Below are 57,671 nucleotides of genomic sequence, written 5' to 3'. Positions count from 1 at the left end.
TGGACCCCGAATTGCCGCAGATCGGGCTGTGGGCCAGCATTACCGGCAAGCTGCTGCGCTTCCCGCGCCATCTGTCGCAGCACACCGGCGGTTTCGTGATCGCGCGCGGGCAGTTGTCACGGCTGGTGCCGATCCAGAAGGCAGCCATGCAAGACCGTTCCGTCATCGAATGGGACAAGGATGACCTGGAGTCGCTCAGACTGCTCAAGGTCGACGTGCTGGCACTGGGCATGCTGACCGCCCTGCGCCGTTCGCTGGAACTGGTGAGCCTGCGGCGCGGCTTGCCGCAGGTGATGCAGATGCACGACATCCCCCGCGAAGACCCGGCCACCTTCGAGATGATCTGCAAGGCCGATACCATCGGCGTATTCCAGATCGAGAGCCGGGCCCAGATGAGCATGCTGCCGCGCATGCAGCCGCGCACCCAGTACGACCTGGTGGTGCAGGTGGCCATCGTGCGGCCCGGTCCGATCCAGGGCGGCATGGTTCACCCCTATCTGCGGCGGCGTGAACTGGTGCGCGAGGGCGGCAGCTTCGACTACCCGGACAACACCCGCAAGAGCGGCAAGATCAAGAAGGTGCTGGAGCGCACCCTGGGCATCCCGATCTTCCAGGAACAGGTGATGGATGTGGCCATCGAGGCGGCCGGCTATTCGCCCAGCGAAGCCGATGACCTGCGCCGCTCCATGGCCGCCTGGAAGCGCAAGGGCGGCATGGGTCCGCACCATGAACGGCTGGTGCTGGGCATGACAGACAATGGGTATTCCCGCGAATTCGCCGAAAGCATCTTCAACCAGATCGAGGGTTTCGGCGAATACGGTTTCCCCGAGAGCCATGCCGCCAGCTTTGCCCTGCTGACCTATTTCAGCAGCTGGCTCAAATGCCATGAGCCGGAAGCCTTCCTGTGCGGCCTGCTCAACAGCCAGCCCATGGGCTTCTACTCGCCCTCGCAGTTGATCCAGGATGCGCGTCGGCATGGGGTGAAAGTGCTGCCCGTCAATGTCTTGCGCAGTCGCTGGGAATCCATCCTGGAGTTGGATCCGACAGCGCATGCGCGGCCTGCGGTGCGGCTGGGCATGAGCCTGTTGCGCGGCATGCCGGAACGGGCGGCGCAGCGCATCGAAGAAGCCCGCAGAGAACGGCCCTTTGCCGATGTCGATGACCTGGCCCGGCGCGCTGCGCTGGACCGCCACGCCCTGCAGGCCCTGGCGGCAGGCGACGCCTTGCGTGAACTGGCCGGCCACCGGCGCGCCGCGCTGTGGCATGCCGTGGGCGCAGTACCTGATCGTGACCTGCTGCGCACGGCGCCACGCGGAGATGATGCAGTTCAATTGGAAGCGCCCGGTGAAGGCGACCAGATCATCGACGACTACCGCGCCATGAACCTGACCCTGCGCCGCCATCCGCTGGCGCTGCTGCGCGAGACCCTGCGGCGGCGCCGCTTCATGAGCGTGGCCGATCTCAACGGCTTGCAGAATCGCCAGTTCGCCTGCTGCTGCGGCATCGTCACGGTGCGCCAGCGCCCGGGCACGGCCAAGGGTGTGATCTTCATGACGCTGGAGGATGAAACCGGCTCGGCCAATGTGATCATCTGGCCTGCCGTGCTGGAGCGGCAGCGCAGCGAGGTCTTGAATGCGCGCTTGCTGGGGGTGTATGGCAGCTGGCAGTGCCAGGGCGAGGTGCGCCATCTGGTGGCCGGACGTCTGGAAGACTGGACCCATCTGCTGGGCGAGCTGCAACCGCGCAGCCGGGATTTCTTCTGAATGCGCTCTGAAGCGAACTTGGGAGGCGATATAACACCTCCCAAGGCAGAGACCTACTAGTGTGGATATGCGTTATTCGCTGAGTCGATCCGTTTCTCCGCGACGTTGGCAAGCATCCGACTTGCAGTAATCGCCAAGCGCATTAACGCACCTTTATCTGGCTCGCAAAGCAGCGGCCTGCCATCTTCTTTCTCACTTTCGCTGAATTCGATCAGTGAAAGCAGGATGGCCACGCCATTGCTGACGTCGTATGCGTACTCAAAAAACTTCTTGTTATTGGAGGGAGGGACTTCAGTGTTGTGCCACGAAAAAGCTTGGAATAAGGGTATCGGGGACACTTCGGGATGACGAGTATCAGGCATGTTGCCTCCTTGGGTCGCTTTGGAAAACCTGTCACTTCATCGCCAAATGAAGGTGGCAGGCACAAGACAGGGTTGGCGAACCGGCACCCAAAGCCACCGGCATACCCGAAGGTATCCCTGCCCAGGCCCGCCATGGTATCGACGTGCGAAGGCAACGGACGTAAAAAAACCGCCATTGGGCGGATGTCCGCTTTGGGTGAATTCGAGTCGCCAAACCCGATCCCATGTAGATGGGAGGTTGAAGACTAGCAATTCGTGTGGCGCCAAGTCAAGCAAGTTGTGCTGATTCGCTGTGTTCGTGACTCAGCATTTTTGTCGATAAAATCAGGCCGCCAGCGCCATGCGGAAGGCATTGCGCCCTTCACTCTTGGCGCGATACAGGGCCTGGTCGGCTTCGTGCACCAGGGCATCCCAGCTCTTGGCACAACCCGGCCGCAAGACGGCCAGCCCGACGCTGATGGTGACCGTCTGTCCATGGCCGAAGTCGTGACTGCACACGGTTTCCAGCAGGTGCTGGGCGATCCGGCGCCCTTCTTCCTCGGCCCCGTCCGGGAAGACCGCGCAGAATTCCTCGCCGCCGTAGCGCCCGACCATGCCCCTCTGGCCACAGTGCTCACGCAGCAAGGCACCGATGTCGGCCAGTACGCGATCGCCGACCAGGTGGCCGTGGGTGTCGTTGATGCGCTTGAAATGGTCCACGTCGATGAAGGCCAGCGTCAGCACCCGCCCGCCCTGCACCGCCTGGGCCAGGGCCTGTTCGCCGCAGCGCACCAGCTCGCGGCGGTTGAGGGTGCCGGTCAGTTCATCTTCGGTGGCCAGGCGCTGCTTGTCGGCCAGCAGGCGTTCGAAGTAGATCATCATCAGCGACACCGACAGCAGCAACGTGCCACTGATGGGAATCAGGTAGATCAGGGCCACGCCCAGCATGCGCATCTGGGGCGGCATGAACAGTTCCGGATGCGACAGCGAAAGCAGCAGCCGGCTCACATGAGTGGCGCTGAGAATGAGCAAGGCAGCCATACCGATCCAGCGGCCAAAGGTCCAGCGCGGATAGCGCCGTGCCAGCGGGCCGGACAGACCCTTGAAGAATTCATGCAGCACCAGGCAGAACACCAGCTGCAGCCCGCCCACGGCGAGGTAGGAACGATGGGTGAAGTCGGCGCCGCCGATGAGCAGTGCGACGAAGAGCAGAACATAGACGATGATGAGCCAATGCGGCCAGCTACCCGACTGGCGCTGGTAGAAACTGCGCAGGCCGCACCAGGCCACGATGCCCGACGAAAAGACCAGCGTGTTGCCCACCAGCAGACCGAGCAAATGCAGGTTGCCCACCAGCCCCGCGTACACCCCGACGGTGATGCAGATACCCAGCGCCGAAAATACCCCCGACAACGCCCACAGCCGCGTGAAGCGTTCTGACGGCGTGCTGATGAACAGGCCGGTCATGATCACGCCACTGCAAAACTGAACGATGGCCAGCGCGATGCTGGCGGTGAAAGGATTCATGCGGATTCGCTCGCCCCTGCGGGCTGGTGTTGATGACATCGCGGCAAGCGATGCAGAGGATGCGCCCCCAAGCGCATCGGCGGCGTCCTCTGTAGGCGGGGGGCTCAAGGACAACCGGGGTCGCCACCAGTGTAACCGATGCCGCCAGCTCGGCAGTTATTTTCAGCAATTCATCAAAAAATCTGAATTTTCATACCGAAAAACCGGGGACCTCATTCAGTTTTATTCACGTTCCAGCACCCGCGTATGCCCCCACTGGCCTGAGCGGCACAGTGCGTCCGTCACATCCAGCACCAGCTTTTCTACCGCAGCGGCGGCGGTGGTGAGGGGGATATTGCGGGAAGCGCACAACACCAGGGTGCGCGAGATCTGTTCTCCGGCGATGCGATGCGCCACCATCTCGCCGCGCTCGATGTCGGCCAAGAGCGGGGCCACCGGCAGGATGGTGGCCCCGATATCGGCCAGGATGGCGGACTTGAGGATGGCCACCGAGTTGATCTCGATGACGTTATCCAGGCTCATGCCCTGGCTACGCACCAGGTTTTCGATGCGCGGTCGCACGCCATGGGCCAGTCCCGGCAGGATCAGCGGGGCCTGGATGGCCTGGGCCAGCGGCACCCCCTTGCGGCCCTTGACACCGTACTGCGATCGGGCGCGGGTGATGTACATCATCTCTTCCTCGATCATGGGTGTGGCCGCGAAGGAAGAGAGCTGGCCATCATCGAACAGCACGGCCAGGTTCAGGCGTCCTGATTTCAGCTGGGTGATGAGGTTGCCAGTCAATTCCTCGGTCAGTTGCAGGGTGATCTCGGGATAGATCGAGCGTACCGCGTTCAACAGCGGCAAGGCCAGCGCATTGGACACGCTCTGCGGAATGCCCAGCGCCACCGTGCCCGAGGGTTTGTCGGTGGATTGCGCCACGGCCTGCTTGGCGTCCTGCACCTGCTTGAGGATCGCCAGTGCATGCTCATAGAAGACCTTGCCGGCATCGGTGGCAATCACGCCCTGGGCCGAGCGGTGCAGCAGCTGCGCCGCCATCTCGTCTTCCAGCTGGCGGATCTGCTGGGTCAGCGCCGGCTGGGCGATGTGCAGCACCCGCGCCGCGCGCGAGAGCGAACCGTGATCGACGATGGCCACGAAGTAGCGCAGTTGACGTAATTCCATGCGATGAGTTTTTCCAGCCAGAGTGTTGAGTAGTCAATTAACTTAACAGCTTTGATGACAACCAGGCCTACAAGCCAGGCCGGCTGTTGAACATGCGCGTACGGGCGTTCTCGATGTGGCCGCGCATGGCCCGCCGGGCGCCCTCGGCATCCTGCTGGCGGATCAGCTCGAAGATCTGGCGGTGCTCGTCCATGGCATCCTGCGAGCGCTTCCAGGGCGGGATGTGCATCAGGTGGCGCAACATGTTGACGGCGTGGCTGACGTCGTATTCCAGGGTCTTCATCACCTGCACGAAGCGCAGGTTGCCGGTGGCCTGGGCGATGGCTTCATGGAAACCGAAATCGTAATGGTGGGCAATGCCGCCCACGCGGTTGGCTTCCTCGAAGCCGAGCAGCAAGGTATCCAGTTTTTCCAGATCCTGCTTGTTGCGCCGCAGGGCGGCCATGTAGGCGCATTCCGGTTCCAGCACCAGGCGCAGTTCCAGGCCATTCATGATGTGGCCGATGCGGGTCTCGGGTTCGCCGTCCGGTCGCGCCGGGGCCAGTCCCGCCTTTTCCTTCACATAGGTCCCCGAGCCGCGCAGGGACTCCACCAGTTGATCCTCACGCAGCCGGTCCAGCGCCTGCCGCACCACCGGGCGCGAGACCTCGAACAGCGTGGCCAGGTCATTTTCCGAGGGCAGCTTGCTGCCGACGGCGATGCGGCCTTCGACGATGGCATGGAACAAGGTTTCATAGACCCGTTCAGCGAAGCGTTCCGGACGCACCGGTCCCAGGCCGGCCGCAGCCAGGCTCAGGATTTCATTGGAAGCGCCGGGGCGCGCAGACTTGCTCGATAAAGGCATCGACCCTCCAGGACAGTCGCAAGGCGACAGAAACGACATGGCGCATGGTAGCGGATTTGTCATCCTCACCGCCAGCGGCAAGCTACAGGCAGTCAGCAAAGCAGTAAATTCATTTGACATCTTCCGCGTACCGGCTTAGATTCGGTCACCACCAAAACAGCAGTTCAACACAAGACATCAGGAGACACGCCCCTGCCAGGCCATGCCCGGACCACTGGTCCGGCGCTCTCTGCGCTCGCCTTGCATGCCGCCCTGCCGCCTGCGTTGCCCTGCCCTTTCAGTGAACCGTACCCCAAGGACCCCACCGCCATGCAGCAGCACTTCATCGACAATCGCTGGGTCGCTCCGGCCTCCGGCGAGAGCATCCCTGTCATCGATCCCTCCGACGGCCAGACCTTCGAGGCCATCGCCCGCGGCAATGCGGCCGATATCGACCAGGCCGTGCAAGCCGCCCGCCTTGCCTATGAAGGCCCCTGGGGACGACTCTCGGCCGCCGAACGCAGCCGCCTGCTGATGAAGCTGGCCTACAAGCTGCAAGATCACCAGGAAGAACTGGCCCGACTTGAAGGCCGCGACTGCGGCAAGCCCATGAAGCAGGCGCGCGCCGATGCCGCAGCCATCGTGCGCTACTTCGAGTTCTACGCCGGTGCCGCCGACAAGCTGCATGGCCACACCATTCCCTACCAGGCCGGATATACGGTCCTGACCTTGCGCGAGCCGCATGGCGTGACCGCTCACATCGTGCCCTGGAATTACCCGATGCAGATCTTCGGGCGCTGCGTGGGCGGGGCACTGGCTGCCGGCAACACCTGCCTGGTCAAGCCGGCCGAGGATGCCTGCCTGTCCATTCTGCGGGTGGCCGAACTGGCCGCCGAAGTCGGCTTCCCGGCGGGCACGTTGAACATCGTCACCGGTTATGGCCACGAGGCCGGCGACTTGCTGGTCAAGCATCCGGATGTGGATCACGTGTCCTTCACCGGCTCGCCCAACGTCGGCAAGCTGGTCGTGCGCGGGGCCGCCGAGCATCACACGCCCGTGACGCTGGAACTGGGCGGCAAGTCGCCGCAGGTGGTATTCGAGGATGCCGATATGGAGGCCTTGCTGCCGGTGGTGGTCAATGCCATCGTGCAGAACGCCGGTCAGACCTGCTCGGCGGGCAGCCGCCTGCTGGTGCAGCGCGGGGCTTATGAGCAGGTGCTGGAGCGTCTGTCGGGACTGTTCTCTGCGCTCAAGGTCGGCTCTTCGCAGATGGACCTGGACTGTGGCCCGCTGATCCGCAAGACCCAGCAGGAGCGCGTGGCCGGTTTCCTCTCGGATGCGCGGCGCGACGGCATTGCGCTGGTGGCGCAAGGCGAGATCGCCGCCGCTGCCCCGGCCGGCGGCTTCTACCAGGCCCCGGCCCTGCTGCGTGATGTCCCGCCGCGCCATCGCCTGGCGCAGGAAGAAGTCTTCGGTCCGGTGCTGGCGGCCATGCCCTTCGAGGATGAAGCCGAGGCCATTGCCCTGGCCAACGGCACCGACTACGGCCTGGTGGCCAGCGTCTGGACGCGTGACGGTGGCCGCCAACTGCGGCTGGCGCGCGCCATTCGCAGCGGCCAGGTCTTCATCAACAACTATGGCGCCGGCGGCGGCGTGGAACTGCCCTTCGGCGGCGTGAAGGCCAGCGGGCACGGACGCGAGAAGGGCTTCGAGGCACTCTATGGCTTCACGGTCCTCAAGACCATTGCCATCCGCCACGGCTGATCCCCCTTCCCTTCATCCAACACGCAATTTTCAAGGAGACACATCATGCGTTTGCAAGACAAGGTAGCCATCGTCACCGGTGGCGGTTCGGGTTTCGGAGAAGGCATCGCCAAGGTCTACGCCCGTGAAGGCGCCGCCGTGGTGGTGGCCGACATCGGTGAGGCCGGTGGCCTGCGGGTAGTGGAAGAAATCAAGGCCGCCGGTGGCCGCGCCGTCTTTGCCAGGGCCGACGTCTCCAAACGCGCCGACATGGATCAGTTGCTGGCCAGTGCCCTGGAACACTTCGGCAAGCTCGACATCGTGGTCAACAATGCCGGCACCACCCACCGCAACCGCCCCATGCTGGAAGTGGAAGAAGACGAATTCGACCGCGTCTATGCCGTCAACGTGAAAAGCATCTTCCTCTCGGCCAAGACCTTCGTGCCGTATTTCCGCCAGGTCGGCGGCGGCGCCTTCGTCAATATCGCCTCCACCGCCGGCATTCGTCCGCGTCCGGGACTGACCTGGTACAACGGCAGCAAGGGTGCGGTCATTACCACCAGCAAGTCGATGGCCGCCGAACTGGGTCCCGACAAGATCCGCGTGAACTGCGTCAACCCGGTCATCTCGGCCACCGGCCTGCTCGCCGAATTCATGGGCGTGCCCGATACCCCGGAAAACCGCAAGAAGTTCGTCGCCACCATTCCCATGGGCCGCTTCTCCACCCCCGAGGACATCGCCAATGCCTGCCTCTACCTGGGCTCGGATGAAGCGCAATTCGTCACTGGCGTCTGCATCGAAGTCGACGGAGGACGCTGCGTGTAAGTCGGCAGTGTAAAAAACTTCATGCCAGCGGTGAGGATAATGATTTGACAATGCCCTCACCGCCACTACAATGCGGGGCACCGTGTACCGGCCACCAAGAGTCGGCAACGTACAACAACGATACGTCAAACAACCTCTGGAGAGAGACATGAGCTACCAAGCAGGTGCCGCCGCCGATGGCGTGGGCACATCCTTTGAAGACGCGACCTACAGCAAGGTCACCTGGCGGCTGCTGCCGCTGCTGTTCCTGTGCTATGTGGCGTCCTACCTGGACCGGGTCAACGTTGGCTTTGCCAAACTGCAGATGCTGCAGGACCTCAAGTTCAGCGATACCGTCTACGGCCTGGGCGCGGGCATTTTCTTCCTGGGCTACTTCATCTTCGAAGTGCCCAGCAACATGATCCTGCACAAGGTGGGAGCACGCCTGTGGATCGCCCGCATCATGATCACCTGGGGCATCATCTCCGGCGCCATGGCCTATGTCACCACGCCGGAGATGTTCTACATCATGCGTTTCCTGCTGGGGGTGGCCGAGGCCGGCTTCTTCCCTGGCGTGATTCTCTATCTGACCTACTGGTATCCGGCTGCCCGGCGCGGCAAGATCACCGCACTGTTCATGACCGGCATCGCACTCTCGGGCGTGATCGGTGGCCCGCTCTCGGGCTGGATCATGCACGCCATGCCGGGTGTGTGGGGTCATACCGGCTGGCAGTGGATGTTTATCCTGGAAGCCATTCCTTCGCTGATTCTGGGCGTGCTGATCATCCTTTACATGAAGGATCGCATCCGTGATGCCGAATGGCTCACCGAAGAGGAAAAACGCCTGCTGGAAACCAACATCAGCCACGAAGAAAGCCAGAAGGAGCACCTGTCTCTGGGTGCCATGTTCGCCAATGGCCGGGTCTGGCTGGGCGCGCTGATCTACTTCTGCTTCGTCATGGGCCTGTATGGCGTGAGCTTCTGGCTGCCCACCATCATCAAGGCTACCGGCGTGAGCGATCCTCTCAACGTGGGCTTGCTCACGGCCATCCCTTACGCCTTCTCGGCCGCCGCCATGGTGCTCATCGCCCGCAGCGCCGACGCCCGCCGCGAACGTCGCTGGCACGTGGCCATTCCGGCCTTCGCGGGCTGCATCGGCCTGCTGCTGTCGACCCTGTACGGCCACAACACCGCGCTGGCCATGGCCTCGCTGACCCTGGCCAGCGTCGGCATCCTGACCACCCTGCCGCTGTTCTGGAGCCTGCCGACGGCCTTCCTGTCGGGTACGGCCGCCGCGGCCGGGATCGCGCTGATCAACTCGCTGGGCAACCTGGCCGGCTTCGTCAGCCCCTTCCTGGTGGGCTGGCTCAAGGACACCACCCAGAGCACCAATGCCGGCATGTATGTGCTGGCGGCCTCGCTGGTCGTCGGCGGCCTGCTGACGCTCACGCTGCCGGCCAAACTGGTCAACAAGTAAGCATCAAGGCATCAGCGACAACGGCGGCCCGCTGCAAGCGCGCCGCCGTTTTTTTTCTTCCATCGGGATCAGGATTGCCGCGCCGCTTGCGGCTCCAGCAGTTGCCGCATGGCCAGCCGCACCAGCTCGGCATGCGCGGCCTGCGCAAAGCGCTGCCGCTGGCGCGCGATCAACTGGTCGACCCGGGTACGGTCGCCGTGGCAGAGTTCGGTCATGCGGGCGGTCATTTCCAGATAGCCCTGCGGATCGTACAGGGGCAGGTCCTGGCGCTGCACATGACGCAACCAGGCGCGGTCAGCCGCGTAGACGGCCAGGATGGCGAGGCAAATCAACAGGGGCCAGAGCAGCATGACGGTCTCCCGAAGAGGTCAAGCGCAGATTGTGTCCGCCCCGCGCCGGCCCGACCATCGCGACTGCACGAGAATTGCCTGGTTTTGCCGACGCTGGCCTCAGAGCGCCAGCCATTCCTGCTGCAGCGCCTGGTCCGCCGCCAGTTGCGCCGGGGTGCCATGGAAGACCATCTCGCCGCGCCCCATCACATAGAGCCGCTGCGACATCTCCAGCGCCAGCGCCTGCTTCTGCTCGATCAGCAGCACCGCCACCTGGCGCTGGCGCAGCCGTTCCAGGCAATGCGCCACCTGCTCGACCATCTGCGGCGCCAGCCCTTCGGTGGGTTCGTCGATCAGCAGCAGCAAGGGATTGCCCATGAGCGCCCGGCCCAGCGCCAGCATCTGCTGCTCGCCACCCGAGAGCGCGCCGGCGGCCACCTTGTGGCGCCGCGCCAGGGCCGGGAACAGCGCCAGCACCTCTTGCTCGCGCCAGCCATCGGCCGGTGGCCGACCGCCCTTGCGCCCCAGTAGCAGGTTCTGCTGCACGGTAAGGGTGGGAAAGACATCACGACTTTCCGGTACATAAGCGATGCCGCGTCGTGCGATGGCATGGGTGGGCAGTCCGGCCAGCGGACGTCCTTCGAAAAGGATCTCGCCGCTGCTGCGCACCTGGCCCATCAAGGCCTTGAGCAAGGTGGAGCGGCCCGCGCCGTTGCGGCCCAGGATGCTGACGATCTCGCCCGCCTGCACCTCCAGCGAAATGGCCTGCAATACATGGCTCTGGCCATACCAGGCCTGCAAACCTGTCACTGCGAGCAGGGGATGGCGCTTATCCATGGCGCCTCCGGTCCAGGTACAGCGCCTGGACGTCGGCATTGGCGCGGATGCGCTCGGCACTGTCACAGGCGATCACGCGACCGTTGTCCATGACGGCGATGCGGTCGGCCAGGCCGAAGACGACCTGCATGTCGTGTTCCACCATCAGCAGGGTCTTGCCGACGGTGACTTCGCGGATCAGCGCCACCATGGCCGCGCTCTCGGCGCGGCTCATGCCGGCGGTGGGTTCGTCGAGCAGGATGACGGAGGCATCCGCAGCCATGGTCACGGCCAGTTCCAGCGCGCGCTGTTCGGCGTAGCTCAATTCGCCCGCCGCCACCTCGGCGCGCGCTGCCAGACCAACCTGTTCCAGCACCGCCAGCGCGCGCGCGCTGGCATCGCGCAACTGGCCGATGCGGCGCCAGAAGGCATAGCGGTAACCCAGCGTCCACAGCAGCGCACAGCGCACGTTCTCAAAGGCGCTCAGGCGCGGGAACAGACTGGTGATCTGGAAGCTGCGTGCCAGCCCCAGGCGGTGGATGCGCTGGGGCGGCTCGCGCGTGACGTCGCGCCCGTGCAGCAGTACACGGCCGCTATCGGCCCGATAGCGGCCCGAGATGACATGAAAGAGACTGGACTTGCCCGCGCCATTGGGACCGATCAGGGCGCAGCGCTCGCCGGGCTGCAATTGCAGGTCGACACCGCGCAGAATCTCGCTGCGGCCAAAGGCTTTATGGATGCCCTGCAGCACCAGCGGGGAAGATGTCGTCATCATGTCCTCCCCTTGCGATGCCAGGCCAGCAAGCCCGCGCTGCCCACGCCGATCAGTGCCATGGCGATGATCCAGGGTCGGGCCGCATGCACGTCGATGGCGCAGCCCCAGAGCAGCAGCGGTGCAGCGCCCTCGCCTGTGTCGGCCAGGCTGCCCAGGCTGGCCTGGTAAGCCATCTCGGTAGCCAGGATCACGCCGGCCAGCGTGCACAGTGCTGCAGCCAGCCACAAGCCCAGGCGCCACGCCTGCCGGGCATCCAGGCTACCGCCGCGCAGCAGGCGCCAGCTGCGGTCGATCAGGCTGGCCAGTCCGCCCGGCGCCGTCATCACGATCAGGATGAAGAAAGCGCCGAGGTAGAACTGCCAGGCCTGCGTGAAGGTCGACAGCCAGGAAGAAAACAGCACCCCCACCACGCCCCCCAGGATGGGGCCGTAGAAATAGGCGGTGCCGCCAATGAAGGTGAACAGCAGGATGGTGCCCGAACGCAGCGCGCCCACGTATTCGGCACTGACGATTTCAAAGTTGATGGCCGAGAGCCCGCCCGAGACACCCGCAAAGAAGGCCGACAGGATCAACGCCAGGTAGCGCACCCGCTGCGGATCGTAGCCGAGGAAGGCGGCGCGCTCGGGATTGTCGCGCACGGCGTTGAGGATGCGGCCCAGGGGCGTATGACGCAGTGCGTAGATGGCAATGGTGCAGACCAGCAGCCAGCCGGCGATCAGGTAATACACCTGGATTTGGGGTCCGTAGCTGATGCCCAGCACGGGCTGGCCGATGACACGGTTTCCCGAAATCCCGCCCTCGCCGCCAAAGACCTCCGGCAACATCAGTACGCTGGCCGAGACCAGCTCCACCAGCCCCAGTGTGATCATGGCGAAGGTGGTACCGGCGCGACGCGTGGTGAGATAACCCAGAACCACCGCACAGAGCGCCCCGGTCAGGCCGCCTGCGAGCGGCACCAGCGTCACCGGGAAGGCCAGCGCGCCAGCGTCCATGCGATTCATGAGGTCAATGGCGCCGAAGGCGCCGAGCCCGGAATACACCGCATGACCAAAGGAGAGCATGCCGCCCTCACCGAGGAGCATGTTGCAGGACAGACAGAGCAGCACCATCGTGCCCATCTGCGACAGCAGCGACAAGGCCGCGCTCTGCGGGAACACCAAGGGGGCGGCCAGCAGCACCAGGGCAAACAAAAGCCAGGCAAGCAGGCTTGATCGCATCGTTCAGCCCTCCCGCCGGCCCATGAGACCCTTGGGCCGCACGATCAGCATGGCCACCAGCAGCAGATAGGGCAGCACCGGCGCCATCTGTGCCAGCGTCAGCCGCACCAGCGGTGCCAGGGCACTGCCCGCCGGCACCTGCACGCCCAGGCTGGCCAGGGAAATATCCAGCGCCACCGCAAAGGTCTGCATCATGCCGATCAGCAGCGAAGTGATGAATGCTCCGGCCAGCGAGCCCAGGCCGCCGACCACCACCACCACGAAGATGATGCTGCCCACCGAGGCAGCCATGCCCGGTTCGGTGACGAAAGCATTGCCGCCGATGACGCCGGCCAGCGCGGCCAGTGCGCAGCCACCGCCAAAGACCAGCATGAACACGCGCGGCACGTTGTGGCCCAGCGCCTCGACCATCTGCGGATGGGTCAGCGCGGCCTGGATCACCAGTCCGATGCGGGTATGGCGCAGCAACAGCCACAAGGCCAGCAGCATGAGCGCCGCCACCAGCAGCATGAAGCCGCGATAGACCGGGAAGGCAGTCGAATAGAGCGTAAAGAGCGTGCCGTCCAGCTCGGGAGGAATGCGATAAGGCACGGGTGAGCGTCCCCACACCAGTTGTACCAGTTCCACCACCAGATAGGACAGGCCGAAGGTGAACAACAATTCCGGCACATGCCCGTAGCGATGCACGATGCGCAGGCCGTAATGCTCCACCAGCGCCCCGGCCAGGCCCACGAGCAGCGGCGCCAGCAGCAGCGCCCACCAGAATCCCAGGACCCCGGCCAGCGCATAGGCCACGTAGGCGCCCAGCATGTAGAAACTGGCGTGGGCGAAGTTGGGCACGCCCATCATGCTGTAGATGAGGGTCAGGCCCGAGGACAGCAGGAACAGCAAAAAGCCGTAGCCCAGGCCGTTGAGGAAGGTGATCAGCGCGAATTCCAAAGTACCAGCCTTGCCGGGATGCCGTGTCAAAGAGGAAGAAAAGCTTGCCGCGCCCGGCCAAGCCCGGCCGCACGCAAAAGTGGAGCGATCCTATGGGATTCGCGCTTCTCTGTCAAAATAGCGGATTGCGGCCCGGTTCGGGCCGCGCGCCACAGGCTGACCATGACGCAACCCTATCCGCTTCCCGTCTTCGAGAACCGTTTCGCCGCACTGCCGCCGGCTTTCCATACCCGGCTGCAGCCCACCCCCTTGCCCGCGCCCTACCTGGTCGGCTTCAGCGAGGCCGCAGCGGCCACTGTGGGACTGTCGCGACCGGCCCACGAGGATGACAGCTTCCTCGACGTCTTTGCCGGCAACCGGATCGCACCGGGTTCCTTGCCGCTGTCGGCGGTCTATTCCGGGCATCAGTTCGGTGTCTGGGCGGGCCAGCTGGGAGATGGCCGTGCCATCACCCTGGGCGACCTGCCGGCGGCCGACGGCCAGGGCCGCATCGAGCTGCAACTCAAGGGGGCCGGCCAGACGCCCTATTCGCGCATGGGCGATGGCCGCGCCGTGCTGCGCTCCTCGATCCGTGAGTTCCTCTGCTCGGAGGCCATGGCCGCGCTCGGCATCCCGACCACCCGCGCCCTGACCGTGATCGGCTCGGACCAGCGCGTGCTGCGCGAAACGCCGGAAACCGCCGCCGTCGTCACCCGCATGGCGCCCAGCTTCATCCGCTTCGGCTCCTTCGAACACTGGTACTACAACCAGCGCTTCGATGACTTGAAGATCCTGGCCGATACCGTGCTGGAACAGTTCTATCCGCAGCTGCTGACCGAAGCGAACCCGTATCAGGCCCTGCTCAGGGAAGTCACCCGCCGCACCGCCACCCTGATGGCGCAATGGCAGGCGGTGGGCTTCATGCACGGCGTAATGAATACGGACAACATGTCCATCCTCGGCCTGACGCTGGATTACGGCCCCTTCGGCTTCATGGAAGCCTTCGACGCACGCCACATCTGCAACCATACCGACAGCCAGGGCCGCTACAGCTACCAGATGCAGCCGCGCATCGGCCAGTGGAACTGCTTCGCGCTGGGCCAGGCCATGCTGCCGCTGATCGGCTCGGTGGAGCAGACCGAGGCGGCGCTGGCCGATTACGAGGCGATCTTCCAGGCCCGCCACGACGCGCTGCTGCATGCCAAGCTGGGCCTGAACACACGCCAGCCCGAGGACGATCAACTGATCCAGGCCCTGTTTGCCATCCTGCAAGCCAACCACGTCGATTTCACCCTGTTCTTCCGTCGCCTGGGCGACTTGCGCATTGGCAATTCCGAGCAGGACGAGCCGCTGCGCGATCTCATCCTCGACCGCCCCGCCTTTGATGCCTGGGCCGCGCAATACCGCCAGCGCCTGCGCGCCGAGGATAGCGACGACGAGGCCCGCCGGCTTGCAATGCAGGCGGTCAACCCCAAATACGTGCTACGCAATTATCTCGCCCAGGTCGCCATCGACAAGGCGCAACAGAAAGACTTCAGCGAAGTGGCGCGCCTGCAGCAGATCCTGCGCCATCCCTTCGACGAGCAACCCGAATTCGACCGCTATGCCGACCTGCCGCCGGACTGGGCCAGCCATCTGGAGGTGAGTTGCTCTTCCTGAGACCGGCCTGACTTTTGGCACTTCTGAAACTTTCTTCCTGAGCGGGCCGCCGTTGCTCGCCGTCCGTCATCCACAAGGAGTCAAGCATGAACAAACGTGTAGAAAAGACCGAAGCGCAATGGCGCGACCAACTGGACCCGATGGAATATCAGGTCACCCGCGAAGCCGCCACCGAGCGCGCCTTCACCGGCCGCTACTGGGATCACCATGAAGCCGGCATCTATACCTGCGTCTGTTGCGACACCCCGCTCTTCACCTCGGATGCCAAGTTCGACTCCGGCTGCGGCTGGCCCAGCTACTTCGAACCCATCGATCCGGCCAACGTACGCGAGAAAGTGGACCGCAGTTATGGCATGATTCGCACCGAGATCATCTGCAACGTCTGCGACGCCCATCTGGGCCATGTCTTCCCCGACGGCCCGCCGCCGACCGGACTGCGCTACTGTATCAATTCGGCTTCGCTGCGCTTCGACCCGGCGTAAGCCGGCCCTCCAACGATTTTTTGACATACTGAAGAAGCCCAAGCGATGAAGTTCCTGTTCGACCTGTTCCCCGTCATCCTGTTTTTCGGCGTCTTCAAATGGGCCGAAGGCCATCCCTCGGCTGCCCAGGATCTGGTGATGCAATACCTCGGCGGGGCCATGTCGGCCGGCGCCGTCACCGCCACCCAGGCGCCCATCCTGCTGTCGACGGCGGTGGCCATCGTCGCCTCGCTGGGCCAGATCGGCTGGCTGCTGTTGCGCCGGCGCAAGGTCGATGGCATGTTGTGGGTGTCCCTGGCCATCATCGTGGTCTTTGGCGGGGCCACCATCTATTTCCGTGACGACACCTTCATCAAGTGGAAGCCGACCATCCTCTACTGGGCCTTCGGCCTGGCCTTGCTGGTGTCGCAGCTGTTCATGAAGAAGAACCTGATCCGCGTCATGATGGAAAAGCAGGTCACCCTGCCCGAACCCATCTGGCCGCGCCTTAACCTGGCCTGGATGGTCTTCTTTGCGGTCATGGGCGTGCTGAACCTGTATATCGCCTTCAATTACTCGCTCGATACCTGGGTCAACTTCAAGATGTTCGGCAGCATGGGCCTGATGTTTGCCTTCATCATCGGCCAGAGCCTGTTTCTCTCCAAGTACATGAAGGATGAGCAATGAGCGCCGCCGATACCCGTGTGGCGCGCATGACCGAGCGCCTGACTGCAACTTTCTCGCCCTCGGTCTGTCTGGTGGAGGATGAGTCGGCGCTGCATGCAGGGCATGCCGGTGCCGCCTCTGGCGGAGGACATTACAGGATCCGCCTGGTTTCCAATCTGTTCGAAGGCAAAAATCGTTTGAACCGTCATCGGCTGGTGTATGATTGCCTGTCCGACCTGATGCAGCAGGAGATTCATGCGCTGGCCATAGTGGCGCTCTCCCCGTCAGAGGCAACGAACTGAGACCAAGAACAAAGACCGACACCTGCTTATCCAGCCCCTCCTGTTTTTCTTCTCCGTTTTGATTCTTTCCTTTATTTTCTAGGATTCAACAATGACATTCAAACCCGCTCGTCTGCTGGTGCTGCTGTTCGCTATCGCTTCCATCCCGGCCTTCGCACAAAACCTCGCCGTCGTGAACGGCAAGGCGATCCCCTCTTCCCGCGCCGATCTGATGGTCAAGCAGATGACTGCGCAAGGCCAGCCCGACAGCCCGCAGCTGCGCGGTGCCATCAAGGAAGAGCTGATCAACCGTGAAATCCTGATGCAGGAAGCCGACAAGCAGGGCCTGTCCAACAGCACCGACGTCAAGAACCAGCTGGAACTGGCCCGCCAGTCCATCGTGATCCGCGCCCTGATCGCCGACTACCTGAAGAAGAACCCGGTCTCGGACGCCGACATCAAGGCTGAATACGACAAGTTCAAGGCCCAGGCCGGTGACAAGGAATACCACGCCCGCCACATCCTGGTGGACAAGAAGGAAGACGCCGAAGCCATCATCGCCAAGCTCAAGGCCGGTACCAAGTTCGAAGACCTGGCCAAGCAATCCAAGGACACCGGTTCGGCAGCCAACGGCGGCGATCTGGACTGGGCTACCCCGGCGTCCTTCGTCAAGCCTTTCTCCGACGCCATGGTCGCCCTGAAGAAGGGTGAAATCACCCAGACGCCGGTGCAGACCCAGTTCGGCTGGCACGTGATCCAGCTGGAAGACGTGCGTCCGGCCAAGGTCCCGACCCTGGAAGAAGTCAAGCCGCAGATCGCTGAAGCCCTGCAACAGAAGAAGCTGCAGGCCTACCAGGAACAACTGCGCGCCAAGGCGAAGGTGCAGTAAGCCTCGCGCCCGGATCGTCGAAGAGGAAGGCCCGCACGGCACTCCTCTTGGCCCGCTCTCCCGCATGCCCGGCCAGGTTTCCTGACCGGGCATGTTGTTTTTTGGCTGGCGCTGAGCGAGTCCGGAACGAGTCCGGAACGACTGCAGAAACAAAAAACGCAGTTCCGAAAGGAACTGCGTTTTTTTTCACCTGGCTTTTTCAGCCCCTGCCCGAGTACCCGCCGTAGCGGGCAATCGAAACAGGAAACTTCATCTCAAGCCATTTCAGGCTCAACCCACCCACTTGCGGGCATTGCGGAACATGCGCATCCACGGCGAATCCTCGCCCCACGATTCCGGGTGCCAGGACTGGGTCACGGTGCGGAAGACGCGTTCGGCGTGCGGCATCAGGACCGTGAAGCGGCCGTCCGGGGTGGTCACCGAGGTGATGCCCTGGGGCGAACCGTTGGGGTTGAACGGATAGGCTTCGGTGGCCGCGCCGCGATGGTCGACGTAGCGCATGGCGATGATGGCACGGTCGATGTCACCGGTCTGGGAGAAGTCGGCAAAACCTTCACCGTGGGCGGTGGCAATCGGTGCCTGGGTACCGGCCATGCCCTGCATGAAGATGGACGGCGAATCGGCCACTTCCACCATCACGAAACGCGCCTCGAACTGCTCGGACTTGTTGCGGGTGAACTTGGGCCAGGCTTCGGCGCCCGGGATCATGGACTTCAGATTGCTCATCATCTGGCAACCGTTGCAGATACCCAGCGAGAAGGTGTCCTGGCGCTGGAAGAAGCGCGAGAACTGTTCGGCCAGCTGCGCGTTGAACAGGATGGTCTTGGCCCAGCCTTCGCCAGCGCCCAGCACGTCACCGTAGGAGAACCCGCCCACGGCGATGAAGCCCTTGAAGTCATCCAGCTTGGCGCGATTGGCGATGAGGTCGCTCATGTGCACGTCCACGGCGGTGAAACCAGCCTTGTGCATGGCATAGGCGGTCTCGATATGCGAGTTCACGCCCTGCTCGCGCAGGATGGCGACCTTGGGACGCGCCGCTGCGCCCAGCGACAGGTAGGGTGCGGCGATGTCTTCCTGCGGATCGAAGCTCAGCTTGGGTGTCATGCCGGGATCGGCCGCGTCCAGCAAGCGATCGTATTCGGCATCGGCGCAGGCCGGGTTGTCGCGCAGACGGGCGATGCGCCAGCTGGTCTCGCTCCAGACGCGGTGCAGCTCGGCGCGCGGCTGGCCGTAGATGTTCTTGGCATCGCGCATGAATTCGATCACGTCGCGGTCGTTGGGCTTGCCGATGATGTGGCTGCACGCGCCCAGGTTGTAGCTGCGCAGCACGTTCATGACCTCCGACTTCTGCTCGGCCGGGACCTGGATGACCGCACCCAGCTCTTCGCTGAACAGCGCGCGCAGAGTCAGTTCATTGCGGCGCTCGGCCACTTGCGTGGTCCAGTTCTTGGAATCGCCCCAGTCGGCGGCGTGCTCGGCTTCCATGGTCAGGATGTCGAGGTTGACCGAGATGCCGGTATGACCTGCAAAGGCCATTTCGGCCAGGGTCGCATACAGGCCACCATCGGAGCGGTCATGGTAGGCCAGCAGGCGGTCTTCGGTGTTGAGTTGCTGAATGGCGTTGAAGAAGGCCTTCAGGTCTTCGGCGCTATCCACATCGGGGGTCTCGTTGCCGATCTGCTGCATCACTTGCGTGAGCGCCGAGGCACCCATGCGGTTCTTGCCACGGCCCAGGTCAATCAGGATGAGGACGGTGTCGCCCTTGTCCTTGCGCAGTTGCGGCGTCAGCACGCGGCGCACGTCGGTCACCGGTGCGAAACCGGAAACGATCAGCGAGACCGGCGAAGTCACCGACTTGGCACCCTCGTCATCGCTCCAGGTGCTGCGCATGGACAGGGAATCCTTGCCGACGGGGATCGACATGCCCAGCGCCGGGCACAGTTCCATGCCCACGGCCTTGACGGTATCGAACAGCGCGGCGTCCTGGCCGGGCTGGCCGCAGGCCGCCATCCAGTTGGCCGAGAGCTTGATGTCGCCGATCTCGGCAATCGGTGCGGCAGCAATGTTGGTGATGGCTTCACCGACGGCCATGCGGCCCGAGGCCGGCGCGTCGATCACGGCCAGCGGGGTGCGCTCGCCCATGGCCATGGCTTCGCCCAGATAGCCTTCCAGGCCCATGGCGGTCACGGCCACGTCAGCCACCGGCACCTGCCAGGGACCGACCATCTGGTCGCGCACGGTCATGGCGCCGACGCTACGGTCACCGATGGTAATCAGGAAGGACTTGTCGGCCACGGCCGGCAGGCGCAGCACGCGCTGGGCCACGTCCACCAGGTCCATGCCGGTCAGGTCCACCGGCGGCAACTGCTTTTGCACGTGCTGCACGTCACGGTGCATCTTGGGCGGCTTGCCCAGCAGCACGTCCATGGGCATGTCGACCGGGTTGTTGTTGTGCTCGGGGTCGATCACCTTCAGCTGGCGTTCTTCAGTGGCGGTACCGACCACGGCGAAGGGTGCGCGCTCGCGTTCGCACAGGTACTGGAACAGTTCCAGGTGTTCCGGCAGGATGGCCAGCACGTAGCGCTCCTGGGATTCATTGCTCCAGATCTCGCGCGGGGCCAGGCCGCTTTCTTCCAGCGGCACACGGCGCAAATCGAAGATGGCGCCGCGCTTGGCGTCGTTGGTGATTTCCGGGAAGGCATTGGAGAGCCCGCCCGCACCCACGTCGTGGATGGACTGGATGGGGTTGTCGTCACCCAGCGCCCAGCAGGCGTTGATGACTTCCTGGGCGCGGCGTTCCATTTCCGGGTTGCCGCGCTGGACCGAATCGAAGTCCAGGTCAGCCGTGTTCACGCCGGTGGCCATCGACGAGGCAGCGCCGCCGCCCATGCCGATGCGCATGCCGGGGCCGCCCAGCTGGATCAGCAGGCTGCCCACCGGCAGGTCGTTCTTCTTGGTGTGCTTGGCCGAGATGTTGCCCATGCCGCCGGCAATCATGATGGGCTTGTGATAGCCCATGACCTGGCCGCCCACATTCTGCTCGTAGGTCCGGAAGTAACCGCCCAGGTTTGGACGACCGAATTCATTGTTGAAGGCCGCGCCACCGAGCGGGCCGTCGATCATGATCTGCAAGGGCGAGGCAATGCGCTCGGGCTTGCCGTAGATGCCGCCCTGGGCGTGCTCATCGCGCTGCGCCACCGGCTGGGCCACGTCACGGGCGTTTTCCCAGGGTTGCACGGCGTGGGTGACCATCAGGTTGGAGACGGTGAAGCCAGTCAGGCCGGCCTTGGGCTTGGAGCCACGGCCGGTCGCGCCTTCATCGCGGATCTCGCCGCCAGCGCCGGTGGAAGCGCCCGGGAAGGGGGAAATCGCGGTCGGGTGATTGTGGGTTTCCACCTTCATCAGGATGTGGGTCAGCTCGTCGGAGGCTTCATAGACGTTGCCCTTGGTAGCGCCGCGCTGGTAGAAGCGCGAGACGGTGGCTCCCTCGATGATGGAGGAGTTGTCCGAATAGGCCACCACGGTGCCCTTGGGCGCCAGTTGGTGGGTGTTCTTGATCATGCCGAAGAGCGACTTGTCCTGCTTCTCACCATCGATGGTCCAGTCGGCGTTGAAGATCTTGTGGCGGCAGTGTTCGCTGTTGGCCTGGGCGAACATCATCAGTTCGACGTCGGTGGGGTTGCGCTGGGCCTTGGTGAAGGCGTCCACCAGGTAATCGATCTCATCATCCGACAGGGCCAGGCCCAGTTCGGTGTTGGCGCGTTCCAGCGCGGCACGGCCGCCGCCGATCACGTCGACCGACTCCAGCGGCCTGGCTTGCAGCTCCGTGAACAAGCCGGCAGCGTCCTGCGGATCACGCAGCACGGTCTCGGTCATGCGGTCGTGCAACAGTGCGGCCACGGCCGGGATGCTGGCTTCGTTGAGCTTCTTGGCGCCGCCCAGCAAGCCCGTCTTGACCTGCACGCGGAAGATGATGCCGCGCTCCACGCGGTGGATGTGACCCATACCACAATTGCGCACGATGTCGGTGGCCTTGCTGGCCCAGGGCGAGATGGTGCCGAAACGCGGAATCACCACGAAGGCATCGCCCTCGTCGCTGCCGTTGAAGGGGTCGCCATAGGTCAGCAGGCCGTTGAGGCGGGCCTCATCCTCTTGCGTCAGGGCCTTGGCGTCGACGAAATGCAGGTAGCGGCCGCACACGCCGGTGATGGCGGCATCCACGGCTTGCAATTGGCTCAGAAGGCGTTGGGTACGGAAAGCGGAAAGGGCATTGGAGCCCGGCAGGATCAGCATGGCGAGGTCGAGGCAGTTAGCTTGAATCGGGAAAACCGTCGCAGCATCGCGGCAGGGACCGGTCCACCGACACCGGCCGCCCCGAATGACGCATTGCACAAGGAAAAATCGTGCAGGTCGGAGACTGGCGAGATGATGGATCGTGCGCGCGTTTGCTGGCAAAGCCGGCATTATACCGTGGACACCGCGCCAAGTCCCGTGCAAAGCGAGCCGGCCCGCAAGCCTGCCTGTGGCGGCCTGTAGCGGCAAGATGGATGGCCTGGCCTGCCCTTTGGTGGGGATTGACGCACTTGACCGGGGCCTGTTGTCATCGCAGCCGCAGCGCCGAGCGTTGTCCCTCTGGAGAGCAGATCGCTTCAGTCGGTGGCAGGCCGATATGTAGCACTGCGGCAATATCCAAACGACAGCGATATTTCGCGGTATCATTCGGCCCGCATCGGACACTGCCAGAGCAGGTGCAAGAGGCGCCCGAGCCACTGCCCGATGCCCATGACCACAGCGGCCAGACCGCTTCCAAGACGAATAGAGTGAACAGTACACAACGACAGATCGCCATCATCGGCGGGGGACTTTCAGGGATTTGCAGCGCCTACTTCCTGGCCGCCAAGGGCTATGAAGTGGCCGTCATCGAGCGCCGTGCGCATGTGGCCGAGGAAGCCACCTTCGGTGACGCCGGCCTGCTGGCCCCGGGCGCGGCCATGCCGCTGACCTTGCCGGGTGCCATGGCAACCTTCGCCTGCCGCTTCCGGGATGAGCCACGCGTGCTGCTGGCCCCCGGTGCCGATTTCGGTCGTCGGCGCTGGATGCGCGTCACGCGCCAGGCCCAGCAGCACTACTTTGCCCAGAACAAGCTGCGCCTGACGCGCCTGTCGGCCTACGGCCAGAGCCTGGTGCTGCAATTGCAGGCCCACCACAACCTGGACAATGAAAACGGCCAGGGCGTCTTCCACCTCTTCCGCCATCCCTCCGAGGCGGCGCGCATGACGCATTTGCAGCAAGCCGCGCAACAATGCGAGTTCAAGCACCAGGCGCTGGACGCCGCCGGCATCCGCGCGCTGGAACCGGCCTTTTCCTCGGAAGCGACACTCTCCGGCGCGCTCTACTATCCTGAGGACATGGCCGGCAACTGCGTGCTCTTTGCCAAGCAGATGCGCAATGCGGCCCAGGAGCTGGGGGTGAGTTTCCATTTCGACTCCACCGTGACGGCCATCGACGCCGAATTCGGTGGCCGCCTGGCGCTGAGCGTGAACTCGCCCCATCTGGCCTCGCAGATGCGGGTCGATGCCGTGGTGGTGGCCGCCGGCATGTCCAGTGCCGAACTCTTGCGCCCGCTTGATACCGCCCTGCCGCTGCAGGCGATACAAAGCTATTCGGCGCTGGTGCCGGTCAAGAATCCGGATGATGCCCCCAGCATGGCGCTCTATGACGACAGCTACAAGGTCGCCATGACACGCCTGGGCGGACGCATCCGCATCAGCGGCCTGCTGGGCTTCGTGCCGCCGGGTCAGACTCTGCCGCCCAAGGCCCTGCGCAACCTGCTCAAGATCGCCGGCGACTACTACCCCAATGCGGCCAACTACAACCAGGCGCATTTCTGGAGCAATACCATGGCGCTCTTGCCGCACGGCCTGCCCGTGGTCGGGCCGACCCGGCATGGCAATGTCTTCGTCAACGTCGGCCATGGTGCCACCGGCTGGGCCGCCAGCGTGGGTTCGGCGCGCCTGCTGGCTGACCTGGTCAGCGGCGACCAGACCGAAATTTCCGCCGAGGGCTTGCTGCCACGCGACGTACTGGCCTGAGCAGGCTGTCTTTGCCGTCTGCTGCGACCCTGGTCGCGTGCCTTCTTTTCATCGATAAAGATCGCGCAAGGGCCTGCACGGACAGAACAATTCACTTAAAATCAAGCACCCGCGTGACCAGCGCCTGAGCGTGTGAATTTTTCTGCACTTGGCTCTCCAGCGCCGACCTTGCGCGGTGTTCCAGCGGTCTTCTCGCTGCACTGACGCCCATCCACTCAACGTCCCCGCCACCCCGATCATGAGCGCGCTCCATACCGTTGCCGAGATCCGCCAGGTTGAACAAGCGGCCCTGTCCGCCCTGCCCCCTTACACCCTGATGCAGCGCGCCGGCGCCGCCATTGCCGAGCAAGCCCAGCAGTTGCTGTGTTCGGCCACGGCCTCTTCGCCGGCGGTGCTGATCCTGGCCGGCCCCGGCAACAATGGCGGCGATGCGCTGGAAGCGGCCTGCCTGCTCGAAGAAGCCGGCATCGAAGTGAGCGTGCAGCTGCATGCCGACGAAAGCCGCCAGCCCGCCGATGCGCGCCGGGCGTTGGCGCGTGCCCGCGAAGCGGAAATCCAGTTCATCGAAGGTCATGGCGATGCGCCGCTGCGGGCGCACTCCTGGGCCCTGGTGATCGACGGGCTGTTCGGCATCGGCCTGGCGCGTCCGCCCGGACCAGCCTTGCGCCCCATCATCGAGTACGTCAACAGCTTGCGCTGCCCGGTGCTGTCCATCGATGTCCCCAGCGGACTCAATGCCGACACCGGCAGCATCGTGGGCGGCCGCGAGGGTGTGGCCGTCCAGGCCACGCATACCCTGAGCTTCATCGGCGACAAGCCCGGTCTGCATACCTGTGACGGCAGTGACCACAGCGGCCAGATCGTGGTCGAGCCACTGGACATCGACGCGGCGCTGCTCCCCCCGGCGCGCGCCTTCCTCAATGGTCCGCAAAGTTTTGCCACCGCGCTCAAGCCGCGCGCCAACAACAGCCACAAAGGCAGCTATGGCGATGTGATCGTGGTGGGCGGTGCGCGCGGCATGGCCGGTGCGCCGGTACTGGCGGCGCGCACGGCAGCTTTTGGCGGGGCCGGACGGGTCTATGTGGCCTTCGTGGACGAGGGACCGGCCTATGACGACAAGCACCCCGAACTGATGTTCCGCCTGGCCGACCGGGTGGAATTCGGCGCCAGCGCGGCCCTGGTAGTCGGCCCCGGCATGGGCACCTCGCGCCATGCGCATGACATCCTGGCGCGCGCCCTCGACAGCGAAGCCGATATCGTCGTCGATGCCGATGCCCTCAATCTGATCTCGGCCGAACCCACGCTGCAGCACAAGCTGCACCGCCGCAGCCAGCGCGGTACGCAGCCGTGCAGCATCATCACGCCCCATCCACTGGAGGCCGCCCGCCTGCTCGACAGCACCACCCAGCAGATCCAGCAGGACCGCCCGCAGGCGGCGCGGCTGCTGGCCCGGCAGTTCAATGCCATCACCGTGCTCAAGGGGGCGGGCACGGTCATCGCCTTCCCCGATGGCGAGATCGCCATCAACCCCAGCGGCAATCCGGCGCTGTCCACCGCCGGTACCGGCGACGTGCTCTCGGGATTGTGCGGGGCCTTGCTGGCGCAGGGCTGGCCGACCGCGTCGGCCGCCCTGGCCGCCACCTGGATCCACGGCGCCGCCGCCGACCAGTTGGTGGCGGCAGGACAGGGGCCGGTGGGGCTGACCGCCAGTGAATTCATCCCGGCCATCCGTGCCGTCTTCAACCAGATTCTCCGAGACCATGTCCAGCGCCGTCCTGCCCTACCCACGCATCGCCCCCAGCCATAAGCTGGGTATCCTGTTCCTGATTTCGGGGCTGTGGACGCTGTCACTGCTCGATACCGCCGGCAAGCTGCTGGCCCTGGCGGGGTATCACGTGGTGATGATTGCCTGGATGCGCTACACCATCAATCTGTTCTTCATGGCGGCCACGCTGGCGCCCTTGTACCGGCGCCGTCACGGGCGCAGCATCCTGCAGTCCAACCGGCTCGGACTGCAATTGGGACGGGGTGCGCTGCTACTGGCGTCGACGCTGATTTTCTTTTCGGTACTGAAGATCGTGCCATTGGCCGAAGGCACGGCCATGAATTTTTGCGCACCGCTGATCGTGCTGGCCATCTCGCCGTGGCTGCTGGGCGAACGCAGCTATCTGTCGCGCTGGATTGCGGTATTGATCGGATTTACGGGCATGCTCATCGTGATTCGCCCCAGTGGCGACATCCCGCCCTATGGCGTGGCGCTGGGCCTGGTCTCGGCCTTCACCCAGGCCATGCTGTCCATCCTCAACCGCAAGGCCAGCCAGGCCGATAACCCGATGGTGACGCTGTTTTATGGCGCGCTGGTGGGCAGCATCGTCTCGACGCTGCTGGTGCCCTTCTTCTGGACCAGTCATGCGCCCACGATGGTGGAACTGGCGATCCTGGTCTCCACCGGCATCACCAGCACCATCGGCCACTTCCTGCAGAACTCGGCCTACCGGCATGCCGAAGCCTCGGTGCTGACGCCCTTCTTCTATGCCCAGATCATCTCGGCCTGCGGCATGGGGTGGCTGGTCTTCGGGCAATTCCCGGACCAGATCACGGTCCTGGGCATCGCCATCATCTGCGCCAGCGGGATCGGTATCGCCTACATCGAACACAAGCGCGCGCACCCGCTGCCGCCGGCCGATCCGATGGAGTCCGTCTAATCAGTCCTGCACCAGCCGCCCGGCGGCAATGGTCAGGGTGCGCTCGCAACGGGCGGCAATGCCGGGGTCATGGGTCACCAGCACCAGCGTGGAGCCGCGCTCGCGGTTCAGTTCAAACATCAGCTGGATGACCGATTCGCCGGTAGCCGCATCGAGGCTGCCGGTCGGTTCATCGGCAAACAGCAGGGGCGGTTCGGTCACAAAGGCGCGTGCCAGCGCCACGCGCTGCTGCTCGCCGCCGGAGAGGTATTTGGGATAATGCTTCAGGCGGCTGCCCAGGCCCACGCGACCCAGCATCTCTTGCGCCTTGGCCCGCGCCTGGTTGTCACCGCGCAGTTCCAGCGGCAGCATCACGTTTTCCAGGGCATTGAGGTGTCCTAGCAGCTGGAAGGACTGAAACACGAAGCCCAGTTTGCGCTTCCTCAACAGCGCCCGGCCATCTTCATCGAGGGCGTAGATGTCTTCGCCATCGAGGCGTACGGAACCTGCGCTGGGCGTATCCAGTCCAGCCAGCAGGCCCAGCAGGGTCGACTTGCCGGAACCGGAAGCGCCGACGATGGCCACCGTGGTTGCGGCGGCCACGGTAAAATCGATGTCGCTCAGGATGGTCAGGCGACCGGATGGAGCGGCCACATCGGCAACATGTTTGGACAACTGAAGGACTTCAATGGCGGCAATGACGGCAGAACTGGCGGGAGCGGAAGCGGGCATGCAAGGCAATCGGGCAAGAGGGTCCGGGACAGGTGCGCGGCGCAACGGGCTGGTGGGCGCGGTGTTGCGTCTGCTGGCGGGCGTCGTGCTGATGGTAGCGGCGACGAGCGCTTATTCTGCCCCAAAAAACGTGCTCGTGCTCGGTGACAGCCTGTCCGCCGAATATGGCCTGCAGCGCGGCACCGGCTGGACCGGCCTGCTGCAGAAGCGGCTGCAGCAGAACAAGCTGGATTACCAGGTGGTCAATGCCAGCATCAGCGGCGACACCACCATCGGCGGGCGCAACCGCCTGGCACCGCTGATGGCGCAGCACAAGCCAGCCGTCGTGGTGATCGAACTGGGCGCCAACGACGCCCTGCGCGGCCTGCCGCTCAAGACCAGCCAGGACAACCTGCAAGCCATGATCGATCTGGCGCACCAGCAAAAGGCCAAGGTACTGCTGGTGGGCATGCAGATTCCGCCCAATTACGGCCCCGACTACACGCACCGTTTCGCGGCGATGTACCAGGAGCTGGCCAAGAGCAACAAGGTGGCGCTGGTGCCGTTCTTCTTCGAGGGGATCGCGGCCGATCTCTCACAGTTCCAGGCTGATCGCATTCATCCCAATGAACAGGCGCAGCCCAGGCTGCTGGACAATGTCTGGCCGCATCTCAAGCCGCTGGTCGGGCTGAAGTAAGCGCGATTGTCCGGCCACAAAGCCCCAGTGCCGTCGCGGGCATCAGAGGCTCTTTTCCTGATGGCGAAGGTGTTTCAATGCCGCGCGTACAACGCCAGGAAGCGTCGCAGCAGCCCGGCCGATTGCGGCGTCTCGCTGACCTTCTCGCACAGCGCCTGTGCATCGATGCCGCAGCCACGGTAGATATCGGCGTAGTAATGCAGATGGGCGCGCACGAACTCGGGCGAGAACTCGGGATGGAACTGCGTCGAATAGACGTTGTGCTTGTGCTTGATGACGTGGTGCGGGTCCATCGGCGAGCGGGCCATGACAATGGCGTCCTTGGGCGGACGCAGCACCGACTGCATGTGCAGCATGTGGGCCGGGAATTCGTCCGGCAGCACGCCCAGCAACTCATCCTGGCGACAGCATTCCAGCGTCCTCACGTGCATGGTGCCGGCGGCGCGGCCGGCCGGGTTGTAGCCGACTTCGCCGCCAAAGGCATGGGTCAGCAACTGGTGGCCATAACAGATGCCGAACATGGGCGTGTCCAGTTCGGCAGCGTCGCGAATCCATTCGGCAGTGCGCTCGCTCCAGTCTTCCTTGTCAGTCACCATGGCCGGTGAACCGGTAATGAAAACCGCGCGGTAACTGCGCGGGCAGGACGGGCGCTCGCCTTCATAGACGGTCACCACTTCGATCTCGGTACGGCACAGACCGGCAGCGCAGCCTATCTGGTCGACATAGCCACCATAGTTGGTCTTGAGGGAAGGATTGGCATCTCCGGTGCGAATGATCAGGACTGGGGCAGGCATAAAAACTGGGTCGTATTCAGGGCAAGTCTCGCATCGGAAGCACTCCTCGTGGAAATACCCCCTGCGATGCTTTTCGAATGTCGACTGGAGAAAGCGACAACTTGTACGGCAGCCGTTTGTTTCCGAAACGGCGCAACATGACGTGCGGATGACAGGAATTTCATCTCGACAGCACAAAAGCTGCATGTTCCCACACGGTGGAAAGCTGACGAAACGCCAACGGACGATGGAAGAATTGAAGCGGATTCCCCGGTGCCGGCTCCCTGTTGCATCCCGCTCGAATGCAGCGCCGGTGTCCATGATGAAACAAAAAAGGCCGCTGGAAAAGCGGCCTGTGTAAATTTTTTAGCAAATTGTGGCGGTCATGCCGACAACTCCCCGTGCCGGGGCAGCACAGCGCACCGATTCACGATCCCGGTGCGCTCCTTGCACTGACTGCCCCACGGCGGGCCGTGCGATTAGCTCACTTGGCGCTCACTTGGCAGCATCATCCGCGCTCACCGCAGCAGCCCCCTTGAGCAGCTTGGTCTTGGCCTTCTCGCGCAGGTAGTCCAGGTAGCCCAGGGCATCCTGCTGCGACAAGGCGGCGGTGATCTGCTCCTGTTCGGCCTTGCGACGTGCGGTGTCGACGGTCTTGGGCTGTTCCACCTTGGTGATACGGTAGATCTGGTAGCCCAGGCCGCGCGTCTCGGCGCCCACGTAGACCGGCAGCTTGGCGGTATCGGCCTTCATGACGGCGTTGAAGGCTTCCTGGGTCCAGCCGTCGGACTTCACGCGGGACACCACCTTGGGCTCGCTGAAGCCGCTGGCATCATCCTTGGCCTGCAGCTGGGCCAGGCGTTCCTGGCCCGCCTTCACTGCCAGGGATTGCTCTTCGGCAGCCACCACGTCCTTCTGCACCTCCGCCTTGACTTCCTCGAACGGGCGCTTGGACACCGGCTTGTAGCTGGTCATGCGCGCGGCCACCAGGGTGTTGGGAGCGGTCTGCACGGCTTCAGTGTTGTGCTTGCCCTTGATCACGTCGTCGGTGAACAGTGCGGTAAGGAACTTGGCATTGTTGTAGGGTGCCGCACCGGCTGCCGGGTTGGGCAGGCGGGTCACGCCGGAGGCGGTCTGGATCTTCAGCTTGAGCTTGTCGGAGACGGCTTTGAGGCTGTCGGCGTTTTCATAGACCAGGTTGTTGAACTGGTCGGCCATGTCCGAATACTTCTTGGCGGCGATCTGCTTCTTGATGTCGGCACCAATCTCGGCCTTGACCGATTCCAGCGGCTTGACCGACGCCGGCTTGATGCCGGTCACCTCGATGACGTGATAGCCGAAGTCGGACTCCACCGGATCGCTGATCTCGCCCTGCTTCAGGCTGAAGGCGGCATCGGCGAAGGGTTTGACCATGGCGTCGCGGCTGAAGTAACCGAGGTCGCCACCGTTGGCGGCCGAGCCGGGGTCCTGCGAATTGGCCTTGGCCAGCTTGGCAAAGTCACCCGGATTCTTGCGCAGCTGCGCCACCAGAGCATCGGCCTTGCTCTTGGCGGCAGCCTTGTCGGCCGCCGAGGCATCCTTCTTGACGGTGATCAGGATGTGGCTGGCGCGACGCTGTTCTTCGGTGGCGTACTGCTTCTGGTTCTGCTCGTAGTAGGACTTGATATCGTCATCGGTGACAGTGGCCTGGGCAGCCACGGCCGCCGCATCCAGGACCACGTACTCGATGTCGGCCTGTTCCGGGGTCTCGAAGCGGGCGGTGTTCTTGTCGTAGTAGGCCTTGAGCATGTCGTCGGTCACCTTGACCTGGCTGGCGTAGCTGTCCGGCTTGAAGTTGAGCATCTGGACGGTACGTTCCTGATCGTTCAGGTTGGACAGGTTCTCGGCCACGGTCCTGGGCGCGAAAGCGGTGCTCTGGATGGCGGCATTCAACTGCTGCACGGCCATTTCGCGGCGCAGGCCGGCTTCGTAGGACTTCTGGGTCATGCCCTGCGCGGCCAGCAGCACGCGGTACTGCTCATTGTCGAAGGTCCCGTCCGGTTTGGTCAGGCCGGGAATCTGCAGGATACTTTGCTGCAGTACCTGGTCCGGCACCACCAGCTTGCTGGCCACCACCTCGGCGCCCAGGGCGCGCTGGGCGATCAGGTTGTCGAGGATGGCGCGGCGCGCCTGCGGGCTATCGAAGATCTTGCTGTCGAACTGATTGCCATACACCTGGCGCATGCGTTCGAGCTGCTGGCGATGCGCGGCATCCCACTCTTCCTTGGTGATGGTCTGGCCGGCCACCTTGGCCACGCCGCTGTCGTCGGTCAGGCGGCTGTAACCCTCCAGGCCGAAGAAGGCGAACGACGGGAAGATGAACAGCAGCAGCAGGAACTGCATCAGGCGCTGGTGAGTACGAATGAAATCAAACATGTATAGCCAATCAATAAACGATCTGGTCAATGAAGGACAGCGGGGATCAGCGAAGACTGCCGCTGGCGCGCGCCGATAAGAAAAAAGGCGAACTCGCGTTCGCCCTGATCCGGCGCAGGCCCGTCAGGCCCGGGAGACACAACGCACACCGTCATGCTCGCGCGACATTATACACATGCCAATGCCGGCAGGCATCTTTGCCGGGAACCGCTATCGGTCCATCTGGGCCAGCGCCACGCTGCGCAACTGGAAACGGCCATCGTTGTTGAACAGCCAGCTCTCCGAGAGTTCGATACGGCCCTGCTTGAGCAGCGCCGGTGGCGGCTTGGGAAAGGGCGCCGCGGTTTTCAGGCTGCCCAGGGCGCTGGCCTCGGCGTGCTTGTCGCGGTTGCTGCGCAGGATCTCGCTCCTGACCAGGTTTCCCTCACCATCCACCACGTACTTGATGACGATCACCGAGCGCAGCAAGGCTTGCGGGCGCTCTATGTAGACACTGGTGAAATTGACCTGGGAAATGCGCCTGGCCAGGTCGACCTTGTAGCCCTCCACGGTGGTGGCGGTGGAGGTAGCGTCTTCAGTGGTCTTCTTCTGCTCGATCAGGGCGCGTGCCAGTGCGTCACGCTCCTGCTGGGTGCTCTCCGGCGCCGAGCAGGCCGCCAGCATGGCGGCCACGCCCACGCCTGACATCGCCAGCCGCATCCCGGGTCGCCGCCCGGGCTTGCCGTTTTTGTTCATTTGCTCCTCCAAAGGACTGAATAATCTTGCTTCACCCGCCGTATGGCGTCAATGAAGGATCTGACGAAATTTGGACAGTCATTTCCGCCGCGGATTCCCCCGCCGCGAGAGCCCGAAGGCCGATCCATAGCTTCAATCTATAGCAAGGATTCCAGTCCGCTATCACAGCAGGGGGTGTCATCCAGCAGTCATATTAGGCCCGTACCATCCGCTTGCCTTTGAACGGGTCGGCCCGTCAGGCGCAAGCCCGCATGGGCGCTGCGTTTGGGCAAACCCACGAGCCAGCCAGATACCTTCCGAGATGATGCCCACACCCTCTTGCGCCGCCGCCCTCGCGATGCCGGTTTGTCCGCCTGATGATGCCGATGCCGGCGAGCGTTTCCTGTCGGTACGCGGTATCGAAAAACGCTTCGGGGCCTTTACCGCGCTGGACGGGGTGTCGCTCGAAGTGCACCGGGGAGAGATGGTCTGCCTGCTGGGCCCGTCGGGCTGCGGCAAGACCACCCTGCTGCGCACCATCGCCGGGCTGGAGCGCCAGGACGCCGGCCAGCTCGTGGCCGCCGGTCGGGACATTTCCGGTCTGCCGCCACAATCGCGCGATTACGGCATTCTGTTCCAGTCCTATGCCCTGTTTCCGAATCTGACCGTGGCCGACAACGTCGCCTATGGCCTGCGCAATATGAAGCGCCAGGCACGCCAGGCGCGCGTCACGGAGATGCTGGCCATGGTCGGCCTGGACGGCAGTCAGTCCAAGTATCCCGGCCAGCTGTCCGGCGGCCAGCAGCAGCGCGTGGCTCTGGCGCGTGCGCTGGCGCCGTCGCCTTCACTGCTGTTGCTCGATGAACCGCTTTCGGCACTGGATGCGCAGGTACGCGAACACCTGCAACTGGAAATCCGCCGCCTGCAAAAGCAGTTCCGCATCACCACCCTCATGGTCACGCATGACCAGGAAGAAGCGATGGTCATGGCCGACCGCATCGCCGTCATGCAGCACGGGCGCATCGAGCAGTTCGGCACGCCCGCCGAGATCTACCGCCGTCCGGCCACACCTTTCGTGGCGGACTTCATCGGTCATGCCAACTGGCTGCCGTTTTCGCGCATCTCGGGGTCGCAGGTCACCGTGGGGGCCTTGCGCCTCGAAGTGCGTCCCGAAGAAGCGGAGCTGCAAAGCGGCCGCCTGTTCTGCCGCCCCGAGGCCGTGGAACTGTTCGCCACCGAAGACTGTGCCAACCGCTTCCGGGCGCGTGTGGTCGATCGCATCTATCTCGGGCACCGCTACCGCCTGGCCTTGTCAGCGGATGCGCTGCCGGGCCAGACCCTGCTGGCCGACGTCAGCGGCGATTCGCACGAGCGCCTGACCGCCCTGTCGGCACACGACGGTCTGTGGGTGGCCTTGCCGCGCCAGGCACTGCGGGTCTTTGCCTGAGCCGCAACATTCATGACGATGCAATCCTCCCTGCCCCCTGCCCGCTCACTGACTGCCATGGCGCTCGACCAGACCCAGCCCGCCACGGCACAGGCCGGCCGCGCCGGCACCGACCGCAGCCAGTGGCTGCCGGGCGCACTGAAATGGCTCTTGCTGGTGCTGCTGTCGCTTGGTCTGGGCGGCCCCCTGTTGTTCATCCTGGCACAGGCTGTCCTTACGCCCGAGGGCAACTGGGCCGGTATCCAGCCCTTCGTGGCCCTGTTTGCCAATATCAATTTCCTGCCGCTGCTGGGACGCAGCCTGTGGGTCTCGGCAGTCACCGCCGTGGTCACGGTGCCGCTGGCCTATGTGTTCGCCTACGCCCTGCAGCGCAGCTGCATTCCTTGCAAGGGCCTGTGGCGCGGCATCGGCCTGTTGCCGCTGCTGGCGCCGTCGCTGTTGCCGGGCATCGCGCTGATCTACCTGTTCGGTAATCAGGGACTGTTCAAGGAATGGATGGATGGCAGCATCTACGGCTTCTGGGGCATCCTGCTGGGTGAAGTGTTCTACACCTTCCCGCATGCCATGATGATCCTGCTGTCGGCGCTGTCGCAGGCCGACGGTCGCCTCTACGATGCGGCCCATGCCATGGGCGCCTCGCGCTGGCGCGTCTTCACCACGGTCACCCTTCCGACCACGCGCTATGGCATCTTTGGTGCGCTGTGTCTGGTCTTCACGCTCACCATCACCGACTTCGGCGTGCCCAAGATCACCGGTGGCGCCTACAGCGTGCTGGCCGTGGAAGCCTACAAGGCCGTGGTCGGGCAGCAGCAGTTCGGGCGCGGTGCGCTGATCGGCTTGCTGCTGCTGGTGCCGGCCCTGTTGACCTTCGCCCTGGACGCCTGGCTGCAGCGCCGCCAGCGCGCCACCATGAGCAGCCGCTCGGAAGCCTACATACCGCGTCCCGACTGGCGCCGCGATGGCCTGAACCTGCTGGCGGTGGCGCTCATCGCTGCGGCCATCCTGATGATGATCGTGGTCGCCATGGGTGCGTCGGTGGTCAAGCTGTGGCCCTACAACCTGCAGCTGACCTGGCAGCACTACGACTTCGACAACATGGATGGCGGCGGCTGGCTGGCCTACTGGAACAGTCTGAGACTGGCCTGCGGCACCAGCGTGGCTGGCACCGTGGTCATCTTCACCGGTGCCTGGCTGATGGAAAAGACGCGCGGCCAGCGCTGGCTCTCGCCCCTGCTGCGCATGCTGTGCTTCCTGCCCATGGCCGTGCCCGGCCTGGTGCTGGGCCTGGGCAGCCTGCTCTTCTTCAACCATCCGGCCAATCCGTTCAACTTCCTCTACGGGACGATGACACTGCTGGTGCTGTGCTGCATCGTGCACTTTTACACCACGGCGCACCTGAGCGCCGTCACCGCCCTCAAACAGCTCGATCCGGAATTCGAGGCCGCCTCGCTGTCGCTGAAGGTGCCACTGCTGCAGACCTTCCTGCGCGTGACCGTACCGCTGTGCCTGCCGCAGATGCTGGAGATCTTCCGCTACCTGTTCGTGTCCTCGATGACCACGGTATCGGCGGTGATCTTCCTGTATCGCCCCGATACGGTGCTGGCCTCGGTGGCGGTACTCAACATGGATGATGCCGGCGACGTCGGTCCGGCGGCGGCCATGTCCACGCTCATCCTGCTGAGCTCGGCGCTGGCCTCGCTGCTCATGCACCTGGCCGGCAGCGGCTGGCTGGCGCGGGCCCAGGCCTGGCGCCGGGGCCGCGCCCACTGAACCGGACTGACTACGCCACGATTTCCCCACCTAGCGTCCCCGACGCGTTTTCAACCCAGCCATTCACAGACGAAGGCCATCATGAAAAAAACCAAGCTGTTTTCCCTGCTCGCATCGCTGATCGGCGCCGGCATGCTGTTCTCGGCCCAGGCCCACGCCGCCACCACGCTGACCGTCTACACCGCCCTCGAAGCCGACCAGATCAAGGCTTACCAGGCCGCGTTCCAGAAGGCCAATCCGGACATCGAGATCAAGTGGGTGCGCGACTCCACCGGCATCGTCACGGCCAAGCTGCTGGCCGAGAAGGCCAACCCGCAGGCCGACGTGATCTGGGGCCTGGCCGCCACCAGCCTGGCCCTGCTGGACAAGGAAGGCATGTTGACGCCCTACGCCCCGCACGGCCTCTCGGCCATCGATGCCAAGTACCGCAGCGCCGCCAATCCGCCGGCCTGGGTCGGCATGGACGTGTGGGCTTCGGCGATCTGCTTCAATACCGTGGAAGCGCAAAAGCAGGGCTTGCCCAAGCCGACCTCCTGGGCTGACCTGACCAAGCCGGTCTATGCCGGCAAGATCGTCATGCCCAATCCGGCTTCTTCGGGGACCGGCTACCTGGATGTCTCGGCCTGGCTGCAGATGATGGGTGAAGAAAAAGGCTGGGCCTACATGGACGCCCTGCACAAGAACATCGGCCAGTACACCCACTCCGGCTCCAAGCCCTGCAAGCAGGCCGCGACAGGTGAATTCCCCATCGGTATCGCCTTCGAGTACCGCGCCGTCAAGACCAAGAAGGAAGGCGCCCCGATCGACGTGATCCTGCCCTCCGAAGGTCTGGGCTGGGATATCGAAGCCACCGCCATCGTCAAGGGTACCAAGAACCTGGAAGCGGCCAAGAAGCTGGCCGACTTCTCGGCCAGCAAGGATGCCATGGCTCAGTATGAAAAGAACTTCGCCGTGGTCGCCGTTCCCGGCGTGGCCAAGCCGGATCCACTGCTGCCGGCCGACTATGAGAAGCGCCTGATCAAGAACGACTTCACCTGGGCCAGCACCAACCGCGACCGCATCCTGACCGAGTGGAGCAAGCGTTACGAGAGCAAGTCCGAGAAGAAGCAGTAAGACCAGAGCCAGTCGGCAACACCTCACCGTCACGGTGGTGCGTTCGAGCGTCACCGTGACGGTGCCAGGAGAGGATCGCAGGACGCCGCCAGAGTGTCCCCGCACAACAGGCAACACGACATCTCGCAACTGACTCCGATGGAGCAATCTCCCATGACCAATTCCCTCTCAGAACACGATCCGCAGCACTTCGACCTGGCCGTGGTCGGCTCGGGCATCCTCGGCCTGGCCCACGCCTATGCCGCCGTCAAGCGCGGACTCAAGGTGGCCGTCTTCGAACGCACCGGTACGCCCCTGGGCGCTTCCGTGCGCAATTTCGGCATGGGCCTGGTGACCGGCCAGCCGCCGGGCATCATGCTGGACCTGGCCCGCGAAAGCCGCGCCCTGTGGCTGCATCTGTCCACCCGCGCCCATTTCAGCGCCCGTGAAGCCGGCACCCTGCTGTTTGCCCGCAGCCAGGCCGAGCATGACGTGCTACTGGAATTCATGACCGTGCGAGCGCGCCAGTACGATTACCGTGCCAGCCTGCTCGAAGGCGACAAACTCAACACCCTCTACAACGGGCGCTTCCGCCATCACCGCTCGGCCCTGCATGGCACCGAAGACCTGCAACTCTATTCGCGTGAAGCCATGCCGGCGCTGGTGGCCTACCTGCACTCGCAGGGCGTGCATTTCCGCTTCAATACGCTGGTCCATGGCACCGCCGACGGACGTCTGTCGACCACCGCCGGGGAGTTTCACGCCGAACGCGTGGTGGTGTGCTCGGGCCACGATTACCAGACCCTCTTCGCCGACCGCCTGCAGCCGATGAACCTGAAGCAGTGCCGTCTGCAGATGCTGCGTCTGAAGACCGAGGAGCCGCTGCCGCTGACCCATGCGGTGCTGACCGGCCTGTCCTGCACGCACTATGGCGCCTTCTCGGACCTGCCGAGCGCGCGCGCGGTGCATGCCGAGATCGAGGCCAACGCCCCGCTGCTCAACAAGCACGGCATCCACCTGCTGGTCAGCCCGACGCCCTACCAGGAGCTCATCGTCGGCGATTCGCACCACTACGGCACCGATGCTCCCCCCTTCAACAGCGAAGAAGTCGATGAACTGCTGCTGGGTCTGGTGGAGCACACCCTGGCTACCCGCGTGAAGGTGATCGAGCGCTGGCAGGGTGTCTATGGCAGCAAGGGGCCTGGCCCCTTCTCGGCGCTGGCCATCGACGACCACACCTCGGTGGTGCTGATGCACACCGGTATCGGCATGAGCGTGGGACTGGGACTGGGCGAGCGTGTGGTCAAGGCGCTGCTGGAAGGTGAGGCCCTGCCCTCGCCGAGCGCGCAAGCCACGCCGGCCACCGCACCGGCCTGAAGTCGCTGTCCCCGGCTGACAGGGCGATTTGCATCTGCATCGCCCTGTCACCGCCGTCACGACCGGCTTTCTGGCCGGTCAGGCATGCCGCTGACCCGCATGCCTGGCAAGATGCTTCACTTTCTGTTCCTCATTGCTGACAGAAAATCTTTTTTGACCACCCCCTCCCCAAAAGGCGAGCCCCCGACCGCAATCGCTGCGACGCAATATCCCCTGACACCCCGCAAGGTCTTGCCGGAAGGGCTTTGCGCTGCTGCATCGCAACTAGAAACCGGCTTGCTGCGCTGTAAGCTTGTGTAAGTTTGGAGCAAGTCCTGCGTAAGTTTGGCGTCGCACACTCGCCGCATGGACAAGTGGGTCCTTACGCAGGCAATGCGAAGTCAATATCGCGGTTTGTGTTAGACGGGGAAGCGAGGGGAGGCGATTCTTCATGCTCTGCATGCTCTGTTCTCCGGTGCGTTCCTGCATAACGCCCCATTCGGCCATCTGCTGCATTGTTGCCCCGAGTACCTGGCTGCATTCCATGTAGTAGCACACTCATTAAAACCAAGGAGACAAACATGACCACAGCATCAGTCAACACGACTGCGCGCGGCATCACCCCGGAGGAGAAGAAAGTCATCTTCGCCTCCTCGCTAGGCACCGTTTTCGAATGGTATGACTTTTACCTGTACGGTTCGCTGGCGGCCATCATCGCCAAGCAATTCTTCGCCGGCACCGATCCCAACACTGCCTTCATCTTCGCCCTGCTGGCCTTCGCCGCCGGTTTCATCGTGCGTCCGTTCGGCGCGCTGGTGTTCGGTCGCCTGGGTGACCTGGTCGGCCGCAAGTACACCTTCCTGGTGACCATCCTGATCATGGGTGCCTCGACCTTCATCGTCGGCGTGCTGCCCAACTACAACTCCATCGGCATCACCGCCCCGATCATCCTGATCATCCTGCGCATCCTGCAGGGCCTGGCGCTGGGTGGCGAATACGGCGGTGCGGCCACCTATGTGGCCGAGCACGCACCGGAAGGCCGCCGCGGCGCCTTTACCGCCTGGATCCAGACCACTGCCACGATGGGCCTGTTCCTGTCGCTGCTGGTGATCCTGGGCGTGCGTACCGCGGTGGGTGAAGCCGCCTTCGCCGACTGGGGCTGGCGCATTCCCTTCCTGGTTTCCATCCTGCTGTTGGCCATCTCGGTGTGGATCCGCATGTCCATGAACGAGTCGCCGGCCTTCCTGAAGATGAAGGCCGAGGGCAAGACCTCCAAGGCACCGCTGACCGAAGCCTTCGGCCAGTGGAAGAACCTGAAGCTGGTCATCCTGGCACTGGTCGGCCTGACCGCCGGTCAAGCCGTGGTGTGGTACACCGGCCAGTTCTATGCCCTGTTCTTCCTGACCCAGACCCTGAAGGTGGATGGCCCGACGGCCAATATCCTGATTGCCGTGGCTCTGCTGCTGGCCACGCCCTTCTTCCTGTTCTTCGGTTCGCTGTCGGACAAGATCGGCCGCAAGCCCATCATCCTGGGTGGCTGCCTGATCGCCGCGGTGACCTACTTCCCGATCTTCAACGGCCTGACCCACTTCGCCAACCCGGCGCTGGAAGCCGCACTGCAAAAGTCCCCGGTGATCGTCACCGCTGACCCGGCCAGCTGCCAGTTCCAGTTCAACCCGACCGGCACCAAGAAGTTCACCTCCTCCTGCGACATCGTCAAGGCCAAGCTGTCGGCGGCTTCGGTGAACTACCAGAACGTGGCCGGCGCACCGGGTTCGGTGGCCACCGTCAAGATCGGCGAGCGCATCATCACTTCATATGATGCGGCTGGCCTGTCCAAGGAAGAAGCGGCTGCCAAGGACAAGCAACTGTCCAAGGAACTGGCCGATGACATCAAGGCCGCCGGCTACCCGGCCAAGGCCGATCCGGAGCAGATGAACAAGCCCATGGTCCTGCTGCTGCTGTTCATCCTGGTGCTCTACGTGACCATGGTGTACGGCCCGATCGCGGCTTGCCTGGTGGAGATGTTCCCGACCCGCATCCGCTACACCTCCATGTCCATGCCCTACCACATCGGCAACGGCTGGTTCGGCGGCCTGCTGCCCACCACCTCCTTCGCGCTGGTGGCCTTCAAGGGCGACATCTACTACGGTCTGTGGTATCCGATCGTGATCTCGGTCATCACCGTGGTGATCGGCCTGCTGTTCGTGAAGGAAACCGTGCACAACAACATTCACCAATGATGCAATGATGATCTGATGCGCGTCCCTTTGGCCGACCTGGCTGAGGGACGTCGCAGGATAGGCAAGACGGCCGGACGCAATGAAGATTGCGTCCGGTTTTTTATTGCTGACGGGTGGGGCGCTGTGCGGGGCTCAGCGCATGCGCATGTAAAAAATTAGCCTTCCAGAAGAGACAGCGTAGCGCCGCCCTCGTCGTCTTGTTCCTCGTCATCGTCGTTGTAATTGAACTCGACCTTGCTCTGCACGACGATTTCATCCATGACACTCTGAAGCCCGCCCGACTCCACCACGGCATCAAAAGCTGTCATCAGGTCTTTGACGTTGATGATCTCTTCCACGGCCTTCATGTAGGTCTCCACGATCGCCTCGATCCTGTATTTGGCCAAGGCCTGCTGGCGAATAGCTGTTCGAATCTGCTCGGCGCTCTCGACCGACTTCACGACGAAGCTGATCGGGAAGCGCTGCACCTTGTCGATATCGAGGAAGTATTTGTTGACATCGATGGTTTCCGTCACCTGAAAGAATCGTCCCAGGGGCTTCATGACGAAGTCAATTCCGCCGTCATTGGCATTGGTGCGACCCGTCTTGTAGAGCACGAGAGCGGCCTTGGCAACCGTCTCCTTTCTCTCACCAATCCAAATGGTTTCCCGCCCGTACTTGGCTTTGAGAATTGCGTAGCTGACTATCTCAAAGACGCGCGCATCAACGTTCGACGCAAGCTGCTGCACAACGAATGCGATGGCCTTCTCCGGGGCCTGCTTGCCCAGCTCCGCAATTTGCCGGCAGGTTTCCAGGAACCCTTCAAAGGCGGCACGCTTGGCCTCCACGTAGGCATTGATGATCTCGATCACCGCAGGAGCAATGTTGTAGATGTGGTCCTTGCCATCTTTATGGCGGACAGCGACTTGCAGCAAGTCTTCCTGGATCCAGTAGCGCTGGGTCGCCACGTCACGAACGATAGGAGGCTTGCCGACAGAAGGGTAGAATTTCTTGAACTCGTCATTCAGGCGCGAATTGAGTGCATGATTCTGCAGCTTGGCGCCGAAAGGCAACTCGCGCTGGCGCCGGAACAAATCAGAAAAGCGAGCTCCCTCGTACTTCGCGTAGGACAGGCCAGCATTTTCCTTGGCGTAGCCCTTCTGGATGTAATCTTCAACGACGACGTAGAGCGCATAGTGATTGGCGAACGCGCCTCTGGCCTTCGATCCGCGGTTGGCTGCCCTGGTCTTGTTGTTCAGATAGCCCAGAATTGGGCTGCTCATGAAAACATCGAGGGCATAGTCTCCAAAGTGCTTCTTCAGCACGGCGAGGAGGGTCGGGGTGAAAGCGTGATGGGCACTGTCAAAGCTTGGCATCGAATAGCCCTCCCTGCTCCTGCGCATCTGCCCCGCCTCTTGCCCCGTTGCCGTTCTTGCGAACGTAGGTCTTGTCCGGAGCCTCCAAGGTTTCTCCATTGAGCTGGGTCGCTATGCCAAGCCTGCGCAGGCCGATCTTCACGTAATCGGTCTGCAGCTCGATACCAATGGAACGCCGGCCCAGACGTTGCGCGACGGCGCATGTTGTAAACGTCCCGCCAAACGGGTCGAGAACCATGTCGCCAGGGTTGGAGCTGGCCTTGATGATGCGTTCAAGGAGCGCCTCCGGCTTCTGGCTCGGATGTTCTTCGTATTCCGGCATACGGTACCGCACACGCGGCAGGTACCATGTATTGCCTGGCACTTTCGTCGTCTTGTAGGGGCTTGGGACCTCTTTTCGATAGTCCATGAGCTTTCGCACTGCCCCTGTCCTCGCTTCGACTTCAATGTCGGCCGCATTGAACGTGTAGGATTTCGCATCCTTGACGCAATAAAGAATCGGCTCATAGAGCGAGCCGAAAAATTTCTTCGCCTGCACTCCTGAGCTGTCGTAATGCCAGACGATGCGAGACAGTATGCTCATCCGTTGACGCAGCCACAGGTCAAGATAGGGCATCGCCTGTGTGCTGCTCATGACATACAGGCTCCCGCTGGGCTTGAGCTTGCGGATGCAGGCTTCAAGCCACCGATAGCACCACTCGGCATAGGCGAGGTCAGAAGGCCAGGCGTCCCTGAACTCACCGAACTTCTTGCCGATGTTGTAGGGCGGATCAGCAAAAATGAGGTCGACCGACGCATCTGGAACGCTGTCCAGAGCCTCAAGGCAGTCGCCATGAAAGACGGTGGTGACCTTGCCTTCGTATTTGTTTACCAACCCCGTACTCCTTGTAAGATTCGCCCGTACGGTCTGCATTGACGGGCATGCTGACCTGCCGTGAAAAGTCTTGCTTGCCGCTGCCAGCGCCAGCCAGCCCATCTCATTGAATGCCAGACCGAACAAGAAAAAGCCCGTGAAATCACAGGCTTGGGTGTTGTTTTCTGCCGATCAATGCCGGCAGTTTCCAGACATCAGGTCACTCCCACTCAATGGTCGCCGGCGGCTTCCCCGAAATGTCATAGACCACCCGGTTCAAGCCCCGCACCTCATTGATGATGCGGTTGGACACGCGGCCCAGCAGCTCATGCGGCAGGTGCGCCCAATGCGCCGTCATGAAGTCCTGGGTCTGTACGGCACGCAAGGCCACCACGTATTCGTAGGTACGACCATCACCCATGACCCCAACCGACTTCACCGGCAGGAACACGGCAAAGGCCTGGCTGGTCTTCTCGTACCAGGTCTGGCCATCCTCATCCTTCGTATTGCGCAGTTCTTCGATGAAGATCGCATCGGCACGACGCAGCAGGTCGGCGTATTCCTTCTTCACTTCCCCCAGGATACGCACGCCCAGGCCAGGACCGGGGAACGGATGGCGATACACCATCTCCGGCGGCAGACCCAGCGCCACGCCCAGTTCGCGCACTTCATCCTTGAACAGTTCGCGCAGCGGCTCCAGAAGCTTCAGGTTCAGCGTTTCCGGCAGGCCGCCGACGTTGTGGTGGCTCTTGATGGTGTGGGCGGTCTTCTTGCCCTTGCCGGCGCTTTCGATCACGTCCGGATAGATGGTGCCCTGGGCCAGCCACTTGGCGCTGGTCAGCTTGGCCGATTCGGCCTGGAACACTTCCACGAACTCGCGGCCGATGATCTTGCGCTTGGCTTCCGGATCGGTCACGCCCGCCAGATGGCCCATGAACTGTGCGGTGGCGTCCACATGGATCACCTTCACGCCCAGGTTCTTGGCAAACATCTCCATGACCATCTTGCCTTCGTCCAGGCGCAGCAGGCCGTGGTCGACGAACACACAGGTCAGTTGGTCACCGATGGCGCGATGGATCAGCGCTGCCGCCACGCTGCTGTCCACACCGCCCGACAGGCCCAAGATGACTTCATCGCTGCCCACCTGCTGGCGGATCATCTCGACGGCTTCGGCGATGTAGTCCGGCATGTTCCAGTCCGACTGGCAGCCGCAGATCTCGTGCACGAAGCGGGCCAGCATGGCCTTGCCCTGCACGGTGTGGGTCACTTCCGGGTGGAACTGCACACCGTAGAAACGACGCTCCTCGTCGGCCATGCCGGCGATCGGACAGTTGCCGGTGGAAGCCATCAGCTTGAAGCCGACCGGCATGTCATTGACCTTGTCGCCATGGCTCATCCAGACCTTCAGCATGCCGTGACCTTGGGCATTGGTGAAGTCGCTGATGTTGTCCAGCAGCTTGGTGTGGCCATGGGCGCGCACTTCGGCGTAACCGAATTCGCGCAGGTGGCCGTTCTCGACCTTGCCGCCCAATTGCTCGGCCATGGTCTGCATGCCGTAGCAGATGCCCAGCACCGGCACGCCCAGTTCGAAGACCGCTTGCGGGGCGCGCGGGGTGTCGCCTTCGGTGACGCTGTTGGGGCCGCCGGAGAGGATGACGCCGGCCGCGCCGTAGTTGCGCACGAACTCGTCGGTCACGTCATGCGGGAATACCTCGGAAAACACACCGGCTTCGCGCACGCGGCGAGCGATGAGCTGGGTCACCTGGGAACCGAAGTCGAGGATCAGGATTTTCGAATGCGAATGCGTGGACATGGGCAGTGAGGTCTGGCTACGTTAAAAATGGACTTCTGAAAAGATCAACAGCCCGACAGCCTGGCATGATGCCGGTGGACTGTCGGGCTGTGGCCGCATCGAAAATTACTCGGCGCGGTAGTTCGGGGCTTCCTTGGTGATCTGCACGTCATGGACATGCGATTCACGCATGCCGGCCGCGGTGATCTCGACGAACTCGGCGCGCTCGCGGAAGTCGTCGATGGAGCCACAACCGCAGTAACCCATGGAGGAGCGCACACCGCCCACCAGTTGATACAGGATCGCGACCACCGAGCCCTTGTAGGCGACGCGGCCTTCAATGCCTTCCGGCACGAACTTGTCGGCGGTGTTGTCGCCGTCCTGGAAGTAGCGATCGGCCGAACCGTCGGCCATCGCACCCAGCGAACCCATGCCGCGATACGACTTGTAGCTGCGGCCCTGGTACAGGATCACTTCGCCCGGGGCTTCTTCGGTACCGGCGAACATGCTGCCCATCATCACGGCCGAAGCGCCGGCGGCCAGCGCCTTGGCGACGTCGCCCGAGAAGCGGATGCCGCCGTCAGCGATCACCGGCACGCCAGTGCCCTTCAAGGCTTCGGCGACGTTGGCGATGGCCGAGATCTGCGGCACGCCGACACCGGCGACGATACGGGTGGTGCAGATGGAGCCGGGGCCGATACCGACCTTGACGGCATCGGCACCATGCTCGACCAGGGCCTTGGCAGCGGCGGCGGTAGCGATGTTGCCGCCGATGACTTCCACGTGCGGGAACTTGGTCTTGACCCACTTGACGCGGTTGAGCACGCCAGCGGAGTGGCCGTGGGCAGTATCGACCACGATCACGTCCACACCGGCGGCGACCAGCAGCTCGATGCGCTCGTCATTGTCCGGGCCCACGCCGACGGCAGCGCCCACGCGCAGCTTGCCGTGTTCGTCCTTGCAGGCGAAGGGGTGTTCGGTGGATTTCTCGATGTCCTTGACGGTGATCAGGCCGCGCAGCTCAAACGCATCGTTGACCACCATCACGCGCTCCAGGCGGTGCTTGTTCATCAGGCGCTTGGCTTCTTCGGGATCGGCGCTGGAGCCGTTTTCCTTGACGTAGACCAGCTTCTCGCGCGGGGTCATCTTGGCGCGGACTTCCGCGTCCAGTTCTTCTTCGAAACGCAGGTCGCGGTTGGTGATGATGCCCACCAGCGCCTTGCCTTCCACCACCGGGAAACCGGAGATGCCATGCTGCTTGGACAGCGCGATGACGTCACGGATCTTCATGGTGGGGGGGATGGTGATCGGATCGCGGACCACGCCGGATTCGAAACGCTTGACCTTGGAAACCTCGCGCGCCTGTTCCTTGGGCGTCAGGTTCTTGTGGATGATGCCGATGCCGCCCTCTTGCGCCATGGCAATGGCCAGGCGAGCTTCAGTGACGGTGTCCATCGCCGCCGAGACCAGCGGAATGTTCAGCGAAATGTTGCGCGTCAGGCGCGTGGTCAGGGAAGTGTCTTTGGGGAGGATGTCCGAGAAAGCCGGAACGAGCAGCACATCATCGAACGTGAGTGCTTTTTGGAGAAGACGCATAGTGTTTCCTATAGGCGCAAAAGCGAATTATACAGAAAAGCTGATCGCGCGTCTTGCTCTACTTGCGTTTTGCCCTCCGGGCGTCGTAAAAATGCCGGAAGGCTGGAATTGGGGCCAGGACGACACAGGCGCCGCTCATGGGCGGTCGGCTTGCTCCCGGTGCGCGGCACGGCGGCGGCGCGACTGCTTGGGGTCCGCAATCAGCGGCCGGTAGATCTCGATGCGGTCGCGTGCGCGCAGGGGCGTATCCATGGTCTTGAGCTTGCCGAAGATACCGACCTTGCACACTGCCAGGTCGATGGCCGGCTGCTCGCGCAGCAGGCCGCTCTCCAGGATGGCCTGCTGGATCGTGCAACCCGGCGCCACCCGCAAGTCTTTCAGAATCTGCAGTCCGGGCGCGGCGTAGCAGAGCTGGACTTGCAAAAAGGCATCGTCAGCCATATATCTGTTCGGCGCGTTTGCAGAAGGAATCGACGAAGCTGTTGGCGATCATGCTGAAGACCGGCCCGATCACTCCCTCCAGGATGCGGCTGGAAAATTCATATTCCATGTCGAATTCGATCTTGCAGGCATCCTCGCGCAGCGGTTTGAAGGTCCAGCGGCCTTCGAAATGCTTGAACGGGCCTTCCACCAGGCGCATGGTCATGCTGGTGGGGGGCACGTTGGTATTCTGGGTGCTGAAGGATTGCTTCAAGCCGTGATAATTGATCTTGATCTTGGCCGTGAGACTCTGGTCACTGCGTTCAGACACCTCGACACCGCCACACCAGGGCAGGAATTCAGGGTAGTCCTCAACCTTGTCGACCAGGTTGAACATCTGCTGCGCGCTATAGTTGATCAGAACGGTTTTGTGTACGACTGCCATCGAGGGTGATCCGTTTGATAAAATCGCAAAGGCACAATTTTAACCGACGAGACGAATTTTTATTTAGATGAGCATTATTGATAACAAAAAGGCCTTTTTCGATTACTTCATCGAAGAGCGATTCGAAGCAGGCCTCGTCTTGCAAGGTTGGGAAGTCAAATCGATCCGCGCCGGCCGCGTGCAACTCAAGGAAGCCTACGTGATCGTGCGCAATGGCGAGGTCTATCTGTTCGGCTGCCACATCAGTGCGCTGACCAGCACCTCCACGCACGTGCATCCGGAAACCACGCGCACCCGCAAGCTACTCTTGAATGCCGCCGAAATCAGCAAGCTGATCGGCAAGGTGGAACGTTCCGGCTACACGTTGGTGCCGCTGAACCTGCACTACAGCAAAGGGCGCGTCAAATGCGACATCGGCCTGGCCAAGGGCAAGAAGCAGCACGACAAGCGCGAGACCGAAAAGCAGCGCGACAGCCAGCGTGAAATCCAGACGGCGATGAAGCAGCACCGCCGCTGATCCCGACCTGCATTCCCCTCCACTGCGACCACGGCTGCCTCGGGCAGCCGTTTTCATGTCGGCACGGTTGGCCTGCTCATGCCCAGTCGGCAAAACGCGCACGACAAGCGGCAATGATCTCGTCGACGACACTGCCCCACTGCCCGCGCTCTTGCTGCCGGAACAGCTTCACCGAGGGATACCAGACACTCTGCTCCCCCTCCCTGCCCCAGCGCCACTCCCCCTCCAGCCGCTGCGGCAGAAAACAGGGCAAGCCCAGCGCACCGGCCAGATGCACCACGGCGGTATCGACGCTGATGATCAGGTCCAGCGCACAGGCCAGCGCAGCGGTATCACCCCAGTCTGCAAGAGGCAGAGTCGTGAGCCTGGCGGCCAGGGTCTGATGGAGCGCCTGATCGGCCAGCGGGATCTCCCTCTGCAGGCTGACCAATTCCACCGGCAGATCAAACAGCGGCAGCAGATCGGCCAGCGGCACATCACGGCTGGGATGCGGGGTGGCGTACTGGCGTCCGGCCCAGGCCAGCCCGATACGGGGAAGGCGGACCGGGCTTGCGGCACCGGCTCCCTCGCAGAGACGCCGTTGCCAGTCCTGCACGCGTGCCGGGTCCGCCAGCAGATAGGGAGGGGACGGCGCCTGGCGCGGATGCGGCCGCTCCAGCAGCAGGGGCAGGCTGAGCAGGGAAGCATGGCAATCGTGCGCTCCGGCCTCGTCGACATGCGCCACGCAGCGCACCTGCGGAAAGGACGGGGCCACAACGGCCAGCAAGCCCGCCGGTGCACACAGCGTGACCCGGGCCGCCTGCTGCGCCACCAAAGGCAGATAGCGGACAAATTGCAGACAATCGCCCTGCCCCTGCTCGGACCACAACAGTACGTGCTTGCCGCCGAGCGCCTCGCCCGGCTGCCAGCGCGCACTGGGGCTGACCATGGCCCGCCGCGCCAGCTCCGGAATCTGGAAGCGAACTTCATGTGCGCGCCATCCCTGGACATAGTCCCCGCGCGTGAGCAGCATATGGGCGCGCCCCACCTGGGCTTGCGGGAAGTCGGGGTAGCAACGCAAGGCTTCTTCATATCCGGCCTGCGCCGCCTCGATGCGGCCCATGCGGCGCAGGATGTCGGCACGGTTGAAGGCGATCAGGGCGCGCGTCTCGCCCTCCTCTGCGTCGGGGGGATAGCAATCCAGCGCTTGCTCATGTCGGTTGAGCCGCAGCAGGATGTCGGCGTACAAGGTCTGCTGGTCGAGCCTGGGCAGCGGGCAGGCGGCTTCGATGGCCGCCAGCGCCTGCTGCGGCTGGTCGAGCCGGTAATGCAGGCGCGCCAGCAAAACCAGCCTGTCGGTGCGCGACAGGTCTTGCTGGACGCGCCGGGCTTCCAGGGCATCGATCCATTGCAGCAGGACGGCGCGATGCGCCACGCGGGCTTCGTCGTAGTCAGGAACCAGATCGAGACAAGCTTCGTAGGCGGCGGCTGCGCCGGCCAGATCGGCGCGCTCCAGCAGCAGGGCAGCGCGCTGCATGTGCACGGGCAGAAAGCCGGCATCGAGCAGCAGGGCCTGATCCAGTGCGGCCAGGGCCGCGCCAGGCTGGCCGGCACCGCGCAGGGCGATGGCCTCGCACATCAGGCCCATGATGCCGGCCAGGGTGGCGGGGTCGGGAGCATTCATGGCCGGCAGCTTAGCACGGCCGCCGTCGACCGAAGCACCCGTCCCCTCACGCGGTCGTGTCGATCAGGTTGCCGGTGGTCTTGCCTGCGGCCAGCTTGCTTTGCAGGTTCTGCAGGAAGCTGGAGAGAGACGTCGTGCTCGAGGACGCGCCCAGCGAACTGAGCAGATTGCTGAAGGCGCTCTCCAGCGAAGACACGGTGCCATCGCTGGAACCGGCATCGGTCCCGCTGCTGCTGCCGGAAAGACTGGAAATGAGGCTCTGGAGATCGGTCTCCAGACCACCCCCGGGCGGCGGCGGGCGGCCGCCAGGCGTGTAGGAACGCACGGTAGTGTCGGTGCTGGCCGTGCTACTGGTGCTGGAAGTGCTGCTGGTATCGCTGGTCGCCGCCACGCTGTCGGTGCTGCTGGCGCTGTCCGTGGAAGAGGTCGCGCCGGACGGCGGCGGACCCGGGGGCGGATTGTTCTGGCCCTGCAACGCCGCCATCAGCTCCTGCAGGAAGGCATCGAGCTTGGAATCGACATTGGAGGACGAAATGCTGCTGGAAGAGGAAGTCGAGGTCGCCGAACTGGCCGAAGTGGCACTGGTGGCGGTGCTGTCGAGCTCCACGCCCAGCGAGGACAGGATATCCTTGAGCGCACCGATCAGGCCGCTGCCCTTCTCTGCGCGCGGTGGCGGCGGCGGTGGCGGCACATCGGTGCGCGCGGTGGCGCTGGTGGAAAAGCCGCTGCTACCGGACAACGCCGACAGATTGGCGAGACTGAAATTGCTGGACGACACGCTGCTCATGGCCATGACGGACTCCTTTTATTGTGCGCGATGCCCCGTGCATCGCTCCCTTGTACATGCCAAAAGTATCGGCCATCAAGACGTGTTAAGTTCACGCCTGCTGCGTAAAGCCGAGTAAAGTCTTGTTAAGCCCGGTTCTCCGCCATCCCGCTCCAGGCCAGGCGCGATGCGGGTTGCCGCCTGGCACTGGTGAATATCCGGGAAGCGAAATGCGAGCTCACCCGCTCTTCGGGCAGGTCGCCAAGCGCGGTAAATGAATGTAAAGATGCAATTGTAAAGAAGGACTGAAACACTTCTGCAAAACCTTTTACGGCATATTACGGGCTGCCGACGCCCTGCGGCCTGGAGGCAGGGCAATTCGAGAATGGAATGCAGCAATGTCTAAAGTGCTTTTGATCGACGATGACGTGGAACTCGTCGAGATGCTCAAGGAATACCTGGAGCAGGAAAAATTCGAAGTCAACGTCGCCCATGACGGTGAAGCCGGTGCCGCCGAGGCGCTTACCGGGCAGTACGCCATCGCCGTGCTGGATGTGATGATGCCGCGTCTGAACGGCGTCGACACCCTGCGCCGCATCCGCGCCAAGAGCAACATGCCGGTGGTGATGCTCACCGCCAAGGGCGACGACACCGACCGCATCATCGGCCTGGAACTAGGTGCCGACGACTACGTCCCCAAGCCCTGCACCCCGCGCGAGATTGCCGCACGCATCCGTGCCATCCTGCGCCGCGCCTCGGCCGAGAACAGTGAGCAGGCGCCCTATTCCCCGCTGGCCGTGGGTGCCCTGTCGATGTGGCCGGAACAGCGTCGCGCCACCTGGAACGGCCGCCCGCTGGAACTGACCAGCAGCGAATTCAACCTGCTCGAAGTCCTGGCCCGCAACGCCGGCAAGCCGGTCAGCAAGCAGACCCTGTCCGAACAGGGCCTGGGCCGTCCGCTGGCGCGCTTCGACCGCAACATCGACGTGCACCTCTCCAGCATCCGTCAGAAGATCGCCGCGCTGGGCAGCGACAAGAGCTGCATTCAGACCGTCTACCGCCTGGGCTATCAGTTCATCAAGGAATAAAGTGGGCCGGCTTTTCTGGAAGTTCTTCTTCTTCATCGCGATCGCCCAGATCACTGCCACCTTCGGCGTGGGCGTGCTGTTCTGGATTGAGAACCTGGAACGCAGCAACCGCAATTCGGAGATCGACCTCAGTCCGCCGGCTTCCTTCATGATCCGCTCGGCCGCCGCCACCCTGCAGTTCGGCGGCCCGGAAGCCCTGCGCAGCCTGATCAACGAAGGTCGGCCGCATCGCCTGCAACTGTATGCGGTCGACGAAAACAATCAGGACCTGATGGGCCGCGAGGTGTCTGCGCATCTGGTAGCACAGGCACGCCGGGTGCTGACCACCGAGCGTGATCGCCGGGTGGTGGAGCTGGTCAAGGCCGCCAACGGCCACAGCTACCTGATGTTCATTCCCACGCCCAACGACGAGTTCGGTCCGCCGCCGGGGGGCATGCCGGGTCCCGAGCCGCGCTTCATGAAGGAGCACGGTCCCAAGCCGCTGTTCTTCCCGACCATGCCCATCGTCGTGGCACTGCTGGCCAGTCTGGTGTTTGCGCTGCTGCTGGCCTGGTACTTCTCGCATCCGATCCGGCATCTCAAGAACGCCCTCAACCAGGCTGCCAATGGCAATCTGGATCTTGAGCTGGAGCCGGTCATGAGCGCCCGCAACGATGAACTGGCCGACCTGGGCCGCGACTTCGACGTCATGACGAGCAAGCTGCGCACCCTGATGGAAAGCCAGCGCCGCCTGTTGCACGACGTCTCGCACGAGCTGCGCTCGCCCATTGCGCGCCTGCAGATGGCCATCGGCCTGGCGCGCGTGCAAGACAAGGACAAGCTGGAACTGACCCTGGAACGCATCGAACGCGAGAGCGTGCGCATGGACAAGCTGGTGGGTGAATTGCTGACCCTCTCGCGCCTGGAAGCCAATGTGCCCGGCTCCATGGAAGAAGCCATCGCCATCCAGCCCTTGCTGGCCGACATGACCAATGACGCCAGTTTCGAGGCCGAGGCGCTGGGCAAGGCGGTGGAAAGCAGCATCGATTGCAGGGTGCAGGTCAAGGGCAATCCTGAACTGCTCTACCGCGCCATCGAAAACGTGCTGCGCAACGCCATCAAGCACACCGCGCCCGAGACGGCGGTACAGGTCGTGACCGAGATCGACGAAGACAACAAGCTGCTGCACCTGTCCATCCTGGATCGCGGGCCGGGCGTGCCGGAGGAAGAAATGGACAGCATCTTCGAACTGTTCTTCCGCAGCAGCCGTACCAAGAGCAACAGTGCCGGACATGGACTGGGACTATCGATTGCCCGCCGCATCGTGGAGGCGCACCAGGGCTTCATCCGTGCCGCCAACCGGCGTGATGGCGGGCTGCGGGTGGACATTACCCTGCCCTTCATGGCCGACGAGCCGGCACGCGGAGAAACGCTGGAGAGCTGAACGCGGCGGTCAGCATCCATCACATCAAGCCCCGTCCCGCTTCACGCCGGACGGGGCTTTTCAATGTGCGGCTGATCCCTGGGTCAGGGCGCAGCCGGATTGATGATGGCATTCATCAGCCCGCGCTGCACCGCCACCTGGAAAGCCTGCAGCTCGGTCACGCCTTGCTCGGGCGGATAGGGAATCGGCAAGCGGTTCATCAGCACGGCCCAGGTCCAGCCATCGGCGCGCCATTGCAGGTAGGCATAGGTGCCGGTAGTCAGTGCGCCGCTGTGGGAGAGGATCTCCACGCCATGGCTGCGGGTGACGACCCAGCCCAGCCCGTAGTTGTTCTCGGCCTGGGCGGGATTGCGCTGCTGCATCAGCGCCAGCGTCCGCGGCTGCAGCAAGGCCGGCATGCCGCGTCCTTGCGTGGCATCGGCAAAGCGCACCAGATCGGTGGCCGTGGCGATCCAGCCAGCGGTGGCATCCATGCTCCGGAAGTGCAGCCCCGAGTAGGACTCCGGACCGGTGGCGCCGCTGCCGTCGCGATCGGCGACCGCGGGCCAGCGCGGGTCATCGTAGTAGACAGTCTCATTGGCCGCGCGCTCGATGCGGCGGTCGCCGGCGATGGCGGCGTCCTCCACCCTGGAAGGCTGGAACACCAGCGACTGTACCGCCTGCTCGTAGGACATGCCGGACTTCTGCTCGATGATGCGGCCCAGGACGTTGTAGGCGAAATTGCTGTAGAAATATTCACTTCCGGGCGCTGCATCCAGCAAGCGTTGCTTGAGCACGTAGGCCATCACATCGTACGCCGAGGCCGGGGCCGGCACCTGGCGCGCCCTGGCGATGTTGACCAGATCGTATTGCGGATCATAGTCGCTGCCACCCCAGCCGCTGGTGTGCTGCAGGAGTTCGCGCAGGGTGATCTTCAACACCCGCTGATCCAGCGGCTGGGCGAAATCGGGATAGGCCGAGTCCGGCAACAAGCCCTCCGGGCCGAACACGGGGCGATCCAGCGCCTGCGGCAATTCCTTCTCGAACAGCTTGAGTACCGCCACAGCCGTCACCGCCTTGGAGATGCTGCCGATACGAAAACGTGTGATGGGCGTGACCGGCGTGTTGGTTTCGGTCACCGCCATGCCATAGCCGCGCTGGTAGACCGGCTTGCCCTGATAGGCAATCGCGATGCTGGCCCCCGGCACCGGGTATTGCGCCAGCAATTGCGTCATCTGCTGGTCAACGCGTTCGGCCAGGGCGGCCTGGTCGACCTCCTGCGCGGTGGCGCGAACGGAAATGCACACCAGGCCAGCCGCCAGCAGCCTGACCATGAGAACGGACGTAAAACGTGGACGCATGACTTATTTCTGTTGTTTCACCACTTGCAGGGCCGAAGCGATCAGCCCGCTCATGTCCGACAGGTTGGCCGGCACGATGATGGAATTGTTGGTCTTGGCCAGCTTGCCGAAGGCTTCCACGTACTGCTCGGCCACCTTCAGGTTGACGGCGTCCGAGCCGCCCGGCTGCTCGATGGCGGCGGCGGTCTTGCGGATGGCCTCGGCACTGGCTTCGGCAATCGCAAGGATGGCGGCGGCCTGACCTTGGGCGCGGTTGATGGAAGCCTGCTTCTCGCCTTCGGAGCGGGCGATGGCGGCTTCACGCTCGCCGGTGGCAATGTTGATCTGCTCCTGCTTGCGGCCTTCGGAGGCGGCGATCAGGGCGCGCTTTTCGCGTTCAGCGGTAATCTGGGCCTGCATGGCATGCAGGATTTCCTTGGGCGGGGTCAGGTCCTTGATCTCGTAGCGCAGCACCTTCACGCCCCAGTTCTCGGCCGATTCATCGATGGCGCTGACGATGGCGGTGTTGATGTGGTCGCGTTCTTCAAAGGTCTTGTCCAGTTCCATCTTGCCGATCACCGAACGCAGCGTGGTCTGGGCCAGCTGCGTGATGGCGGCGATGTAGTTGGAGGAGCCATAAGAGGCGCGCATCGGATCGGTGATCTGGAAATACAGGATGCCGTCGACCTGCAATTGGGTGTTGTCCTTGGTGATGCAGACCTGCGGCGGCACATCCAGCGGGATTTCCTTGAGGATGTGCTTGTAGGCCACGCGGTCGATGAAGGGCACCACGATGTTCAGACCCGGGGCCAGCGTGGCGTGGTATTTGCCCAGGCGTTCGACCACCCAGGCGTGCTGCTGCGGGACCACCTTGACCGTCTGCACGACGAAGACGATGGCAAGGAAGAAAATGACCAGAGTAACGCTACCCAGCATGGAATTCTCCTGAAAACGAGAGGGGGGAAGAAATGAAGATACCGATCAACGTGGCGCAACCAGCAAGCGGCTGCCACGGATTTCGCGGATGACGAAGCTGCCGGGGCTGGCATGATGGCCGGGCAGCAGCTCCACATCCCACTGCGCGCCGCGATAAGGCACGCGCGCCATGAACTGGTTGCCGTGCACCTGCCAGGCCGCAACCTCGACGCTCTGGCCGATATCCAGCAGCAGATTGGGATCATCGTTGGCGCTGCTGCGGCGCAGCCGGCCATAAGGACTGCGGCGCAAGCCCAGCACGGCAGCCACACCCACCACGGCGGCCACCAGCAACTGCCACTCCAGCACCAGCCCGCACCACGCGGCGATGGCACCGGCCGCCATGCCCAGCGCGATCATGAGCAGGTAAAAGGTGCCTGTGAAGAGTTCTGCACCCAGCAGCCCGCCAGCCAGCACCAGCCAGATAGCCCAGTCCGTCATCGTTGAACCCCCATGAAGAAAACTGCAAACACGGCAAGTCTACCGCAGCTTGGGAAACCAAAAACAAAGGCGCGGACATTTCTGCCCGCGCCTTCCACTTCTTTTGAAGACCGTCGTCAGTGACGCTTAAAGCTTCATCACTTCTTGGCCAGGTGCTGCCAGGTGTCGATGACGGTATCCGGGTTCAGCGAAATGGACTCGATGCCCTGCTCCATCAGCCATTCGGCGAAGTCCGGATGATCCGACGGACCCTGACCACAGATGCCGACGTACTTGCCCTTTTCGCGGCAGGTAGCAATGACCTTGGTCAGCAAGGCCTGCACGGCCGGATCACGCTCGTCGAAGTCAGCGGCCAGCAGTTCCATGCCGGAATCGCGGTCCAGGCCCAGGGTCAGCTGGGTCAGGTCGTTGGAACCGATGGAGAAGCCATCGAAGTGCTCCAGGAACTGCTCGGCCAGAATCGCGTTGGACGGCACTTCGCACATCATGATGACGCGCAGGCCGTTCTCGCCACGCTTGAGACCATACTTGCCCAACAGACCAATGACCTTCTCGGCCTGGCCCAGGGTACGCACGAAGGGCACCATCACCTCGACGTTGGTCAGGCCCATGTCTTCACGCACGCGCTTCATGGCCAGGCATTCCATCTGGAAGGCTTCGGCGAAGTCGTCGGCCAGGTAGCGCGCGGCACCACGGAAGCCCAGCATCGGGTTTTCTTCGTCCGGCTCGTAGCGCGAACCGCCGATGAGCTTCTTGTACTCGTTGGACTTGAAGTCCGACAGACGCACGATCACCGGCTTGGGCCAGAAGGCGGCGGCGATGGTGGCGATGCCTTCGGCCAGCTTGTCGACGTAGAAGGCCTTGGGCGAGGCGTGGCCACGGGCCACCGATTCGACCGCCTTCTTCAGGTCAGCGTCGATGTTCGGGTATTCCAGGATGGCCTTGGGGTGCACACCGATGTTGTTGTTGATGATGAATTCCAGACGCGCCAGGCCGACACCGCCGTTGGGAATCGACTGGAAGTCGAAGGCCAGCTGCGGATTGCCCACATTCATCATCACCTTCAGCGGGATCGGCGGCAGTTCGCCACGGGCCACTTCGGTCACTTCGGTTTCCAGCAGGCCGTCGTAGATCTTGCCTTCGTCGCCTTCGGCGCAGGAGACCGTCACCAGGGTGCCATCCTTGAGCACTTCGGTGGCATCACCACAACCCACGACCGCCGGCACGCCCAGTTCACGCGCGATGATGGCGGCGTGGCAGGTACGGCCGCCACGGTTGGTGACGATGGCCGAGGCACGCTTCATGACCGGTTCCCAGTTGGGGTCGGTCATGTCGGCCACCAGCACGTCGCCGGGCTGCACGCGTTCCATTTCAGCCGGATCGCTGATGACGCGCACCGGACCGGCGCCGATCTTCTGGCCGATCGCACGGCCGGTGGCCAGCACGGTGCCCGAGCTCTTGAGCTTGAAGCGCTGTTGTGCATCGGTCGCCTTCTGCTGCGACTTCACCGTTTCCGGACGGGCCTGCAGGATGTAGAGCTTGCCGTCGCGGCCGTCCTTGCCCCATTCGATGTCCATCGGACGCTGGTAGTGCTTCTCGATGATGGTGGCGTACTTGGCCAGTTCCACCACTTCGGCGTCGGTCAGGGAATAACGGTTGCGCAGTTCCACCGGCACATCCACGGTCTTGACCGAACGGCCGGCCTTGGCTTCGCCGGTGAATTCCATCTTGATCAGCTTGGAACCCAGGTTGCGGCGGATCACCGGCTGCTTGCCCAGTTCCAGCATGGGCTTGTGGACGTAGTATTCGTCCGGGTTGACGGCGCCCTGCACCACGGTTTCACCCAGGCCATAGCTGGAGGTGATGAAGACCACATCCTTGAAGCCGGATTCGGTATCGATGGTAAACATCACGCCAGCCGCGCCCACGTCCGAACGGACCATGCGCTGCACGCCGGCCGACAGGGCCACTTCCGCGTGGGTGAAGCCCTTGTGGACGCGATAGGAAATCGCGCGATCGTTGTAGAGCGAGGCGAAGACGTGCTTCATGGCTTCGAGCACGTTGTCGATGCCGACCACGTTCAGGAAGGTTTCCTGCTGACCGGCGAAGGACGCGTCGGGCAGGTCTTCTGCGGTGGCGGAGGAGCGCACGGCGAAGGACATCTCGGCGGTCGAATCGGCCACCAGCTTGTCGTAGAAGGCACGGATTTCCTGATCCAGGCGCGGCTGGAACGGGGTTTCGACGATCCATTGACGGATCTCGGCACCGGCTTGCGCCAGCGAGCGCACGTCATCGATATCCAGACCTTCGAGACGTTTGGCGATACGGGCGGCCAGGGTCGGGCCTCCATCGGCGCTGTGCTCCAGGAAATCGCGGAAAGCTTGCGCAGTCGTGGCAAAACCGCCCGGCACGCGAACGCCCGCGCCGGCCAGCTGGGAGATCATTTCACCCAGCGATGCGTTTTTGCCACCGACGGACTCGACGTCCGTCATGCGAAGAGTTTCAAAGGAGGCTACGTATACCGCCCCCTGGGTGTTTACTGCGTTGGACATGACAACCCCTAGCTTGATGATAAGAAATCTTCGCGGGCGCGGCATGGGTCGGTTTATTTTTGTTATTCTGCGACGGTTGCGGCAGCAGGTGCGGCGTCGAGGACCAGCCCATGGACAGCATCAGGCGCGCAGCCGCACCGAGGACGTTTGCCAGTGCAAACATCATCAGGAACTCGGGCCAATTGCGCAGGTGCATGACGGTCATCAAGATGGGCTTCTCGAAAGTGTTGCCAAGCATTGTACCGCGTGAAATCATTTTTGTTCGTAGCACCTAATACTTTTTCTATTTTCCAAAAGACAACTAAATGCTCGACCCCATGCCGATCCCGCACCCTTCCCCCGTTCTGGCCGCCAACCGCACCGTGTTCTTCGTCTCCGACGGCACCGGCATCACGGCGGAGACCTTCGGGCATTCGGTGCTGAGCCAGTTCGAGCTGCGTTTCAAGCAGATCCGCCTGCCCTTCATCGATACTCTGGAAAAGGCCCACGACGCCACCCGCAAGATCAATGAAGCCTATGCGGTGGATGGCAAGCTGCCCATCGTCTTTTCTACGCTGGTGAAGTCGGAACTGTCCTCGGTGATCCGCCGCGCCAAGGCCATGCACATGGACCTGTTCCAGACCTTCGTGGAGCCGCTGGAGCAGGAACTGGAGATGAAGTCCACCCACACCATCGGCCGCAGCCACAACACCACCGATTCGGAGGAATACCGCAACCGCATCGAGGCCATCAATTTCTCGCTGGCGCACGATGACGGGCAATCCAACAAGAACCTGTCGGAAGCCGACGTGATCCTGGTAGGCGTGTCGCGCTCGGGCA

General features: G+C 63.3%; 49 protein-coding genes (2 of these 49 cut by a window edge). 22 read left to right on the top strand and 27 right to left on the bottom strand.

Annotation, left to right across the window (positions count from 1 at the left end; translation table 11 throughout):
• On the top strand, positions 1-1,763 hold the 3' portion of the coding sequence (locus HNO82_RS01855) for an error-prone DNA polymerase (RefSeq protein WP_175342545.1). It extends 1,447 nt beyond the left edge of the window; 1,763 of the gene's 3,210 nt are visible here — the last part of the coding sequence; its start codon lies off the left edge, out of view; it ends in the stop codon at positions 1,761-1,763.
• 56 nt (positions 1,764-1,819) lie between these two features.
• Here HNO82_RS01855 and HNO82_RS01850 read toward each other — a convergent pair whose 3' ends face one another.
• The 4 genes from HNO82_RS01850 to HNO82_RS01835 all read right to left on the bottom strand — a co-directional run bounded on the left by HNO82_RS01850 (position 1,820) and on the right by HNO82_RS01835 (position 5,639).
• A complete protein-coding gene (locus HNO82_RS01850) occupies positions 1,820-2,125 on the bottom strand; it encodes a hypothetical protein (RefSeq protein WP_175342544.1) in 306 nt (101 codons plus the stop codon).
• A 324-nt stretch (positions 2,126-2,449) separates the two neighbouring features.
• Positions 2,450-3,631 carry a GGDEF domain-containing protein gene (locus HNO82_RS01845; protein WP_175342543.1) on the bottom strand — a complete coding sequence of 394 codons (1,182 nt, stop codon included), beginning with the start codon at positions 3,629-3,631 and terminating at the stop codon, positions 2,450-2,452.
• 222 nt (positions 3,632-3,853) lie between these two features.
• Positions 3,854-4,795 (bottom strand): LysR substrate-binding domain-containing protein, encoded by a 942-nt coding sequence (locus HNO82_RS01840; protein WP_008328597.1) that lies wholly within the window; start codon positions 4,793-4,795, stop codon positions 3,854-3,856.
• Positions 4,796-4,862: 67 nt separating this feature from the next.
• On the bottom strand, positions 4,863-5,639 hold the full coding sequence (locus HNO82_RS01835; protein ID WP_008328596.1) for a FadR/GntR family transcriptional regulator: 777 nt from the start codon (positions 5,637-5,639) through the stop codon (positions 4,863-4,865).
• A gap of 309 nt (positions 5,640-5,948) precedes the next feature.
• Between HNO82_RS01835 and HNO82_RS01830 the strand changes: the two genes are divergently transcribed.
• The 3 genes from HNO82_RS01830 to HNO82_RS01820 all read left to right on the top strand — a co-directional run bounded on the left by HNO82_RS01830 (position 5,949) and on the right by HNO82_RS01820 (position 9,642).
• Positions 5,949-7,382, top strand: a complete 1,434-nt coding sequence (locus tag HNO82_RS01830) for an aldehyde dehydrogenase family protein (RefSeq protein ID WP_175342542.1) — start codon at positions 5,949-5,951, stop codon at positions 7,380-7,382.
• A 45-nt stretch (positions 7,383-7,427) separates the two neighbouring features.
• The gene (locus tag HNO82_RS01825; RefSeq protein ID WP_008328589.1) at positions 7,428-8,186 is read left to right on the top strand and encodes an SDR family oxidoreductase; all 759 of its coding nucleotides are present in this window, start codon (positions 7,428-7,430) and stop codon (positions 8,184-8,186) included.
• A gap of 148 nt (positions 8,187-8,334) precedes the next feature.
• Complete coding sequence (locus tag HNO82_RS01820; RefSeq protein ID WP_008328587.1) at positions 8,335-9,642, top strand: MFS transporter; 1,308 nt, start codon at positions 8,335-8,337, stop codon at positions 9,640-9,642.
• 68 nt (positions 9,643-9,710) lie between these two features.
• Here HNO82_RS01820 and HNO82_RS01815 read toward each other — a convergent pair whose 3' ends face one another.
• From HNO82_RS01815 to HNO82_RS01795, 5 genes are all read right to left on the bottom strand, one after another.
• Positions 9,711-9,992, bottom strand: coding sequence for a hypothetical protein (locus HNO82_RS01815; protein WP_008328583.1), 282 nt, complete (start codon positions 9,990-9,992; stop codon positions 9,711-9,713).
• 99 nt (positions 9,993-10,091) lie between these two features.
• Positions 10,092-10,808: an ABC transporter ATP-binding protein gene (locus HNO82_RS01810; RefSeq protein ID WP_008328581.1), complete on the bottom strand. Its 717-nt coding sequence runs from the start codon at positions 10,806-10,808 to the stop codon at positions 10,092-10,094.
• Positions 10,801-11,559: an ABC transporter ATP-binding protein gene (locus HNO82_RS01805; protein WP_008328579.1), complete on the bottom strand. Its 759-nt coding sequence runs from the start codon at positions 11,557-11,559 to the stop codon at positions 10,801-10,803. Before HNO82_RS01805 ends, HNO82_RS01810 begins: the two co-directional genes overlap by 8 nt.
• The gene (locus HNO82_RS01800) at positions 11,559-12,779 is read right to left on the bottom strand and encodes a branched-chain amino acid ABC transporter permease (RefSeq protein ID WP_175342541.1); all 1,221 of its coding nucleotides are present in this window, start codon (positions 12,777-12,779) and stop codon (positions 11,559-11,561) included. The genes HNO82_RS01805 and HNO82_RS01800 overlap by 1 nt, the downstream gene beginning before the upstream one ends.
• A gap of 3 nt (positions 12,780-12,782) precedes the next feature.
• Entirely contained in the window at positions 12,783-13,718 is a 936-nt protein-coding gene (locus tag HNO82_RS01795; protein WP_175342540.1) for a branched-chain amino acid ABC transporter permease, read from the bottom strand.
• A gap of 162 nt (positions 13,719-13,880) precedes the next feature.
• On the opposite strand from HNO82_RS01795, the gene HNO82_RS01790 reads away from it, so the two are divergent.
• From HNO82_RS01790 to HNO82_RS01770, 5 genes are all read left to right on the top strand, one after another.
• Complete coding sequence (locus tag HNO82_RS01790; RefSeq protein WP_175342539.1) at positions 13,881-15,356, top strand: protein adenylyltransferase SelO; 1,476 nt, start codon at positions 13,881-13,883, stop codon at positions 15,354-15,356.
• A gap of 86 nt (positions 15,357-15,442) precedes the next feature.
• On the top strand, positions 15,443-15,838 hold the full coding sequence (gene msrB / locus HNO82_RS01785) for a peptide-methionine (R)-S-oxide reductase MsrB (protein ID WP_008328575.1): 396 nt from the start codon (positions 15,443-15,445) through the stop codon (positions 15,836-15,838).
• Between the two features lie 45 nt (positions 15,839-15,883).
• Positions 15,884-16,504: a septation protein A gene (locus tag HNO82_RS01780; protein ID WP_008328574.1), complete on the top strand. Its 621-nt coding sequence runs from the start codon at positions 15,884-15,886 to the stop codon at positions 16,502-16,504.
• A complete protein-coding gene (locus tag HNO82_RS01775; protein WP_008328564.1) occupies positions 16,501-16,785 on the top strand; it encodes a BolA family protein in 285 nt (94 codons plus the stop codon). The genes HNO82_RS01780 and HNO82_RS01775 overlap by 4 nt, the downstream gene beginning before the upstream one ends.
• A gap of 91 nt (positions 16,786-16,876) precedes the next feature.
• Positions 16,877-17,653, top strand: coding sequence for a peptidylprolyl isomerase (locus HNO82_RS01770; RefSeq protein WP_008328562.1), 777 nt, complete (start codon positions 16,877-16,879; stop codon positions 17,651-17,653).
• A 270-nt stretch (positions 17,654-17,923) separates the two neighbouring features.
• On the opposite strand, the gene purL is transcribed toward HNO82_RS01770, so the two are convergent.
• Entirely contained in the window at positions 17,924-21,946 is a 4,023-nt protein-coding gene (purL, locus tag HNO82_RS01765; protein WP_175342538.1) for a phosphoribosylformylglycinamidine synthase, read from the bottom strand.
• A 527-nt stretch (positions 21,947-22,473) separates the two neighbouring features.
• On the opposite strand from purL, the gene HNO82_RS01760 reads away from it, so the two are divergent.
• From HNO82_RS01760 to HNO82_RS01750, 3 genes are all read left to right on the top strand, one after another.
• Positions 22,474-23,745, top strand: coding sequence for an FAD-dependent oxidoreductase (locus HNO82_RS01760; RefSeq protein WP_175342537.1), 1,272 nt, complete (start codon positions 22,474-22,476; stop codon positions 23,743-23,745).
• Positions 23,746-23,983: 238 nt separating this feature from the next.
• Positions 23,984-25,552, top strand: coding sequence for a bifunctional ADP-dependent NAD(P)H-hydrate dehydratase/NAD(P)H-hydrate epimerase (locus HNO82_RS01755; RefSeq protein WP_008328558.1), 1,569 nt, complete (start codon positions 23,984-23,986; stop codon positions 25,550-25,552).
• The gene (locus HNO82_RS01750; protein WP_008328555.1) at positions 25,506-26,450 is read left to right on the top strand and encodes a DMT family transporter; all 945 of its coding nucleotides are present in this window, start codon (positions 25,506-25,508) and stop codon (positions 26,448-26,450) included. Before HNO82_RS01755 ends, HNO82_RS01750 begins: the two co-directional genes overlap by 47 nt.
• Here HNO82_RS01750 and HNO82_RS01745 read toward each other — a convergent pair whose 3' ends face one another.
• Positions 26,451-27,161 carry an ABC transporter ATP-binding protein gene (locus HNO82_RS01745; RefSeq protein ID WP_034350281.1) on the bottom strand — a complete coding sequence of 237 codons (711 nt, stop codon included), beginning with the start codon at positions 27,159-27,161 and terminating at the stop codon, positions 26,451-26,453.
• Here HNO82_RS01745 and HNO82_RS01740 point away from each other — a divergent pair.
• Positions 27,118-27,837, top strand: coding sequence for an arylesterase (locus HNO82_RS01740; protein ID WP_502709264.1), 720 nt, complete (start codon positions 27,118-27,120; stop codon positions 27,835-27,837). The genes HNO82_RS01745 and HNO82_RS01740 overlap by 44 nt on opposite strands.
• 74 nt (positions 27,838-27,911) lie before the next feature.
• Here the strand turns inward: HNO82_RS01740 and HNO82_RS01735 are convergent, their stop codons facing one another.
• The 3 genes from HNO82_RS01735 to HNO82_RS01725 form a co-directional block, all read right to left on the bottom strand.
• Positions 27,912-28,631: a glutamine amidotransferase gene (locus HNO82_RS01735; protein ID WP_008328552.1), complete on the bottom strand. Its 720-nt coding sequence runs from the start codon at positions 28,629-28,631 to the stop codon at positions 27,912-27,914.
• Positions 28,632-29,105: 474 nt separating this feature from the next.
• On the bottom strand, positions 29,106-31,025 hold the full coding sequence (locus HNO82_RS01730; protein WP_175342536.1) for a SurA N-terminal domain-containing protein: 1,920 nt from the start codon (positions 31,023-31,025) through the stop codon (positions 29,106-29,108).
• A 210-nt stretch (positions 31,026-31,235) separates the two neighbouring features.
• Positions 31,236-31,724, bottom strand: a complete 489-nt coding sequence (locus HNO82_RS01725) for a hypothetical protein (RefSeq protein WP_008328549.1) — start codon at positions 31,722-31,724, stop codon at positions 31,236-31,238.
• Positions 31,725-32,097: 373 nt separating this feature from the next.
• Here HNO82_RS01725 and HNO82_RS01720 point away from each other — a divergent pair, with 373 nt between their 5' ends.
• The 5 genes from HNO82_RS01720 to HNO82_RS01700 all read left to right on the top strand — a co-directional run bounded on the left by HNO82_RS01720 (position 32,098) and on the right by HNO82_RS01700 (position 39,647).
• On the top strand, positions 32,098-33,186 hold the full coding sequence (locus HNO82_RS01720) for a putative 2-aminoethylphosphonate ABC transporter ATP-binding protein (protein ID WP_175342612.1): 1,089 nt from the start codon (positions 32,098-32,100) through the stop codon (positions 33,184-33,186).
• A gap of 12 nt (positions 33,187-33,198) precedes the next feature.
• Entirely contained in the window at positions 33,199-34,956 is a 1,758-nt protein-coding gene (locus tag HNO82_RS01715) for a putative 2-aminoethylphosphonate ABC transporter permease subunit (protein WP_175342535.1), read from the top strand.
• 81 nt (positions 34,957-35,037) lie between these two features.
• Positions 35,038-36,069 carry a putative 2-aminoethylphosphonate ABC transporter substrate-binding protein gene (locus tag HNO82_RS01710; RefSeq protein WP_175342534.1) on the top strand — a complete coding sequence of 344 codons (1,032 nt, stop codon included), beginning with the start codon at positions 35,038-35,040 and terminating at the stop codon, positions 36,067-36,069.
• 153 nt (positions 36,070-36,222) lie between these two features.
• Entirely contained in the window at positions 36,223-37,425 is a 1,203-nt protein-coding gene (locus HNO82_RS01705) for a TIGR03364 family FAD-dependent oxidoreductase (protein ID WP_008328543.1), read from the top strand.
• Between the two features lie 560 nt (positions 37,426-37,985).
• The gene (locus tag HNO82_RS01700) at positions 37,986-39,647 is read left to right on the top strand and encodes an MFS transporter (protein WP_175342533.1); all 1,662 of its coding nucleotides are present in this window, start codon (positions 37,986-37,988) and stop codon (positions 39,645-39,647) included.
• A gap of 155 nt (positions 39,648-39,802) precedes the next feature.
• Here the strand turns inward: HNO82_RS01700 and HNO82_RS01695 are convergent, their stop codons facing one another.
• The 6 genes from HNO82_RS01695 to HNO82_RS01670 form a co-directional block, all read right to left on the bottom strand.
• The gene (locus HNO82_RS01695) at positions 39,803-41,002 is read right to left on the bottom strand and encodes a restriction endonuclease (protein ID WP_175342532.1); all 1,200 of its coding nucleotides are present in this window, start codon (positions 41,000-41,002) and stop codon (positions 39,803-39,805) included.
• Positions 40,989-41,876, bottom strand: coding sequence for an adenine-specific DNA-methyltransferase (gene yhdJ, locus HNO82_RS01690; protein ID WP_175342531.1), 888 nt, complete (start codon positions 41,874-41,876; stop codon positions 40,989-40,991). The genes HNO82_RS01695 and yhdJ overlap by 14 nt, the downstream gene beginning before the upstream one ends.
• A gap of 199 nt (positions 41,877-42,075) precedes the next feature.
• Positions 42,076-43,668: a glutamine-hydrolyzing GMP synthase gene (guaA, locus tag HNO82_RS01685; protein WP_175342530.1), complete on the bottom strand. Its 1,593-nt coding sequence runs from the start codon at positions 43,666-43,668 to the stop codon at positions 42,076-42,078.
• A gap of 105 nt (positions 43,669-43,773) precedes the next feature.
• Complete coding sequence (guaB, locus tag HNO82_RS01680; protein ID WP_008328526.1) at positions 43,774-45,243, bottom strand: IMP dehydrogenase; 1,470 nt, start codon at positions 45,241-45,243, stop codon at positions 43,774-43,776.
• Between the two features lie 135 nt (positions 45,244-45,378).
• Positions 45,379-45,684, bottom strand: a complete 306-nt coding sequence (locus HNO82_RS01675; protein WP_175342529.1) for an RnfH family protein — start codon at positions 45,682-45,684, stop codon at positions 45,379-45,381.
• Complete coding sequence (locus tag HNO82_RS01670) at positions 45,677-46,108, bottom strand: type II toxin-antitoxin system RatA family toxin (RefSeq protein WP_008328522.1); 432 nt, start codon at positions 46,106-46,108, stop codon at positions 45,677-45,679. Before HNO82_RS01670 ends, HNO82_RS01675 begins: the two co-directional genes overlap by 8 nt.
• Positions 46,109-46,175: 67 nt before the next feature.
• Between HNO82_RS01670 and smpB the strand changes: the two genes are divergently transcribed.
• Positions 46,176-46,625: an SsrA-binding protein SmpB gene (smpB, locus tag HNO82_RS01665; RefSeq protein ID WP_008328521.1), complete on the top strand. Its 450-nt coding sequence runs from the start codon at positions 46,176-46,178 to the stop codon at positions 46,623-46,625.
• 76 nt (positions 46,626-46,701) lie between these two features.
• On the opposite strand, the gene HNO82_RS01660 is transcribed toward smpB, so the two are convergent.
• The gene (locus HNO82_RS01660; protein WP_175342528.1) at positions 46,702-48,288 is read right to left on the bottom strand and encodes a tetratricopeptide repeat-containing glycosyltransferase family protein; all 1,587 of its coding nucleotides are present in this window, start codon (positions 48,286-48,288) and stop codon (positions 46,702-46,704) included.
• A gap of 46 nt (positions 48,289-48,334) precedes the next feature.
• Positions 48,335-49,081: a hypothetical protein gene (locus HNO82_RS01655; RefSeq protein ID WP_175342527.1), complete on the bottom strand. Its 747-nt coding sequence runs from the start codon at positions 49,079-49,081 to the stop codon at positions 48,335-48,337.
• Positions 49,082-49,452: 371 nt separating this feature from the next.
• Between HNO82_RS01655 and HNO82_RS01650 the strand changes: the two genes are divergently transcribed.
• Both HNO82_RS01650 and HNO82_RS01645 read left to right on the top strand, forming a co-directional pair.
• On the top strand, positions 49,453-50,142 hold the full coding sequence (locus HNO82_RS01650) for a response regulator transcription factor (RefSeq protein WP_008328501.1): 690 nt from the start codon (positions 49,453-49,455) through the stop codon (positions 50,140-50,142).
• 1 nt (position 50,143) lies between these two features.
• A complete protein-coding gene (locus HNO82_RS01645) occupies positions 50,144-51,565 on the top strand; it encodes an ATP-binding protein (RefSeq protein ID WP_175342526.1) in 1,422 nt (473 codons plus the stop codon).
• An 83-nt stretch (positions 51,566-51,648) separates the two neighbouring features.
• Here HNO82_RS01645 and HNO82_RS01640 read toward each other — a convergent pair whose 3' ends face one another.
• The 5 genes from HNO82_RS01640 to HNO82_RS01620 form a co-directional block, all read right to left on the bottom strand.
• A complete protein-coding gene (locus HNO82_RS01640) occupies positions 51,649-52,905 on the bottom strand; it encodes a serine hydrolase domain-containing protein (protein WP_249776907.1) in 1,257 nt (418 codons plus the stop codon).
• A gap of 3 nt (positions 52,906-52,908) precedes the next feature.
• Positions 52,909-53,820, bottom strand: a complete 912-nt coding sequence (locus HNO82_RS01635; protein WP_175342525.1) for an SPFH domain-containing protein — start codon at positions 53,818-53,820, stop codon at positions 52,909-52,911.
• A gap of 45 nt (positions 53,821-53,865) precedes the next feature.
• Positions 53,866-54,300, bottom strand: a complete 435-nt coding sequence (locus HNO82_RS01630; RefSeq protein ID WP_175342524.1) for an NfeD family protein — start codon at positions 54,298-54,300, stop codon at positions 53,866-53,868.
• Between the two features lie 137 nt (positions 54,301-54,437).
• The gene (ppsA, locus tag HNO82_RS01625; RefSeq protein ID WP_249776906.1) at positions 54,438-56,792 is read right to left on the bottom strand and encodes a phosphoenolpyruvate synthase; all 2,355 of its coding nucleotides are present in this window, start codon (positions 56,790-56,792) and stop codon (positions 54,438-54,440) included.
• A 10-nt stretch (positions 56,793-56,802) separates the two neighbouring features.
• Positions 56,803-57,090, bottom strand: coding sequence for a hypothetical protein (locus tag HNO82_RS01620; protein WP_249776905.1), 288 nt, complete (start codon positions 57,088-57,090; stop codon positions 56,803-56,805).
• A gap of 67 nt (positions 57,091-57,157) precedes the next feature.
• On the opposite strand from HNO82_RS01620, the gene ppsR reads away from it, so the two are divergent.
• Positions 57,158-57,671 carry the 5' portion of a posphoenolpyruvate synthetase regulatory kinase/phosphorylase PpsR gene (gene ppsR, locus HNO82_RS01615; protein ID WP_034350275.1) on the top strand. Its footprint extends 341 nt past the window's final position, so 514 of the gene's 855 nt are visible here — the first part of the coding sequence; the start codon lies at positions 57,158-57,160; its stop codon lies off the right edge, out of view.

The organism is Herbaspirillum sp. C9C3, from assembly GCF_013359625.1.
Classification (GTDB): domain Bacteria; phylum Pseudomonadota; class Gammaproteobacteria; order Burkholderiales; family Burkholderiaceae_D; genus Herbaspirillum.
The sequence above is the reverse complement of the archived record's forward strand: the minus strand, read 5'-3'. Positions and strand labels throughout refer to the sequence as shown.

Coding starts and splice junctions, on each gene's coding strand:
- HNO82_RS01815 (WP_008328583.1), bottom strand. CDS start 9,992: ATGCTGCTCTGGCCCCTGTTGATTTGCCTCGCCATCCTGGCCGTCTAC.
- HNO82_RS01825 (WP_008328589.1), top strand. CDS start 7,428: ATGCGTTTGCAAGACAAGGTAGCCATCGTCACCGGTGGCGGTTCGGGT.
- HNO82_RS01670 (WP_008328522.1), bottom strand. CDS start 46,108: ATGGCAGTCGTACACAAAACCGTTCTGATCAACTATAGCGCGCAGCAG.
- HNO82_RS01635 (WP_175342525.1), bottom strand. CDS start 53,820: ATGCTGGGTAGCGTTACTCTGGTCATTTTCTTCCTTGCCATCGTCTTC.
- HNO82_RS01770 (WP_008328562.1), top strand. CDS start 16,877: ATGACATTCAAACCCGCTCGTCTGCTGGTGCTGCTGTTCGCTATCGCT.
- HNO82_RS01720 (WP_175342612.1), top strand. CDS start 32,098: ATGCCGGTTTGTCCGCCTGATGATGCCGATGCCGGCGAGCGTTTCCTG.
- HNO82_RS01745 (WP_034350281.1), bottom strand. CDS start 27,161: ATGCCCGCTTCCGCTCCCGCCAGTTCTGCCGTCATTGCCGCCATTGAA.
- HNO82_RS01820 (WP_008328587.1), top strand. CDS start 8,335: ATGAGCTACCAAGCAGGTGCCGCCGCCGATGGCGTGGGCACATCCTTT.
- HNO82_RS01790 (WP_175342539.1), top strand. CDS start 13,881: ATGACGCAACCCTATCCGCTTCCCGTCTTCGAGAACCGTTTCGCCGCA.
- HNO82_RS01750 (WP_008328555.1), top strand. CDS start 25,506: ATGTCCAGCGCCGTCCTGCCCTACCCACGCATCGCCCCCAGCCATAAG.
- HNO82_RS01730 (WP_175342536.1), bottom strand. CDS start 31,025: ATGTTTGATTTCATTCGTACTCACCAGCGCCTGATGCAGTTCCTGCTG.
- HNO82_RS01805 (WP_008328579.1), bottom strand. CDS start 11,559: ATGACGACATCTTCCCCGCTGGTGCTGCAGGGCATCCATAAAGCCTTT.
- purL (WP_175342538.1), bottom strand. CDS start 21,946: ATGCTGATCCTGCCGGGCTCCAATGCCCTTTCCGCTTTCCGTACCCAA.
- HNO82_RS01650 (WP_008328501.1), top strand. CDS start 49,453: ATGTCTAAAGTGCTTTTGATCGACGATGACGTGGAACTCGTCGAGATG.
- HNO82_RS01630 (WP_175342524.1), bottom strand. CDS start 54,300: ATGACGGACTGGGCTATCTGGCTGGTGCTGGCTGGCGGGCTGCTGGGT.
- HNO82_RS01845 (WP_175342543.1), bottom strand. CDS start 3,631: ATGAATCCTTTCACCGCCAGCATCGCGCTGGCCATCGTTCAGTTTTGC.
- HNO82_RS01810 (WP_008328581.1), bottom strand. CDS start 10,808: ATGGATAAGCGCCATCCCCTGCTCGCAGTGACAGGTTTGCAGGCCTGG.
- HNO82_RS01620 (WP_249776905.1), bottom strand. CDS start 57,090: ATGCTTGGCAACACTTTCGAGAAGCCCATCTTGATGACCGTCATGCAC.
- smpB (WP_008328521.1), top strand. CDS start 46,176: ATGAGCATTATTGATAACAAAAAGGCCTTTTTCGATTACTTCATCGAA.
- guaB (WP_008328526.1), bottom strand. CDS start 45,243: ATGCGTCTTCTCCAAAAAGCACTCACGTTCGATGATGTGCTGCTCGTT.
- msrB (WP_008328575.1), top strand. CDS start 15,443: ATGAACAAACGTGTAGAAAAGACCGAAGCGCAATGGCGCGACCAACTG.
- HNO82_RS01700 (WP_175342533.1), top strand. CDS start 37,986: ATGACCACAGCATCAGTCAACACGACTGCGCGCGGCATCACCCCGGAG.
- HNO82_RS01695 (WP_175342532.1), bottom strand. CDS start 41,002: ATGCCAAGCTTTGACAGTGCCCATCACGCTTTCACCCCGACCCTCCTC.
- HNO82_RS01725 (WP_008328549.1), bottom strand. CDS start 31,724: ATGCGGCTGGCGATGTCAGGCGTGGGCGTGGCCGCCATGCTGGCGGCC.
- HNO82_RS01715 (WP_175342535.1), top strand. CDS start 33,199: ATGACGATGCAATCCTCCCTGCCCCCTGCCCGCTCACTGACTGCCATG.
- HNO82_RS01640 (WP_249776907.1), bottom strand. CDS start 52,905: ATGCGTCCACGTTTTACGTCCGTTCTCATGGTCAGGCTGCTGGCGGCT.
- HNO82_RS01840 (WP_008328597.1), bottom strand. CDS start 4,795: ATGGAATTACGTCAACTGCGCTACTTCGTGGCCATCGTCGATCACGGT.
- HNO82_RS01735 (WP_008328552.1), bottom strand. CDS start 28,631: ATGCCTGCCCCAGTCCTGATCATTCGCACCGGAGATGCCAATCCTTCC.
- HNO82_RS01655 (WP_175342527.1), bottom strand. CDS start 49,081: ATGGCCATGAGCAGCGTGTCGTCCAGCAATTTCAGTCTCGCCAATCTG.
- HNO82_RS01660 (WP_175342528.1), bottom strand. CDS start 48,288: ATGAATGCTCCCGACCCCGCCACCCTGGCCGGCATCATGGGCCTGATG.
- HNO82_RS01835 (WP_008328596.1), bottom strand. CDS start 5,639: ATGCCTTTATCGAGCAAGTCTGCGCGCCCCGGCGCTTCCAATGAAATC.
- HNO82_RS01830 (WP_175342542.1), top strand. CDS start 5,949: ATGCAGCAGCACTTCATCGACAATCGCTGGGTCGCTCCGGCCTCCGGC.
- HNO82_RS01710 (WP_175342534.1), top strand. CDS start 35,038: ATGAAAAAAACCAAGCTGTTTTCCCTGCTCGCATCGCTGATCGGCGCC.
- ppsA (WP_249776906.1), bottom strand. CDS start 56,792: ATGACGGACGTCGAGTCCGTCGGTGGCAAAAACGCATCGCTGGGTGAA.
- HNO82_RS01780 (WP_008328574.1), top strand. CDS start 15,884: ATGAAGTTCCTGTTCGACCTGTTCCCCGTCATCCTGTTTTTCGGCGTC.
- HNO82_RS01675 (WP_175342529.1), bottom strand. CDS start 45,684: ATGGCTGACGATGCCTTTTTGCAAGTCCAGCTCTGCTACGCCGCGCCC.
- HNO82_RS01800 (WP_175342541.1), bottom strand. CDS start 12,779: ATGCGATCAAGCCTGCTTGCCTGGCTTTTGTTTGCCCTGGTGCTGCTG.
- HNO82_RS01705 (WP_008328543.1), top strand. CDS start 36,223: ATGACCAATTCCCTCTCAGAACACGATCCGCAGCACTTCGACCTGGCC.
- HNO82_RS01850 (WP_175342544.1), bottom strand. CDS start 2,125: ATGCCTGATACTCGTCATCCCGAAGTGTCCCCGATACCCTTATTCCAA.
- HNO82_RS01755 (WP_008328558.1), top strand. CDS start 23,984: ATGAGCGCGCTCCATACCGTTGCCGAGATCCGCCAGGTTGAACAAGCG.
- HNO82_RS01740 (WP_502709264.1), top strand. CDS start 27,118: ATGGCGGCAATGACGGCAGAACTGGCGGGAGCGGAAGCGGGCATGCAA.
- guaA (WP_175342530.1), bottom strand. CDS start 43,668: ATGTCCACGCATTCGCATTCGAAAATCCTGATCCTCGACTTCGGTTCC.
- HNO82_RS01775 (WP_008328564.1), top strand. CDS start 16,501: ATGAGCGCCGCCGATACCCGTGTGGCGCGCATGACCGAGCGCCTGACT.